A 57671-nucleotide genomic window follows, 5' to 3' on the forward strand; every position below is an offset into this window, starting at 1 on the left:
AGCGACTCATGGCCACTACACTACCTGATCATCGCAATATTGACGAGAAATTCAGGGGACCCTGTGAATTAATACGTTGTAATAGTGTTTACATTCTTTTAATGTCATCAAGACAGCTTCATATTACGCATAGGATAGTGATTACCCATCAATGTCTTAAATCACTATGCGACCTGCCAATATCTCAATGCCCTACTTCGATATTCTGTTAGAGCAGTTGAAGTTGAGGGAGTCAAGCATACAAAAAGCCTTTGGACGGCATGTGCATTGGGGATATTGGGAAAATCCAGCTGAGGCAGATGGATCGGTAGAGGACTTTGCCGCAGCAGCCGAAGCTCTCTGCCAACGCGTTTATACGGCAGCTGGTGTTAACGAATATGAGCAATTACTGGATGCAGGCTGTGGCTTTGGTGGCACCATTGCCAGCCTCAATGAGCAATTTCAAAATTTAGATATCACAGGTCTCAACATTGACCCACGTCAGTTAGATAGGGCACGCCACGAGATAAAACCCTTAGCTAACAATCGGATTACATTTGTTGAGGGTGATGCTTGCCAGTTACCATTTGCAGATGCATCCATGGATGTGGTGTTAGCGGTGGAATGTATTTTTCACTTTCCCAGTCGAGAAGAGTTTTTCCGAGAGGTAAAACGGGTTTTGCGACCAGGGGGACGTTTAGGTATTTGTGATTTCGTTTCGACGCCGTTTTTTAAAGCGTTGCAACAGTTTTTAGCTATGGTTACAAATCCTATGATATCTGGAACGTTTGGGCGGGCAGATAGTTGCTTTACCGTATCGGACTATCGAGCACTGGCCCAGAAAACAGGTTTCCGGGTAACATCTCAGGAGGATATCACCCGGAAAACACTGCCAACATATCCAGTGGTTTGTCATGTGTTTGATCAAGCAGGCTCTCCAAAAGCAGTTCGAGATGTCGTAGCTGTCGAAAAGATTAGTCAACTTGGGTTATTACGCTATTTTATTCTCAGTTTTGAAACTAAATGAGAGAGGCATGAGAGAGACAAAGTAACTACTCAACCATAAGCATTCGTAGCATCAGGATGGGCATGATGATGGACAAATGGGTGGTAATTATAAACTGATTACCACCCATTTTTTAGGTATATCCACCCTAGCCATACAAGATATAATCACTTATACCACGCAAAGAATAACAGCCTTACTGGAGGCCATATCAGAAAAACCACCTAAATCCATCAAAAAGATACCTTTCATAAGTCTTTTGTTATTTTTGACCAGGACCCATGCGCAAAATTACTGAATTTAGATTCTATTGCCTGATTTCAGTAACTTTTCATGGAAAATGAGTAAGTCTTGATGAAATTGTTAGTTATTCAAACCCAAGGGAATTTTTAGGTAACCCCATAGCAAAGCTTTTGTTTCGAAAGGGTTTCGCCTGTTTACTGCAGTCATGTTTTGAACGCGGCAGATAAACAATTCGAAGTTTTTTTAATCCTTTACCTAAATCCCCCTAAGGGAAGGTGTAGTGATGAGAACTGAATATGAATAAATAAATATGACAGTCAATATAGTGTACCTCCCTGAGGTGTGCAAGTTATCTCGTCAAAACACGTATAACATGTACGCAAAATTACACTGGACGGATTTCTCTAAGAGTTTCCTTAGAGAAAGTCAGCAACAATCTTGACATTGCCAAACCAGTTTAAATATCCTCAAGCCAGAGCTCTTTAAACGTCACAAGTAATTTGCTATATTGCCCTGCTGACAAGGATCTTTGGCAGTACATCCAGATTCTCCAACCATAAACTTTAGTCCATATTGGACAGGCTATAGCTTCTACTTTTTGGCTCAAAACTAAAGCTAACAATTCAAAGCTTTATGAGATTCGCTGAGGCACATTGTCTTCAAACGTGTCTAGTTTTTTATCTCAAACACATTAGAAATCTTGCTGGCTCAGGTCTATTTAGACTGTGTCCCAGTGATGTTCTAGTGTCACAACAGACGCATGACGATGAGAAAAACCCATGCTAGCGAAACAAGTCGCTAGCACAACATTATGAGTAAGTAACCATGATTAAATATACAGAGACCATTCAACTACCGTTAGCTGCCGATCAACTACTAAGCTATCTACAAAATATTACAGTACAGCCGTATAAACCGCTTAGCTGCGGCTATATCCATAGCCATGAGCTGAAGAGTTTACCTGACTTTCGGCTTATGGAAGGGGTGATCGTACCTCCTCACAGTGATGGCATCGCCGGGTATAGACCCATCTTAATGCTGCGAAATCCCAGTAATAGCTATATCGTTCGAGGTACCGATCAAACGCTGTCTCCTCAAAAACGAGGCACACTGATCGTATTGGATATCGATATTCAACATGAAGTGCGTAGCACAGATCCCAATGGCAGACTAGGTAACTGGTCTGGCTTGGTGTGGGGCCTAAGTGGACAACCGCTACTGAAGGCTGAGTGGAGCACAGAAAATGTAGCCGAGATGGCAAAACAAGAGTTCCTAAAACTATGCGGAACGATTCATGAGAGATTAGAATCATCCATCGCTTCGACTAGTGCGAGGAACTCTTTAGCGCTCTGTTGAACAAGCACTAACGCTATACAGCTTCTTTAGTTCACTTCAATACTTTCAATCAGCCAACTTCCTGGTGTGTCATTAAAAGCGGCCACAAAGTCGGCCTCGTCCCAGGCTCGAACAGTATCAATGGCAACAGTTCTGATATCCTCTGAGCGGTCTTCTTGCTGAGAACGAATGGTCAAGGTGACATTGTTGGCCGTAGTTAATCCATTGTTGAATATCGTACCTTTAATATTATTTCCTTCTATGCGCACACCCACAGTCCAGATATCGGTTAGGGCAGCCACTGGATCTAATGGGAAGGGTGCTACCGTTTTTCCTGAGGTAGTCGCTTTCTTCTTTGAGAACCGGGGCTCAGGACCTTGAAAGGCCGGTGTCTTCGTATCTGCAAGAGCTGCTTTAAATTCTGCACAACCAGGTATCGCATCAGCCTTAGTCCCCCCCTGGATGTGGGTATAAAATTGGCGTCGCCAATCTAGAAGTTGCTGACGATAATCTGGCGTAATTGTTGGCGACGTTATCAATTTGCTGGATACTTCAATGGCCTTATACCAGTCTTTGGAGCAGACAGCTTGCTTTAAATCTTCTTGGATAACTACATCTGAAATCGCAGCATCGGCACTTTCGGCAGTGGCGGCAGTTCCAGCTAACGCTAGTAACGAGCCAAGGACGACGGGGGCTTTCATCATAGAACTAGAAGAAAACGACTACTTATTCCTTCAATAAGGCGAACCACAGAGCAGGATTTGGTTTATAAAGATTTCATATAGATTGAAATTAACATACGGAATCATGGGATGAATGCCGAAGTAGTCGACTTTGTATTATTGGTAGATCAAAGGATTACTCGCCTAACTCTAACATCGGTGCTTGAACATTTGTATTCAAGTCGAGACGTTATGTTGGGGACTCATCGTCCTCGATATAGGCTGGGACGATCTTGCTAGCTCATTTGTAATCCCGAATAGCGATTACAGGTTCATCATCATGACCGCGATTGACGTTTGAACAAAACCACCTATCCCAGAGGGCTAGGGCATTGGGTGCAATTTTACATTCTGGTAGAGGATTGTATGCAGGCTGGTGGATAAGTGCGATCGCACCTTTCAGAACCCTTAACAAGCAGACCAGAATTAGAGAGGGGCATGTTACTCGCATTAACCACGTTGCAATAACCAAACATTCTCTTTGGCCGCACATTTTCCTTTCAGCCCACCAGGTACGTCTGCACTTGCAATCAGGGTTAAATCATACTTATCTCCATAATGTTGATTGACTTCCTCGTTACTGATGGAAAAAGGAGGGCCTGTCATCAAGGATTGGTCGTACTCATAGCTAATGAGTAATTGCGGTGCTTTAGCCGTAATCTCTGTTAAGTGCGCTGTATATCGATGGCGCATTTTTTCGGGTAGGGCCACCAAAGCCGCTCTGTCATAAATTGCATCCACTGGGCCAAGCATCTTGCTAGACACATTAAAGATATCACCAACATAGAGATCGATATTTGTTGCGCTGTAATGTTTGACTTTACCAGCTGCTGATATTTTAGGCTCCACTTCAAGCTCCATGAATAATTGCTCAATGGCGATTTCGATTAATTCAGCGCCAGCAACATGATATCCATGGGAAAGCAACCAAGCGATATCCAGGGTTTTACCGCATAATGGCACAAATACGCGGTTGCCTTTTACTAAAGAAAGCTCTTTGAAATAGTTAACCAGGATAGGATTAACTTCACTTTCATGGAAACGAATATCATTTTTCTCCCATTTTTGAAGCCAAAAACTTGTATCCATACTTACTCCTCGAGAAAACCACGGTCAGTCAATCAAACGTTTTTCCAATAGCCAATAGGTCATCATCTTGCCTTTGCCTTTTACCGCAGTCATACCACGCTCCTCAAAATTGTATCGATGCTTTAGAGCTTGATACACAGTTTCCGTAACTTGAATGTGCCTCGCTTCCCCATGGGATTCCATTCGGCTGGCAATGTTAACCGTATCTCCCCATAGATCATAAATGAATTTTTTTGTGCCAATTACACCGGCTACCACTGGCCCCGAATGAATGCCAATTCGCAAAGAAACAGATTTAAAATTAGAATTCTTGAGGTCAGCAACTTGTTTTTGCATGGCCAACGCCATATCTGCCGTTGCATCTAGATGATCCATCCTGGGATTAGGTAGTCCACCAGCGACCATATAGGCATCTCCAATTGTCTTGATTTTTTCTAAGCCATAGTAATCCGATAAATCATCAAATAAGGAGAAAACGGCATTCAGAAATTCAACCGTTTCAGATGGACCAATATTAGAGGAGAGCTGGGTAAAACCAACGATATCAGCAAAGAGAACAGTCACTTCCTGGAAGTTATCAGCAATAGTGCCTGGAGACTGCTTCAATCGACTGGCAATTTCTTGTGGCAAAATATTGAGTAATAACTGCTCAGATTTTTCCTGTTCAACCCGCAAGGCCTGTGTTCGCTGTTCAACGCGCTGTTCTAAGACTTCATTACTGTGTTCGAGCTCCGAAAACGCCTGTTTGAGTCGGAGCACCATTTTGTTAAAAGACTTGGCTAAAATTCCTACTTCATGAATGTAGCTGACATCCACAGCTTGGTTGATATGACCATTTGCGACTTCTTGACTAGCCGCACTAAGCTTTAAAATAGGTTGGGTAATAGATCGAGTGATTAGTACGCCAATGAGAATCGAACAAACTAAAGCAACTAAACACAACAGCAACGTTGCTCGCGTACCTTGATTGATTTGCGCCATAAAGTCCGTTTCAGGAACTACTAAGACCACAATCCAATCCAGTCCATATTGAGCACCAAAACGGTTTACCTGAAGATATTGTTGTTTCCCATTTAGAAAGAAGCCCGATTGAGATGACGTCACTTGCTCTAAACTTTCAAATTTCGTCGTTAAAAAGCCAGTAGCTTCTCGAATTAGTTGATTATTACTTTCGTTAGCGGTTAGCGTTTTTGTACTTTCTCCTGTACCTGACGTGAGTGGATCTTCTGTAGAGCTAGCAATCAAGACACCAGAAGGTTCCATGATAAAAGCAATTCCTGACTGACTAATTTTTAAACCCTGCAGGAAATCAGTTAATTCACGAGAAAGGATAATGTCAGTTCCACAAATTGCCAACAATTCTCCATCGACAGGATCATAAACAGGTTTAAGGGCCGAGATCGTCGGGAGGAATGTGTCAAAGTCCAGATAAATATCACTCCAGCTGGGTTTACTTAGACCTTTGGCTTTTCTATACCAGGGACGGAGTCGAGGATCATATCTTTTATCTAATTTCTCAGCTATAGATGATCGTCGACCCGTGGAATCAACATTATAAATATGGCGGTAGCGAGCTGTACTTTCATTCGCAGTGTGAATTTGTACAACATTATTGGCATCACTACTAGCACCCACACCGAGAAATGCCCCTTCTTTTTCCGTGCCACAATAAACTAGATTTGTTGCAGGAAAGACTTCGAACTGCTGCCATAACAAGTGCTCTCCTCTACCTGTAAGAATATCAATGTCTCCCTGCTGCACATAGCTTGCACTAATAGAGTTAATGGTATAGGGTCGTTCAATGGTTGTCGTGATCTGCTGCAGAATGCGGGCAGTTAGTTCATTGCGCAGTCGAGATGCAAGTTCTTTGACCGCAGTTTGTCCATTTTTGAAAGACAAATAACTGACAACTCCAAACACCGTTATTAACTGAAGTACAATGGGAATAATCAGAACCGCCCGTAGTGGTAATTTATTGAAGTTCTTGAAAGTCCGCAACATCATGTGAGTGATCGAGAAGGTTGACCTATTCGGTAGCCTTATGTTTGGTTTAGAAAGAAGTTTGTAATCATTTATTACTTATCCAACTCATTCTTATCCAACCTGTGCAGCCATAGACTTGTTGATTAAAGAAGTGGTCTTACTATATTGTCCTCACATAAAAATGGTGCCGGAACATAATATCCGTCAAGGAACGCAATAAAGTCGTGTAAGTTAGCTTTGTCATTCGATGCAATAACTTCATAAAAATTAGTACTATTCCAAATCATATAGGCATATTTAAAGTGGGACTTTATAGAGTTTACTAGCTCATCCAAGGTTACTTGGCATTTTTCCATCTCTTCCAGTATCTGCGAACTCTTTTGCTCAATTTCGGCGTTGCTAAAGTAATGGGCCTTGAAAAGGCTATCCTTAATCGTCTCTCTTCTGTCATATTCATGACGGATGGGATGCATTAGCTTTTCGCAAAAGATCATTACCCCATCATCCTTAAGTACACGCTTTACATAGGCAATTTGAGCTTTACGATCAGGGTTATACATTTGAAAGGTTGTATTTTCGTAAATGGCATCAAATCCATGCTTCAGGTATGGCCGGTCGTTTCTTTCTGAAAGGTACTCAGGGGTGATATCGACAAAAGGTCCGATATGCATATCAGAGTATTTATGTTGGCAGAGCCTGTAAAAATTTTCTCCGTTAGCTGGGTTAGGAGAATCAGTTAAGGTCCTAATTAAACCTTGCGAATATTCAGACAGTGTTCTTGCATTGGTTCCGTCCGCAGAACTTGTCTCATAAAGAGTAAACGGCTGTTTCCCTTGCTTTAAGCGAGAGTCAGCTAATCTTTGTAGCGCTACACCGATGCGACATTGCTCTTCTATAAAGAAGGGAATGCTGGCACAAAGATGCTGATAAAATGTCCCGATGTTACGTTGGAATATACGATGGTACTCTTGATATTCACTGCTTTGGTTTAAAAAATCAGTGGCAGCATGTACGCCCTGTCTAGGTGACTGAGCAATGCCAGCAGCAATATTCTCAAAATGTTGCAGTAGAGAGGTGACGCGGGGGCCTTTAAGTGCAACCGCTCGGATTTGAGCGTAATCGAATATTTCCATAGTTGCAGTATAGTCAACCAAATTGGCGCAATAGACTGAGAATTGCCCATATAGTATGTTCATATCCAGTAGATGGCCTGAAACTTTCAGCATATTTACCAGTCGAACCGACTAGACACTTAGGGAAATGGGCAAAGCCATGCGATCCCCCTCTCTAGAGTAATTTTGGATCGCGGGCGATTTGCCAAACGCGACAGTTGCGACAGTGGGGTTCATCAGGGAATTGTGTGCGGATCTTTGCCGCAATGGTGTTGGCTTTTTCCAGGTCAGATAGTAGTCCTAATGTATTGACATCAGAGGAGCTGAAGATACTGGGAAAGGGGCCACAGTTGGTTAAGACACTATTACTATCGTGGTCATCGAGGATATCGAACCCGCAGAATTCAAATCCGGAAGGTACTTGATGGATCTGTGTGGGGTTTTCGAGGATGGCGAGGAGTTGGTCTTGGCCTGTGCGCCAGGTGATGCGGTGGCGGAGGTAGGCGAGGTTGGTGAACCAGGTGATGCGGTGATCTGCCTGGATATTATGGGACCAGTCTTCGTCGATGAGATCGTCGATGAGGTCGGAGCAGAGAATACTGTCTAGGGTGATGACTTCGGTGATGTGGGCGAAGCCGGAGAATTTAAGGTAGCTATGCCAATCGTTGACTTGGGATGGGGTAAAGCGTTGACGGGCGGTGAAGAGCCAGGGGGGCATGTCTCTTATATTTAGAGGTAGTTGCGATCGCTAAACCTCAACCTTAAATCTGTCGTAAACTCTACATTTCATAACAATAGAGAACTCTCAAACGTCCAAAATGTCATCGTCTACTGAGGACACACATAACAACAAACAGCCATTCAGCGATTTCGGCTGATGGCTCGTTTTCCCAGGCGCAGACACTCGCTCGCCTGCATAATATACTTGACCATCCACCACAAAGTCTCCCTCCAACACCAGCACAGTCTCACCACTGGCATGGTAATGGTTGGGAAACAGCCCTTTCCCAACCTTCCGCGCAAAAAACGCAGCCTCACGGGAGGCCTCATCCGTCTGCCAGGTCGCTACTGTCACCCCTGACTTTCCAGGGAGCAACGACCAATCCAACTCAGTCGCCTGCTGCCTTAGCTCAGCAATCGGCAAATCCAGCAGTCGCAATAAATCCGATGTTGCCCCAATAGCCTGCTCCGCAATCCGCTGAAATAACCGATCCTTCAAATCTACTGCCATCGCCACAGGCGGAGCACCGTAGGCCAAAGCCGCCGCCGTTTCCTCAAACTCACGCACTGTCTGGGCCAGCTCCCCACTATCCAATAGCGCCTGTTCAAACTGCCCGCATTCATCCGCCTCTAGTCCATTCAGGACATAGAGTGCAGCCATATCAATGGCATCAGAATTTGAGTAGGACTCAGAAGGTTTCATGTCTCTAATACTAGCTCGGCAAATTCAGAATCGGCATCTGACGTCTGCCTACTGTCATTTATAAAGTCACGTAAATGTCCCTTGAGCGGAGTCTAAAGGGACTCAATCATCCAACATGTCATCGTCCATGGAGGACACACAAAACAGCAGACAACCATTTCGGGTTTCTGGCTGATGACTCGTGTTACCAGGCGACGAAACTCGCTCTCCTACACCATATACCTGGCTATCTACCACAAAATCCCCGGCTAATACCAGCACAGTCTCACCACTGGCATGGGCATGGTTGGGAAATAAACCACCATCGGCCTTGCGGACAAAAAAGGCCATTTCGCGCTCATCATCATCTACCTGCCAGGTGGCAAATTCTGCTCCTGAGTTACCCGGCATCGATGACCAGTCCAACTCAGCCGCTTGCTGCTTCAGCTCAGCAATAGACAAATTCAGCAGCTGTACCAAGTCCGAACTCGGCCCTACCGGCTCCGCTGAAATCCGCTGAAATAAACGATCCTTCAAATCTGCCGCCATCGGCATCGACGGAGCACCATAGGCCAATGTCGCCGCTGTCTCCTCAAACTCATTCACCGTCTGGGCCAATTCCCCACTATCCAATAGCGCCTGCTCAAACTGCCCACGCTCATCGGCCTCTAGCGCATCAAGGGCATAGAGGGCGGCTGCATCAGCATGTTGGGAAGGCTCAGGAGATGTCATGACTTTAATAGTAACCTGGTGTCCGAAGGATAAGCATGGCGATATAGAGTACGGCTATATAGGTATACGCTCGCGATCGCAGATTGGATCTCTCATTTTAGGTTGCTGCTTCCAAGGCTTAATCTATAACTAATGCCTGTTTCAGCTTACGCAACCCCAGCCGCACCCGAGTCTTAACCGTACCTAACGCCAGGCCAGTTTGTTTCGCAATTTCCGATTGGCTAAACCCCTGATAGTAGGCCAGCTCAATGATCAACCGTTGCTCATCAGGCAGTTCAGCCAACGCCTGGGCGACAACTACTCGTCGCTCATTAACGATCAGCGCCTCGTCTGGCATTTCAGACGAACTGACCTGAGCCGTATTCGTAGCGGCTTCGACTACCTTGGTTTGCCGTTGCCGCTGTCGCAACCGATCCAATGATCGACTGCGAGTCATCAAAAATAACCAAGAATCCACCCGACTACGGCTGGCATCATAGCGACCTGCCGTCCGCCAAGCCTTAGCAAACACATCCAGGACCACTTCCTCCGCCTCTTCCACCGAGCCTAAAATTTTGAACGCTAGGGAATACATGACGCGGGCATAGCGATCATAGAGCTGGCTCAGGGCCGTTTGATCCCCTTCTACCATGCGACCAATCAGTTCGGTTTCGTCCTTAGATTGCAGTTTGGTCATTTATTTGAACGTTTGCTGTTGCTGATTTAAAGGATTAACCGAGCCGTGAAATGCACTATGCGCCAATGTTTCATAGATAAAACCAGGCCGAGGATCAGCAACTCCCAACTTTATTTTTGAAACCGAGAGATCCAATCCATCAAACCCAGCGTATACCCATACAGATTGCACAAAATCATCGCTAACCAACAGGGCAGGAACGAGCTGCTCTGACAGAATTGACGACTTTGCATATGTTGTCATGGCCCTTGCTCCTAAGCAACTGAGGTCGACGGTGCGGTGCGTGCAATTTTACAAACCCCATTCTATTCGTTTCTCACGAGGAGACATTGAACCATGCTAAATTCTTTGCAAAACACTCTAAATCGCTTCACTAAGCGCCAAACCTGGCTAAAACTCAGTGGCGTTATCCTCGCCACCACTCTCACCCTGGGCGGAGCGGCTACCTTTATTAATGCATCTGATCACGACGATGGCGAAGTCGATGTCAAGGGCCGTAACCTCAACCTCACTGATGTCTACGCATTTAGAGAAAAAGATCAAAACCCCAACGCCTCTGACGACGATATCATCCTCATGATGAACACCAATCCTCGTTCCCTGGCGCGGCAACAATATTATTTCAGCACCAACGCCCGCTACGAATTTCACATTGACTCTGTCGCCAACAAAGACGCTAACGTCGAGGGGCAATCGGATGTCACACTGCGCTTTGAGTTTGGTGCTCCCAACAGTAATCAAGAACAGGAAGTCACCATCACGGCGATCAAAAACGGTAAAACCCGAAAGACAAAATCAGTCACCACCCCACTACTGGACAACTCTCCTAATGTGAAAAACGTCAAACTCGGTCGACAGAACCTCACTGTATTTGCCGGACTGCGAGAGGATCCCTTCTTCTTTGATGTAGAACAGTTCTTCCGCGTCCGGGCTGGCGCGGCTGGGATCGGACCCGCCGTAGGTTTCCGCGATCCTGGTCAGGCCGTTGACTTTGCCTCTGGTTATAACGTTAATACCATTGCCGTTCGCGTACCCAAGAGACTACTACAAGACCGCAGCCGCAGTGACGTTTTTGACATCTGGACCACCATCTCTACCCGCAATGCGAAGGGCGAATACGTGCAAGTCGAGCGCTTAGCCCGGCCGGGGATCAATGAAGGTCTTGTACTTACTAACGACTTCCTCAATGCTCTCAACAGCGTCGGGCCTGACTTTGAAGCGGCAGCCTTAGCAGGCAAACAGCCTGCCGCCGACATCGCCGGACCCATTGTTGGCGAAGCTAAGAACACCTTACTCGCCCTAGGCAATAGCGAAGAACGGGCCAACGCTCTTCTAGGAGCTTTCTTACCAGACGTGATGCGGATCGATACCAGCGGTCCCAGCGGTTATGCCAATGACCTAAATGCCGCAGGCAGTCCCGTACGTGGTCGGATGCTGAAGGATGACGTCATCGACATTACCCTCAGCGTTCTATCGAACGGAGCCATAACGACAGACAATGTCGACTATGAAGGAACACCGGGAAATCCAGCCCAAGGGCATCAGCCATTAGAACCTGCATTTCCTTACTTGGCATTGCCAAATTAGGGAAGATTGCCCTCACCCTAAATCCCTCTCCCCAGGGAGAGGGATTGTGAGGTTCGCTGCACCTATTGCTTTAACTAGAAAGAATTCACTCCCCGTTAAATCTTCGAACCCATGCGAGGACGTGGAGAACTCAAGTTCTCCACGTCGTTATCCCTCAAATAACCATGCTCTCAACCCTAAAATTCCGTTTCCACCAACGTCGCCACCAGCTCCTCTGGGGTTTTGTCATCCTCATCCTTGCTACTACGCTCCAACAACTCAAACCCCTCCTCACCTATACCCCCTACGATTACCCCTTCTCACCTCCTAACAAAACGGATATCACCGGCCAACTCGAACAAGAACTTGCCTTTCATAAAAATCGCATTCGTCAAACGCCAGCCGATGGCCTTAGCCAAGCCGCTCTCGCCAGCACCTACCTAAAACTCGCCCGTGCCACAGGCGATGCCAACTGGTATCTCCTAGCTGAACAATCCGCCCAACAATCCCTACAAAAACTCCCCTTCAATAATCAAGGAGCCCAACTCGTCCAGGCCAAAGTTGCCGAAGCTCGTCATGACTTTGACCAGGCTATTCTCCTGGCCAATCAAATCCTCACCACCCAACCCTATTCCGAACAAGCACAATCCATTCTGATCACGGCTCATCTGGGCAAAGGTAACTTGGCCGAGGCCAAAGTAACGGCTGATGCCCTAGTCCAACAAATTCCCACCCTGGGTTCACTCACCCTTCGAGGCCTAGTCCATGTCGCTCAAGGCCAGGATGCTGCAGCCAAGCAAGACTTCGTCGCCGCTCTCAAAGCCGAAGAACCCCAAGAAGCGGGCAGCTCTGCCTGGACCCGTACCCTGATGGGGCGCTTTTACGCCAGTCGTGGCGACTCCCAAACGGCGAGACAGCTTTACCAAGAAGCCTTGGAAATTCTGCCTCGCTATCCCCTGGCATTAGTCCAGATGGCTAACTTAGACACTCGTCAGGGACACTACCGCTCAGCTAGAAAGCGTTACTCCCAGGTCTTTACCTCTCAAGACTATGCCAATGTTTGGGATCATGTTGCCCTCCAGGGGATGGCTCAAGTCGCTAGTCTTCAGGGAAATCGTCCAGAAGCACAGAGACTCTGGCAACAGGCCGAAGATCAGTTTAGACAGCATCAAGATCTAGACACCTTTGGCCATCGTCGTGCATTAGCTCAGTTGCTGTTAGTCAGGGGAAATAACACTGATCTCTCCGAAGCTCTAGAACTGATGGAGGCTGATGTAGAAGGGCGTCAGGATGCAGAGACCCTAGACACTTACGCCTGGACGCTTATGCGCTTGGGCCGTTGGCAAGAGGCACAACAGGCTTTGCAAAAAGTGATTAATCAGGGCACTCGCCATGCCGTGATCTTTTACCGTGCTGGGCTGATTGAGCAACACCTTGGCAATGAATCAGCTGCTAAAAAGTATTTTGAATCTGCTCAGGCAACCGATCCTACGTTTAGCGAACGAGATCGGCAAATCTGGGGGCTTAGTCTTTAAGGAATTGTAATTTCACGAACCATTTAACAATATGAAACGCTTTACTCGCTTTTTTCAAATAGGCTTCCTAAGCTTATTGGCCATGATATGGATGGGCCATGTTGCGATCGCAACCGCCCTTGCTCACTGGGCCGATCTAGCCGTAGCAGATGTGATCGTCACGGATACAGAAGCACAGATCACCCTTACCGTTCCAACCACACTGCTAGCCTTTGCTGATGACAATAACGATCAGACCCTATCTCAGTCAGAAATCAACAAGCATTATTCTCAACTAGAACAACGCTTGAGCAGCACCATTGTCTTAACCAACCAGGCAGACGCATCAGGTACCTTCACCTTCGCCCCGGTCGTAGCCACCCAATCCAAAGACAAAGTTACCCATAACACCTTTTCATTGACATACCAGTGGCCCAGCCCATTACAAAAGCTCTCCATTCGCTATAGCCTATTTGCCCCTGAGCTGGATCAAGCCCAATGTCTAGCCACCATTACCCAAGGGGAACGTACCCGTAATGTCGTCTTCACCCCTGAGAATAACAGTGTAGAAATAGCAGGTACTGTATCCTGGCAACAGCAGTTTGCCAGCTTCCTCCACTTGGGTGTAGAACATATCTTTACTGGCTATGACCATATCCTATTTTTAGTAGCCTTACTCTTACCGGGTGGTAATTTACCCCAACTACTCAAGATTGTTACGGCCTTTACCATCGCCCATTCTCTCACCCTTACCCTGGCAGCATTAAATATCGTCACCTTGCCCATCGCCCTGGTAGAAAGTGTCATTGCTCTATCGATTGTCTATGTCGCCGCAGAAAATCTGTGGAAAAAACAGATCAATCATCGTCCCTGGCTCACCTTTGGATTTGGGCTGATTCATGGATTAGGCTTCGCCAACATTCTGAGAGAACTGACCCAGAGCCAGGGCAACTTGCTACTATCCCTCGCCAGCTTTAATCTCGGCGTAGAACTGGGGCAAATCGCTATTGTGCTACTGGTATTTTATGGATTACGTTTTTTCCAACAGCATCGAGGGGAATTAGCACTACGTTATGGAGTGTCGATTCTGATGATTCTCATGGGAAGTATCTGGTTTGCAGAAAGGTCTGTAGCAGCCTGGCTATGAGACTTTTCTCCTGAGCAATTCTCACGCCTAGTCAAAAACCAACGCATCCACTTCGATCTCAATCAACATATCCGGATCGATCAACGCCCGCACCTCTACCATCGCTGTTGCAGGCGGATAAGCTCCCATCGCCTCTTGATGGGCCTGGCCATATTCCTCCCAACGGCTAATATCGGTCACATACATCCTTGTCCGCACAATATTAGACAGGTCAGCCCCCAGTGCCTGCAGCGTCTTTTGAATAATCTGAAAACAACGCCTGGCCTGGGCATAGCCATCGCCAGGAGCAAAGGTATTACCCTCGTCGTCCACTGGGGCTGTCCCTGAAATAAAGATTTGATTGCCCGCTCGGATGGCGCGACAATAGCCTACTTTAGGTTCCCAAGGGGTCCCCGTAAAATGTCGAGAAATAGAAGGATTATCCATAGGGGGTCCCTGTGAAATGTCGAGAAATAGAAGGATTATCCATAGGGGGTCCCTGTAAAATGTCGAGAAATAGAAGGATTATCCATAGTTGTTGCGAGGAATATTACTGATTAACCTTGCTAATCCCATTAGCCTGTGAAATCACCTCTAAATACGCCTTTACGGCAGGTCCCAGACCCATCATCAACGCATCCGCCGTCAGCGCATGACCGATGGACACCTCCAAGATATTTGGAATGCGCAAAAACTGAGGTAAATTCTCCAAATTTAAATCATGGCCAGCATTGATCCCTAGGCCACAATCCTTCGCGACCTTGGCCGCAACAGCATAGCTCGTATGCTGAGTCTCCAACTCATCCTGAGTCCCCTCACGAGAGGCCGTCGCATAGGGTTCGGTATAAAGCTCAATCCGCATTTCTGTCGGCCCTTCCATCACACCTAATGTGGGAATGAGACGAATCTGCTCTGGATCGGGATCCATAAATAAACTGACCCGTGCTCCTAAGTCTTGAATGTCTTTGATAATCGGCACCAAGGTATCACCATGCTTAGCAATATCCCAGCCATGGTCAGAAGTAAATTGGTTGGGATCATCAGGTACCAGGGTCACTTGATTGGGTTTCACATCCCGTACAATTTCCATAAACCCGGCTTCTAGAGGATTGCCCTCGATATTAAACTCAATCGTGGGATGGTCCTTTAGGAGTTCTGCCAGGTCGTAAACATCATGACGTCGAATATGACGTTCGTCAGGTCGGGGATGGACTGTGAGGCCATAGGCTCCCGCTTCAATACAAGTTGCCCCTGCTTTAACCACACTGGGAATCCCAATCGTGCGAGAGTTACGGATGAGGGCAATCTTGTTAAGGTTAACGCTAAGGGCAGTCATAAATCTGGATTTGATGCTCGCTGGGCAGTACGAGCTATCGATTGTACAACATACTCAAACTAGTAAAGGGTAGGGGGTGACCATGGCGGATGTTGCACCTATCGTGGAACAACAAGTTTCCGTTTGGCAATGAGGCTCGATGCTCGTAAACGTTCACCTCCCCCCTTAACAAATACTCTCTTGGAGTTGAGGAATAGAAGAGACAGGAAGCCCCTTTCGTCCTTGAGTAATCACCTCAGCGATGTATGACCAAGGATTCACCTTTCGTAATCGACAGGTCTCAATCACGCTCAATAGAGAACTATAGGCTAAACTCCCCTCAGTGGTTCGCGTGCCGTACGAGATCCGACGAGCAATCACGGCATGCCTGAGTGCTCGCTCAGCTTCATTATTGGTCGGTGGCAACTGAGGATGCTGAACAAACGCGATGACGGCTTCCCAATCATTGAGAATTTCGCGTGCCAACGCCTTGAGCTTGGCATGCTCAGCATCTTTGTGGAGGGTACAGGCCAGGTAGATGCGAGCAAGGATGGGATGGGTCGTTGGGGGTGTCTCCTCACTCGCCGAGGCCATGGTGTGAATTAAGCCTCTCAACTCCTTTAATAACCAACTCCCCAACGCTCGGGCTTCAGCATTGACCGCCCCCGAAAGGGCAATGGCTTTACGAATCAAGTGAGCCAAACAACGTTGTCGCTTCTGATAATCTCGATAGGCCCCATAGCCATCACTGACTAACCAGCCTACAAAGGCTGACGTCACGAGAAATAACAGCTCATCATGCTTACGACTGCCGATGTGAAAGACCGCTGTGGTGGTGCTGATGGCCACCCACAACCAACGGAGTTTGCCTTTCTCATACCAGGGGGTCTCATCGAGATGCAAAATCTCAGCCGTTTGTAACTCGTCGATTAAGGTCTCCACCACCGGCACACACGCAATGCCCGCTTCCCGAATGCAGCGGTCGATAGTCCCCACACTTAAGGCGGTATTCGCCCAGTCCATCAGGAACTCATGGATCTTCAGCCGACTCATCCGGTAACGCACCGATAAACTGGCGATAAAGGTCGTTAACCAGGGGCCGACTAACACCTGTTCTTTAAGTTCTAAATTCCGTTTGCGCCCCTCGACGGATGAGATATAGCCCCGACCTGGAGCTGCCTTCGTGTGATGGCCACACGAGCAACGACCCCCATAATAATGATGGAGTTGGCAACCGATCTCAAGGCCACTGACTGGCTGGGTGAGGTCCAGGACGTAATACCCCATATAGGGCTTACTATCGCTGACGAGACTGGGCGCATTGCAGGCCGCACAGGTCTCTGGATGGTGAGGAATGATGGTCGTCGCTTGGAGCGGGGTACTGCGCCAATGCCCTTGGGCTCCCGGCTGCTTCCCGGCGCTTCGCTTGGTTGCCGATGGTTGAGAGTCTTCCTCCGGGGACGACTGGCGGCTACTCTGAGCCAACTCCGACTCCTCCTGTCCGTCACCTGTTTCAACCGGTAAATCTAAGTCCCCACCCTTGCCCTCCTCCTCTGACGGTATGATCTCTGGTTTATCGTAGGGAGGATCACTCGACGGCGGTCGGGAGCTATTACTTGAGTTCTGCTCTAACCGTTCCCATTGCTCCACGGCTAATTCATGAAGATTGGCTGTCACTTCTAACAACCTCTCTTGGGGGAGAGATTGGAAGTATTCCCGGCTCATCTGGCTCAGGTCATCTTTGCTCAAGCGACTCATGGTCACTACACTACCTGATCATCGCAATGTTGACGAGAAATTCAGGGGGCCTTGTGAATTGCTACCGATGCTCTGTGTGTGTGGGGGGGGAGGCTTGGGCACAGATGGAATAGAAATTGGTAGTACATTGTTGAGGGAAATTTCTTTGGGGAGGTTGTCGGCAGGAAGCCGATACAGCCCCAGAGGCGCGGGGTACGTTGAGGGCGAGTCCGATGATGTTGCAATGTAATACGTAGATTGGCAAATTTTCTGGTGGCTTAGCAGAATCTTCATCAGAAAACCAGAAAAACCCCGTAATTTTTTTCCTCCATTGATTTCCATAATATGGAAACTACCAAGAGAAAAATCGATCTCATGACCAACCAGAATTCTACCGTTGAGCGCCAGATTTACCCGAAGGCCCTGCAGGAGGGCTCAGGTATTAAAGCTAAGGGGACCAGGCCAGGTGAAATAACTGAGCAATCGAAAGAGTTGGATCCGACTGCAGGGCTGAATCTGGAAGCGTTATATCTAGAAGCATCTGAGATTGCTGGCCAGCGTCTAACGGCAAGTCAGCAAGTAGTGATGGCAATGGCCAACCAGATGAGTTACGAGGATTTACATCCCATTACACGGGCAAAGGTGGATCAAGTAAGGAATGCAGCCAACCCAAAGTTCGATGCTCAAGCGATCGCAGACCGGATCCTAAACCACTACCGTCAGCGTATACAGACGGCATAGACAACCATTTCGAATTAGAAAAATGATGATGGCCCTCTGAGTTTGGTCGCTCTAGTGTTAGGTATAGAGGGTATAGTCGAAATCTGCAAGGACCTTATCGGCCTCTAAAGCCAGAAAGCTATCGAGGGATATATAAAGCCAACACAGGGATGTTTGGGGATCTGGTCTCATGATTTCAAACCCCAGCGTAGTGGCAAATGCCGCTAGGCGCGGATGAATGGCAATACTGTAAACTTCGCTCAGTTCTGGATAGTCCTTGTAGATTTCACGTACGGTGGCTTGGGTATCTTGGGTCATCAATAAGGCATTTTTATAATTCCAAAAATCTGGGTGAATTTCCCAGCTACGAATATAGGCAATATGGCACTGGTGATCACCCGGTGATGCAAACTGAATGGGATCCTTGGCATTTAGATGGAAGCGACTGAGGTGCAAACTTTGACTAGGGGGTAGATCAAAAATTATTTCTGAATCCTGGTGGATAGGAAAAATTGTTGAAAATGCAATGGGGTTGTTTTTGGGAGAAAGCCTTAATACCCTAAGCCCAGGAGGGTATCGCTGACTCCATTGTCGTAATCCACGCCTGACGTTATTGAGCATGGATTTAGGGCGTTTATTGTCAAAGCTAAACAGATCTTCTAATAACAGGGCAATGTGGGGAATATCCCTCCGAGGGTTAAAAACATCAGCATAAATCGTTCCAGACGGGTTGCTTTCTGGTAGCTCAAAGCTTTCTGGTATATATAGGCTGATTCGTGTTTTACTACCGCTGAACCGCTCCCGTCGGACTAACTGTTTGTCGACAAACTTATTGATCATCAAACCCGCTGAACGAGGTGCACCTTGGCCTTCTGTATAAAACAAGGCCGCAGCCTCACTTTGGGAGCAAAAGAAGCTGCTGATTCTGTGGCTGAGTGTCGTAATGGGTGCATAGTCGGGACCATGTTGCAGTAGATAACCGTATCCCCAGAGTCTGACAAAGTGACGCGCTTGGGTGGGTGTCAGGCCCGATTTGCCAATGAGGTGTTTGGCATATCGCTGTTGCTCCTTTTCAGGGAACCATTCTAGAACGTCTTTGGGCTTTATCTTGCGAGGCATAGCAGTCTGGAGCTTGAAGCCTTTCAACCGATTATCAGTCAAGCGATGTGAAGCCTAGACTCACACCCCCTCACCCTGCCTCATACTACATCATAGTAGCCCATGGGTTTAGTATAGCAAGTTACTCTTTTTCGCAATGTACCAAAGGGTATAGAGGTGCCGCAAAGCCTTGTATAGGAACACATACTGCTGCCTTGGCACCTCCTTAGAGGCCTGCATAGACTATTGAGCAATGGCAACAAAAATTTTTGATGTAACCATCGATTCTTCTTGGAGCGCGCGCGCTTCTGAGAAGAGCGACAGCGCTTGTCACATCGTTGTTTCTTAATTATCAAGGGAATACACTGTGCAAACCACCGCCACTTTGCCTAAGACCTCGCCTTCAGTGTCAGGTATATTGCTGAATCAATCCTGGACAGAGGATTATTTAGACATTATTTTCAACTTCTTTTTTAGAAAACTATTTCCCTTTGAAGGATTGCTATTGTTGGATGAGGCTGGACAGTTGATTCAGAGTAATCCTAAAGCCAGAGAGCTTTGCCGGATCTTTCAACCAGGTTTTAAGTCCCATCCTTCGGAGCAGTTAAGTCACTGTGCAGAGGTCACCCTACCGAGTCAGCTGACTCGACACTATGAGTCACTGCTTGCTAGCCAGCTTAAATTACCCGAACAGCCTTTTCGGTTAAGTGAGGAGATCTTTTTAGACACGGGAGTACGGATTAAACTCAATGTTGAGCGGGTTTTCCTGGGCAGACATTGCTCTCCATACCTTCTAGTGCGGTTGGAGGATATGACTCAAACGGCTCAGCAACAGGCCTGTTGGGATGCCCATCGATATCGTCTTACCCAGCGAGAGCATGAAGTCTGGACGCTTCACTTACAGGGGCTGTCTTATCAAAAGATGAGCGATCGGTTATTTATTTCAAGGGATACCGTGAGTAAGCATATGAAAAGCGTCTACAGTAAGCGACGTAATGTTCTTTAATCAACCATCCTGAACGGTATCAAACTATGACTGTCTTTCGGCCTCGATACCTCCTCAAGAATTTATCATGGGTGCCTACACCCAGTTTTCAACCATGAGTCCAGGTACCCGCAGAAACTCTTTTTCATTGTTGGTGACTAGACTAATGCCCAAGCTCAGGGCTTGGGCAGCAATTAAAAAATCTAGGGGGTCAATGGGTGTGCCTTGTTGCTCAAGCTGGGCTCGGATAGAACCATAAGCTTGAGCGGCAGCGATGTCGAAATCAACAATTTCTAGGGGTAATAGAAATTGATCTAGAGCAGCTTGATTTTTGTCTGGCTGTCGACTTTTTTGGGTACCGTGGGTGAGTTCAGCAACGGTGATGGTCGATAGGCCAATATCGCCCACTTCACAGCTTCGGAAACGATTAAATACTTCAGGTGGTTTGCGTTTAATGATGTAGATGCAAATATTGGTATCGAGTAAATACTTCATCGTAAGCGTGCCTTGAGCGGAGTCGAAAGGGATGCTGGTCAGAAGAACTAGTCCTAATCAAATAAGTCTTCGCGTTCTTGATAGTCAGGCTGTTGTCGTTCTTCCATAAAGTCATCGGAAAACTGCTCAACGCTATCGATCAGTAGCTGCCAGGGATTTTGATAGGGCAGTAATACGACGGCATTGCCCACACGTTTGATGTAGACCTGATCGCCTTCAAATCGAAATGATTTAGGTAGTCGAACTGCCTGACTTTGGCCGTTTTGGAATAGTTTTGCGGTATTCATTGCGAATTTTTCATATATATTTTAAGTATATACTTTTAATCTTCTGAAGTGCATGGGTAAAACTATGGCGTGATGTGGGCAAAGCTGGGCTTTCGTCCCTGTGGCCCGTGATCAGGCTTTGCCTGGAGCGCAGTAAGGTGTGCTCTATGACTGGATAGAATTGAGTAAGAGTAATTGAGGCAGGAGCCTCAGATGCGTTGCGCAGCTGGAAGCTGGGCACTAGAGTCAAAGCTGGGCTTAAATAGAGGGAAATTGATGGTTCTATTTCTGAAAAGCTGTGTCCCAGTCTTCGTTTTTTCTCGGTCGCACTCAAGAGCAAGATCAGTTTCGGCGAGTGCTGGGTGAGTATTCGCCTACGTCTTTAATGCAGAAATATGTGCCGACGTTTGCTAGCTGGATAGGGCAAGGGCCAAAGCTGCCAGATGAGCCCTATATTTTCCTGTTTCATGGTCCGGGTGGGATGGGGAAAACCACACTGACTCGACGGTTAAAGGAGTTAGCGGCTCAGGAATTTGAGGGGCGGTATCAAGCAGTGCTGATCGACTGGGATCGGCAGAAGGATCTGAATGTAGCGTTACAGCGAGGGCACAGCAGTATTGAACCCCAAACAATTTTAGATGTACTACATAAAGAACTAAAGCAGTCTCTGAAACCTTACAGTGGTGAGTCGTACAGTGACGCGCGGCAGAAAATTCAACAGATTGAGGCGGATGTAGAAAAGGCACTGGCATCAGAACCGCCTAACACTGAACTAAAAGAGGTGACGGCTCAATATGGTGGCAGGGCGATTGCCTGGATTTTGCAGAAATCAACGGAAGGGGTGATTGACATTGATCCAACGGGGACGGCTGTGGCGATTAAGGTGGGGGCAACGTTGCTGAGTCAGGCCCGCCAGCTGGTAGCCAAGTCTCTGAATAAGGAAGATGTGGAAATTTTTCAGCAGCCGTTGGAGCGGCTGCTGAAAGGGTTGGGTCAAGATATTGCCAAGGCCACCCAGCGACAGCCCGCTGTGATTTTTCTGGATACCTATGAGATTGTGGATCGTCAGGTGTGTGACTATGCGCTACGGCAGGTGATTCAGCAGGGGGGAAATCGGGTTGTTTGGTCGATCTCGGGACGGTCGAACCTGGCGAAAAGTGGGAAGCGGGATGAAACCTACTTTCGTGGGTATGGGGATGATTTTTCGGAAGCACAGATCTATCCGCGAGAGTTGTTGCAGTTTAGCTTTCGAGAGATTCAGGAGTATTTTGAGAAGAAAGCGCCAGAGTCATCTTTGACCGAAAGCGAGGCTGAATTGATCGCTGAGTTTAGTTTGGGTATTCCGTTTGTGGTGGATTTGGCAGCGGTGATGTGTGGCAAAGGGAAACCCGTTGCTGAGATTGTTGCGCCAGTATCGAGTGATGATGGTGAGACCACCGATCGTGACCAGGTGATCAAAGAAACCTGCGAGCGTTTTTTGAAACATTGTTTGGACACTCCAGAAACATTACCCGATCGGCAGCTTACATTTGCATTGGCCATGTTGCGACGATCGCAGATGGATTTGCTAGGGGCCATGGTGGATTCACCGACGGGGTTGAAAGGACGGCTGAAGGCATTGCAGGGCCGGTATGCCTTTTTGGCAGAGGATGAGCAGCGGCTGGATGAGAAGATGGCCAACTTTATGCAGGATTATCTACTGCAAGATTTGCAGCGACGAGATTCTGTAGTGCAGCAGCTAAACGATAATGCCATTGCTTGGTTAGAGTTACAGATTGAAGAAAAGCAGAAAACTTTGGCGGAGACAGCTGAGTATTTTGAAGATGAACGGCTGGCACGGTGGATGCTGGATTTAGCCCACCACTATGGTTGGAGGGGAGAAGATGCTCTGTACCATTATGTGGTGCCGCGCTTTATTGAAGCCTGGCAGTATGATCGATCATGGGCACGGAATGTATTGCAAGTCGCAAAAACATTCCAAAGACTGCATGGAGCATCGAATCGAACAATCTTCAACTGTATGACAACTGTCATAGAAACAATTTCAGAGTCAGATGAGATATATACGTTGCTAACAAAGCTAGATAAGTGGTTAACACGAAAATCCCTAGAACTCAAGAGTTCACAAGAACAAGAGCTTAGAACAATTTTAAAGCTTCGAAGTACATATTTCTTTTTTTCTAGATCAAAGTATGACTTTGCTTTAGATATTGCTTTGACAATAAACAGTAACTGTTCTACAAGTTTAACTACTTCTCTATCTAATTTATTGCAAGAACTTGCATACAAGCTTTCCTTCAAGAGTGGCTTTGCCATTCCCTCGGAACAAGGATTTAGAGCAGCAAAAAAAGCGACCCAACTAGAGCCTAACAATGCTGATAGTTGGTGTACTTTAGGTGTAGCATCACTTGGCCTTAACCGGCCTGAAGAAGCCGTAAAAGCATTAGAAAGATCTGTCTCTCTCTCGGAAAAAGCAATTTCGTTCAACTGGCTAGGTAATGCTTACTCTAGGTTAAAGTGTCACGAAGACGCACTCAGGAGTTATAAAAAGGTTATTGATATTGACGAAAATAATCCATACGTCTATGTCAATATTGGAAGCATTTATTTAGACAAAAAATGTTATGAAAAAGCTTTTCTAAACTACAAGAAAGCACTTGATATAGATATAAACCTTGTTAATATTTACCATGCTCTTGGTCATTTTCATGAAGAGCAAGAGCATTATGATGATGCAATTAAAAACTACCAGAAATCCATTGAGTTAGATCCAGAATATGCTGGTCACTTTTATTGTTTAGGAAATACCTACTTGCGTAATAGGAAATACAAAAGTGCAATTGAGAGCTTTCAATCTGCAATTGACCTGGATAATAGGAGAGCTGATTTTCATCATTCATTGGGTAAGGCTTGTGCTACCCTGAAGAAATATGAGGCCGCTATCAAAAGCTTTAGGACCGCTATTAGCTTGGAGGATAGTATAGATGATTTTCATCATTCATTAGGTCATGCTTATTGGAAGATAGGCGATCTTGAAGAGGCAATCGGGAGCTTTAAGGAGGCTCTTCGGATAGATGGTTCCAGAGATGACATCTACCATTCATTAGGTCATGTATATTCAGATATTGGCCGATATGATAATGCTGTTGAAAGCTTTAAAGAAGCTATCATAATAGATAACTATAATGTTGGGCATCATCATTGTCTTGGCAATGTTTATATAGGTTTAAAGCGCTATGACGATGCAGAAAATAGTTTCCATACAGCTATAAAGCTGGATCCTAATAAGGTTTCCAACTGTTTGAGATTAGGTAATATCTTTGTTTGTCAGGGACAGTATGAAAAAGCAGCTTTAAATTACAGCATAGTTTTAGAGATTGACCCATATAACTATGAAGCGAGTAACAATATTGGTTGGGTTTATCTTGTTACATGTCAATTAGAAAATGCGAGGGAAGCGTTTGAACGTTCCCTCACAATAGATGATAAAGATGCTAGATGTCGCTTCAATCTATGTGCTGTTCTTACACAGCAAGGTAATCTTGAGAAAGCCAGTGAACTTTACCAACAAGCAATATCTTTAGTCGATGAGAGTGACAACCAAGATCAAGTGATGCGTGCTTTCTATTCATTTGTTCTTGGAAAATTTGAATATGGTATGTCTGAGATGAAATCGCTGATTGCGTCAAATGCTGATATTGGCAGTTTAAGCAATGAGCTTTACAATGCTGAAATGCTTGCGTCTTCTCATCAACCCCCTGACCGCATCGAGGAAATGATTGCCCTTCTCCGTGATGCGATCTCGGAATAATCAACTTAATAACAGGAAAAGTTGTTGTTAGAGAGGAGTGTACAAATCAGGATCTAGTAATCCCATGGATTTTGACTGCCAACTTCTAGATTCCTATCTGCTAAAATTGTTGGTTGCCCATTCCCCCAACATTTCACAATTTGTTTCTTGACTCCCATAGATCAAGTGCTCTACCGTTAACAACAGGTCCGCGAGACCTTCAGAACTCAACCCCTTAGCGCTATCGGCAGGTGTACCACCACCCACCGACAGCTAACCTCACAAGCTGAACCAGCCAGCTTGAAGGCTAATGTCAATGTACCTTAGCCCTTCCAGTTTGCACACACTTGCGGGACGGCTAAGGCTTGAGTTTTGGTCCCATCCCCCTCAGGCTCCCTGCCATTAGCAGCCCCCGAGGGGGACCCATTCACCACAACAAAAAGACCAAAACCATGTTCCAAGACAATACCCAAGGCACAGGCGTGCCCACCATTCCCCCTACCACCGATTCTCTCCCCGAATATCAGTTCGAAACCGTCAACCACACCCTCTTCGGCACCCTAAACGCCGTCCAAAACACCATCAAACTCCTCCACAAACTCAACTACGCCGAACCCAACGACTGGAGCCGACCGTTGCCCACCGGACGCGTTAACGAAGTCATGGCCATTCTGACCAAACGAGTACGCGTAGGCTAACCCCGAAACCCTTGCTCCCCAAGAGATACCCTATCCCCTCCTGGGAGGGGCTCCAGGGTGGGTTGACCGATGGCGCAAGTGTCTCGAAACCCACCCCGCCTTTCAGGCACCCAACTCGGTGACAGAGCCACGGTATTGCATTTCCAGGCTGGAGCCTGGAAACGAGATAGGAAGAGGCCAAAGACAGGAATATCAGCCTAATGCCCAGGATAAATAAGCTGCCGCACCGGGTCGGTTTAACATCAGCTGCTTTATATTGTTGAAGATGCTGGGGGACAATTTAAAGCTAAACAGAGTCAATATAGCCAGATCCAGCGAGTTATCAGTCATGAGGGTTAGTACCATCAACGTATCAAGCTATTCATTTTTCAATCGGCAATTTAGTTGGCAATCTGTTGCTGTGCTGCTTGCGATCTCACTCACTGGCTGCCAAGGCTCTTCCTCCCCATCAGAGTTCTCATCGACTCAACCAATTGCCGCAGTTGACGGGATTGAAGGGACAGGTACACTGAGCGACGGATCCCCCAATGCCGTTGCAGATGCTCAAGTTACAGATGTCTCAGATACCGTTGGCTTTGCCAATATTGACCCGGATGTAGCCAGTAAAACCCTGACCACAACAATCAGTTTGCCAGCAAACGTTCAGCAAATTGCGATCGCAACCCCTACTGGCATCAAACCTAGAGTGATCGAAAGTCAGGATTCACAAATAACGGCAAAGTTCCTTGTGGTAGGCGATTCACAGGACCAGCTCACCCCCGTCACCGACCAGAATCTTTCCTCCCGGACTGAAGGAAATCAGCTAACCATTCAAGCTACACCCCCCGAAAGGTGTAATGGCTTATCGCTGTTTGAGGAGCAACTCCACTCATTTAATGGCGTCTGTCTTGTGGGTGCTGAAGTCACCATTCCCAGCAACAGCCCCCTAAATATCTATACGATAGATACGGATTGGTCCAACCCGGAGCAAGAACTGGTTTGGCTAGCTACGGTGCCAAAGTCAGCCGCAGATTTAGTCATTGCCCTGCCACAATTTAACGACTTCGCCCCTAAGTACGAGCACCTGACGCTTATCCAGCGATTTAGCGAGCAAAGGACCGACGTTCCTGTGTCCTATGCAGATTACCTCGCTATCCTCAGAGCCGTTATCTTCACCCTTGATCTGGCTACTGTGACTGAGATACTTGCACCTCAGATTAAGCAAACCGAAGGCCCCATCAACGAAGCTGATATAAACCTTTTAGTTGAGCAAAACTCCACTCTCCTCCGCCCATTTGAGGAGGAATTGCGAAAAACACTACTCGATACACCCTAGAAAAAGGATGAGCCACAACTTAATGACGACCACGAGTAACCCAGAGGCTTTGTCTCCAATGACGATATGGAATTCTTTGGCTCAGCAAGCTAGAATCTGAGCACAAACATGCCCTGGCATTGGGAAATACAGTGATGACAACCACCCTACTCATCCAAACTGAATCATCTCCCTTAACAGTCTCACTCCCTGCGGTTGCCCCCATGACCCATAATGAGTTCTACGCCTTTTGTCAAGCCAATCGAGACCTACGCATCGAACGCACAGCGACTGGGGATGTTGTCATCATGCCACCTGCATTTTCAGATACCGGAAATCGTAACTTTAACCTGGCAGCCTATCTTTGGGTATGGACCGAGCAAGATGGCAGCGGACTTGGTTTTGACTCCAGTAGTGGGTTCACGCTGCCCAATGGAGCAACTCGCTCGCCCGATGCCGCTTGGATCAAAGCTGAACGGTGGAATTCTTTAAGTGAAGCAGAAAAGGCCTCGTTTGCTCCCATTACTCCTGATTTTGTCATTGAGCTACGGTCGGCCAGTGATACCTTGACCAGTCTTCAGGCCAAGATGCAGGAATACATGGAGAATGGCGTATTGCTCGGGTGGCTGATTGATCGAAAGCACCGTACCGTTTATATTTATCGACCTAATCAAGCTCCTCAGGTACTTGAAAATCCTGATGTGGTTAGTGGTGATCCAGAATTATCAGGTTTTACCTTGCCCATGGCTAAGATTTGGTAAGCAGGCTCAAAATTCTGGTGGCAGAGCCACGGTATTACGTTTCCAGGCTGGAGCCTGGAAACGAGATAGGGGGAGGCTTAGAACTTGCCATCTAAAGCCTCTACACATCGCTCGCAAATGGTCTCATGCTCCGCCGACTCGCCCACATGGTACGAACTTCCTCCCTCAAAGATGCAGATAAAGTCATGCAGACTGAGCAGAGACTAACTGTTGCTGTAATACTGAAATTTCAGTTCGTAATTGTTGATTCTCCGAAGTTAATTGCTGAATATGCTCAGCTACTGCGGCTAACTGAGATAAGACGGTTTCAATTTGTAGATGTATTGTTGCTAGATTTGTAGGGCTATCAGGCTCCTGTAACAAGCTCATTTCAGCTACATCCTGCTCAGCGTACCAAGCATCAAGTTGCTGTTGCTCTTCTGATGTCAGTTGCTCACCACGAGTAGCTCGATCATGAAGGTGAGGGCCAAGTTCAATGTCAGTCATCTATTCAAGCCCTAGTTTAATACCAATCTAGTCATAACTATAATCAGCCAGCTTAGAATTTGCCATCCAAAGCCTCTACACATCGCTCGCAAATGGTCTCATGCTCCGCCGACTCGCCCACATGGGTGGAATAATTCCAGCAGCGATCGCACTTCTTACCATCCGCATCCACAATGCCAATACCAAAGGTATCCGACTCACTGCGATACTTAATATCCTTCAGCCTATCAGCGCTGTCCAAAATCTCCACCTGAGATACCAGCAGCAAATACCGCACCTCATCCACATGGATGGAGTCAGCAGCTACCGCATCACTCGGATTCATCGCCACTAGCTGTTCCCTTAGCTGAGCATCGGCTACATAGATGAGGGCTTTCGCCTGCAAGGATGAACCAATATCCTTTGCAGAACGCGCCTGTTCTAAGACTTGATTCACCTCATCCCGTAACTCTCGCAGTTGGTTCCAAGTGTCAGCCAGTTCTGGCTTAGCCCACTGTGGATATATCTTTAGCCAGCCCGCCTCAAACACAGACTTCGTGCCTGTCTCATAGGGCATATGCTGCCAGATATCCTCCGCCATGTGACACAGCACCGGAGCAATGGACTTGGCCAAATTCTCTAGAGCCACAGCCAGAACAGTTTGGCAGCTGCGTCGCCGTTCTGAGTCAGCATCACTGATGTACAGACGATCTTTTGCAATATCCAAATAGAAGTTCGACAAATCCACCACGCAGAAGTTCTGTACTGTTTGGAAGAACCGGAAGAACTGATAGGTGTCAAATGCGGACTCCACCTCAGCAAAGATTTCTGTCATGCGGTGCAGCATGTACTGGTCCAACGAAGGCATTTGCTCATAGGGAACAGCGTCCTTAGCTGGATCAAAGTCATACAAGTTACCCAACAAAAATCGCGATGTATTACGAATCTTGCGGTACACATCTGCGAGCTGTTTGAGAATGTTGTTACCGATGGGAACATCAGAGGAGTAGTCTACCGAAGAGACCCATAGGCGAAGCACATCTGCACCGTAGGGAGGATTCTGTTTTTTGTTTTTGCCGCCCTCGATGATCTCGTAGGGGTCCACCACATTACCGATGGACTTACTCATCTTGCGACCATTCTCATCCAGGGCAAAACCATGGGTGAGAACAGTCTTGTATGGGGCACAGCCATGGGTGGCAACACTAGTTAGTAGGCTCGACTGAAACCAACCCCGGTGTTGGTCAGACCCTTCTAGGTAAAGATCCACCGGATACTTGAGGGCCTCGCGCTGGTCGGCCACCGCCGCCCAGGAGGAACCAGAGTCAAACCATACATCCATGGTGTCAAAGCCTCTGACATAGGTGTGACCATTGTTGCGATAGCTCTCGGGCAGTAGCTCTTCAACGGCCATGCTCCACCAGGCATCTGAACCATGCTCAGCAAAGATATCGCGCACATGGGCGATAGTTTCCTGGTTCATTAGCACTTCGCCGGTCTCTTCGTCATAGAAGGCTGGGATGGGCACCCCCCAGTTGCGCTGACGGGAAATACACCAGTCAGACCGGTCGCCTACCATGGGGGTGATGCGGTTCTCGCCCTGGGCGGGAATCCACTGTACGTCGGAGATTGCCTTTAGGGCTTCATCCCGGAATCCTTCGACGGAGGCGAACCACTGTTCGGTAGCCCTAAAGATAGTGGGCTTTTTGGTGCGCCAATCGTAGGGATATTTGTGAACGTAGGGCTCATGCTTGAGGAGGGTATTGGCCTCTGTAAGCGCTTTAATCAGTTCCTCGTTAGCGGTTTTCAGTACGTTTAGCCCTTCAAAGCTACCTGCTTCGGCGGTAAAGTAACCCTTTGCATCTACGGGACAGAGGATCGGTAGACCATACTTCTGGCCGACACCAAAGTCTTCCATGCCGTGGCCAGGGGCAGTGTGCACCAGACCGGTACCGGATTCGGTGGTGATGTAGTCGCCACCGATGACGATGGGGCTTTCTCGATTAAAGGTGTCTTCTTTTTTATGTAGGGGATGGTGATAGGTGGACCCTGCCAGGTCAGACCCTTTGATATCTACCTTAGCGGTGAGTTCGGTATCAAATGTGTTGGCTAGGGTTGCGATTAGGTCCTTACCGACGATGAGGTATTTGTAAGGGGTACCCGAGGCCACCTCGACTACGGTGTAAACCAGGTCTGAATTGACCGCCACAGCGACGTTGGCAGGAATGGTCCAGGGGGTGGTGGTCCAGATGGCGACGCCCAGGTTATCGAGGTAAGGAGCAAGGGCGTCTTTGGCGGTATCTGACGCGCTCACCATGGGGAAGCCAACGTAAATGCTGGGAGATGTGTGTCCTTCGGGATATTCCAGCTCTGCCTCTGCTAGAGCCGTCTGGGACGATGGACTCCAGTGGACTGACTTGAGTCCTCGATAGATATAGCCCTTGAGGACCATCTGGCCAAATACATCTAGCTGAGCGGCTTCGTACTCGGGTTGTAATGTGAGATAAGGCTGATCCCAATTACCCCAGACGCCAAAGCGGCGGAATCCCTTTGCTTGGTTCTCGACGGTGTCTAGGGCGAACTCTTTGGCTTTTTGGCGTAGCTCTAGCGGGGTGAGGTTAGCCCGCTTTTTGCGATCAATCGTTTGGAGTACTTTGAGCTCGATGGGTAGACCGTGACAGTCCCAGCCAGGGACATAGCGGACTTTGCGATCGCGCAGCAGCTGATACTTATTGATGATGTCCTTAAGCACCTTATTTAAGGCATGGCCCATGTGAAGATCGCCATTGGCATAGGGCGGCCCATCGTGGAGCACAAACACATCCCCTGAGTTTTCCTGGGAAAGCGTTTCATAAATTTTGCTGTCATCCCAGAATGCCTGTAGCTCTGGCTCACGCTTGACTGCGTTGGCCCGCATACTAAAATCGGTCTTGGGCAGTAGGACAGTGTCCTTATAGCTCTTAGCGTCGGCGCTTTTGGGGTCAGTCACGATGTAAGGAAAAAACTAAGGGGAATTTACTACGCTCCCGTCATTCTGCCTCAGAAGTTGAGCATGGAGCAATTTTTTTAAGGATAGGCAAATGGATAGCAAGAAGACGACTATCACAGTTTTATGAATCGAACTGTTCGCAGCCTTTTTATGATCTAAACCCAGCAGGCATCTTAGGCGCAGTGGCTTCTTAGCAACACGACTCAAATCATGTCGAGCACAATCAATGTCTTGAGTACGTTCTTCGGTTTAATCGGCTTACTCACAAACTCCGATGCCCCTACCATCTTGGCCCGCATCCGCTCAGCAATACTATTGCCACCAGCCACCATCACAATAGGTGTTGCCTTAAAATCCGATATCCGCCGAATTTGAGCACATAGCTCATAGCCATTGACGACAGGCATCATTAAGTTCAAAAAGATCAGCTTCGGCTTTAGCTTCAGGAGCTGTTGCAACACCTGAATCGGATCGGAAATGTTGGTGTAGCGATAGCCTGCCGATTCAACAATAGTTGCCATTTTCTGACTGTCGGTCAGATTGTCATTTACATAAACAATCCTGGCATCCTTAGGAATAATTGCTCGCGCTAACTGAACAACAACATCATCTTGAGTCGCGATTACTGACTTAGTAATCTTATCGTCCACAGGCTGCAGCTGCAGTGCTTGAGTGCGGATGTGAGGCAAAATCGACAACACAAATGGCATTAGCGGTTGGTTGGCCTTCATCGCTAAATCTCGCAATGTTTGGTTGCCATCAGCCAACGGACTCAATAAGTTGAAAAGTCTTGGACATGCGAGATCTTCCAGAGAAGCCAGATCTTTTATAACCAGTGCATCGTTAGGATTCAGCTGAGTGAGCTTCGCTTGTTCCCAATTTTGCCACTCCTGCTTAGCCTGTCCCCAGGCTCGAATACCTTGTAGGTTAAGTAGATTGATATAAGAGAAATCAGAGGCTTTTTGCGCTTTTATCCGACACGTTAACCCTGGCCCAGCTTGTTGCAGGCTCAAAGTTCCCTGCTGCTGCAGATCAAATAATACTTCTGCAATGCATCCGGTCACGATGTCTGAGAATACTTGCCGACTAAACTTCTTACAGATAACCAATCGAGCCAGTCGATTATAAGTCCAGTCCGGATATGGGCTCAGACCATGCCTGAACACCTCAGGTTGATGTTGCAGTAGCTGGCGAAACCAGCGACGTTTTGCATGGGTGCGCGTATTCGCCCATACTAACTGCCCTGCCAGAAAATATAAACGCCACTGATGGATAAGGTCACTTCTGATCGCGAGAATGCCAGTCAGCTGTTCCTGCTTAGCACGGTGAATCCTTTTATCTAGTTCAGAAACCAGTACATTTGGTGTGGCAGCTGCAGCTCTCATGACTTCTATCGTCTGCGAGCGTGCTTACTAAATTGTGCTCACAAACAATTTGACTATAAGCCACAAAAACAGGATGAATGTTCGGACTTAAGTTGCCTTAACAATAATTACGCTGATATGCGTATTTCCCCCTGACCTTTTATAAAGTTTTGCAGTACGGGTAGTGACATATAAACCCTTTTAGGCAATCGTTCTGAGCCAACAATATCTACGTAATCTCACATAGGCAACGTTCTCTAAAAGATGCTAGAGCGTCTACTTAAATCTCTCATAAATCGTTTCCAATTCTTTTGAAGTAAATTGTTTTGAGGTTTACCTGGAATGACCATGTTGGTGGCCACCAGTGTAGAGAAAAGGCATGATTTTTAGTCCCAAAATTCGTCTTCAGGCCAGTTGCTGTCTTCGCCATCATCATCTTGCTGGGGCATGGCTGATAATGGCTTGGGAGTCTCAGCAGGAGCTGGAGTAGCAATGGTAGATTCGAGATGTTCTGATGTTGATTGATCTTCTGATGTTGCGTTAACAGAGGAGGTTGGCGATATATCAGGCGATGTATCAACGTTTGCGACTGTTACCTCTGGTTGGCCGTTATCGGGAGGGGGAGCTGAATTCTCTGAAGTGTCGGTCTCCCATAAATTGGTTGTCTCTACGGCAGTGTCTGTTTTGGAATCTGTTTTGGAAATAGATGGTGGCCTCGGAGGTAGATCGATCATGGGTTTTGGTTCTTTCTTTTTGGGCGTTACGATCTCTTTGATCCAGCCTGCAAAGATACCAACCACAGCGAAGGGATTGGTTTTTTCCCGTTTTTGAGCTTGGTCGGAAGGCGTTAGAGGCTCTGCAGAGGGCACGTCTTCCAGAATATTTTCCTCAATCGTAGGCTTTGGCATCGCTGCTGGAACGACCATTTTGAGGGCAAATTCATCTGCTGTAGGTTTGATCAGGATGGGACTGTCGGGATCTGGTTCCGCATCAAGGGCGTCTTCTACACCGTCTTCTACAAATTCATAGTCCTTGGCAATGGGACGGCTAGTACCACCGTTAACGCGATCGCGTTCAGACTTGCCCAATCGAATGGGCGTTTGCTGAGCGGCCGGGGTGGTTTCTCGACGCAACAACAGGGTTTGATAGCCTAACCACAGCAGCAGCCCAACTGAGGCCGTTTGCCCCAGCAATACTGCACCATGCATTTGTCTGGCGCAATACCACAGCACCACGGCATAAAACATACCCACACCGCTCCAGAAAAAGTCTGAACGACGATGTACCTCTGGCAGGATAAAGGCCACCAAGTAAAAACCTAGGCTGCCTAGTCCGATTACCACTGCTAATAGATTTGCAAGCATCCGCTTCGACTCCAGCGTAATGGACAGACTTAATTATTATCGATAACCTTCGCAGTTGTAAGATATCTGACTGTACCCCCGTCCCAGAAATAGCATGAGTAATCAGTCCCAAATTCCGGTCGTGGTCAATGGTGCGATGGGCCGCATGGGTCGTGAAATCGTGAAGGCCATTGCTGGTGCCGATGATATGAAGCTAGTCGGTGCCGTGGATCGGAACCCTGACGCCATCGGTCAAGACATTGGTGAGATTGCAGGCTGTGGTCCCCTAGAGGTGCCAGTGACCCACGATCTGGAGGCTACCCTGGTCATGGCCCAGAGCGAGGGCAATGCGGTGATGGTGGATGTCACTCACCCAGCCAAAATTTATGAGCAGGTGCGGGCGGCCATCGCCTATGGGGTGCGTCCGGTGGTGGGCACTACGGGGTTAACGCCTGAGCAAATTGTTGAACTGGCAGAGTTTGCAGAGAAGGCTAGTGTGGGCTGTTTGATTATTCCTAACTTTGCCATTGGTGTCATTTTGATGCAGCAGGCCGCACTGAAGGCGGCTGAGTATTTTGACCATGTGGAAATCATCGAGCTGCACCACAATCGCAAGGCGGATGCGCCCAGTGGTACGGCCATTAAGACGGCGCAAATGCTTCAGGAAGTCAAAAAATCGTTTAATCCACCCCAGGTAGAAGAGACGGAAACGCTGTCAGGGGCACGGGGCGGCACCACGGAGGAAAGTATCAATATTCACAGCGTGCGTCTACCAGGGCTGGTAGCTCATCAGGAGGTCATGTTTGGGGCTCCTGGTCAGGTGTATACCTTGCGTCACGATGCTATGGATCGGGTGTGTTTTATGCCCGGTGTTTTGTTGAGTATTCGTAAGGTATTGCCGTTGAAGTCCTTATTATATGGATTAGACAAAATCCTGTAGGCTGGGCTGCACTCGTAAAACCCAACCAGTCTAAAATTCCATCCAACCTACGTGTTGGGTTGTTCCGTATTGAGTCCAATGGCTTCTTGGATATTATTCAATCCATGGGTATCAAGCTTATCTAGTAAACCTTGGAGGACGTTTTTCACCATCCAGGGACCTTCATATACCCAGCCGGTGTATACCTGTAATAGTGATGCGCCTGCTGTGATTTTGTCCCAGGCATCGTCAGCAGTGAAAATGCCGCCTACGCCAATGATGGGGAGCTGCCCGTGGGTTTTTTGGTAAATATATCGAACCACCTCAGTGGCCCGCTGGCGTACGGGCGCACCACTGATGCCTCCGGCTTCTTCCGTCACTAAGTTGCCGGTAGCGTCTAATTGCTTGGTGAGTAGCTGCTCTTTGGCAATGGTGGTGTTGGTGGCAATAATCCCTGCCAGATGGTACTGCTGAGCCAGGTCTAAAATGTCGTCAATGTCTTTCCAGGCTAGATCTGGGGCGATTTTGATCAGCAATGGCTTGGACTGGATGTTGGCAGTTTGTAGTATGGCCAGAATGGGCTCAAGTTGAGATTTTGCTTGGAGCGATCGCAACCCAGGTGTATTCGGTGACGACACATTCACCACAAAATAACTGCCCAGGTCTTGTAACCGCTGAAAGCTCTGCAGGTAATCGTTCGCGGCGTCTTCCAGGGGCGTCACCTTAGACTTGCCTAGATTGATACCTCTGGGAAAATCTACAGCCATTGACAAATGACTAAGGCGTTCGGCCAGGGCCGCTGAGCCTTGATTATTAAATCCCATCCGATTGAGTGCAGCCTGATCCTGGGGCAGACGAAATAAGCGAGGTTTGGGATTACCTGGCTGGGCATGACAGGTGACGGTGCCTAGCTCAGCAAAGCCGAATCCCATCAGTGGCCAACACCCAGCCGCAACCCCATCTTTGTCGAACCCAGCGGCCAACCCCAAGGGATTGGTAAATGTCTGGTGCCATAGGGTTTGGCTCAGGCGAGGCGAGGTAATCTGGCAACTATTTTCACACCAGGCTTGGGCAAAGCGTCGAGCAGGCTGGCTCCAATATGGGGCTGTTATTGGTGGCTGAGCGATCCAATCAAGTGCCAACAGTGTTTGCTGATGTACTGTTTCTGGATCGGCTCCCAGCCGCTGAAACAGCAACGGTAACAAACTATATTTATAAATATCCTGCAGCACGAATTAAGCTCTCCAAATAATCCTGTGGATTATATCCTCCAATTTGAGATGCTTATCGCCTCAGTACTGTATTTTGTTGCTTGCTACAGCTGGAACAATAGCTGATATAACTATGTAACTCACGATTTTTGGTCGGGAGTATGAAAAATATTGGAGTTTATTGCGATTTCATGAATACTCTCCAATGGTCCATGCCTTTTAAGATGAGGCGGCGTTAAGCGAGCAATTATATTAACTAATGCTCCCAAGTGCTTGGCGCGAATTAGCATTAGTTAGAGAGTTAGGCTAGCTTACATTAAGCTATGTCCCTATCCTTAGTACCTTATCCAGGCGCTAGCCTGTTTCCCAAATCTGAGTCTTTATGGTCAGCCCCATACCCCCAGCGACTTGTGAACAGCATTTGGCCAATTTGGGTCAGGTCCTTAAAACCGTTTGGGAACAGGAAACAGTTGATGCTCAGCTAACTGTGATTGCTGATTACATGCAGCAGCTCTTTCCCCATGTGCTGACATGGATTGGTCTCTACGATGATGACGAGCAAAGTCTGACAACGCAAACCGCTGTCATGACTAGCGGTAAAAATTTTCTATGGCAAAAGATAAAACTTCAGCCGGATGATGCCGTGCAGCAGGTGATCGAGCGGGGGGCTCCAGCAGCGGTATATGATTTGCAAGAATCCCATCGAGCTGGCGAATGGAAGGCCATTGCGAAGCGGTTGGAGCTGCACGATGCCATTGTTTTCCCGATTCAGCGACAGGATGAGTGTTTAGGCGTCTTACTGCTGGGCTCTAGTCGTCGTGGGATGTCTTTAAAGTCTGGTGTGCAGAAGAAAACCTTTTCGATCTTAGTCACCACCCTGGCAACTATTCTGCATCGACATCAGCAGGACTATTATCTACAAACAGAAAAACGCCCATCCCAGCCGTTTTTCCAGCTGTTGGCCAAGTTAGAAACTATTCAAGAATTAGAACCTCGACTGCAGGCAATTGTAGATGCCACCCATCGATTTGTAGGCGCTAATCGCGCCCGTGCCTATTGGTTTGAACCCCAGCAGCGTTTTTTTTGGCATCGGGTGTCTAACGGTGGGCACAATCGCCATGTTTACGCCGCATCAGAACCAGCCATGTCTCAGCTGTCGGCCAGCGGTTACCAAGAGTTTTACCAGATGCTGTCCTGTGGGGATGTGATTGTCATTGGAGATGATTTTTCCTCTCACCCGGATGCTGTGATTGAACCGTTAAAGAAGGCGTTTGACAAGCCGTCGTTAATGGTGGCACCGATTTTGATGCAGGGTGATTTGCTGGGTTTTTTAGTCGTGGAGGCGACTCAGCCTCGCCATTGGACGGTGCCAGAAAAACGATATTTAACAGCCGCAGCTCAAGTGGTTAGTTTGGGTATGCCGACATCAGTCTTACAGGAACGCGTGGCTGACCTGGAGGCCAATCACCAGCTATCAGTCGGGATTGCCCAGAGTATTCATGGTGATCGCGACTGGCAGTCGGTGATGGCACGTTGTGCCGAGCAGCTGATTGCTACCCTAGAAATCGATGGCTTGTTAGTGCTGATTCCCGATCTGGAGTGTAGCGGGTTTGAAGTGAGCTATCAGCACCATGGCACTCGGAGTAAGCCGACTCAAGGGATGTGGCGCTCACTCCACGATGTGGATTGGCAGCTTTTAGCCCGCCAGACTACCCCAGTCTGTATCGAGAATTTGGAAAATGATCTAAAACTAAGGGCATGGCATCCTCAGTTTTTGCAAATGGAGATGCAGGCAATAATGGCCTGCAATCTGTCACCGGGGCAAGCCCCGGAGGGCGTATTGTTGGTGACCGATAGCGATACTCGACGTTGGAATCAAACGGAGCAAGACTTATTGCAGTCCGTGGGACGTCAGATTGGGCTGGTATTGCATCAGTGGTCGTTACAGCGTCAGGCTCAGCAACAATCACAGATGCATGACACGATGCAATGGGGATTGCGCAATCTGCAGCGCACCTTTGATGTAACACAACTGGAGCAGGCGGCGGCCCATCACATTAGTCAACTTCTGCGGCTGCCTTTGGTCGCTTTGGTCGTTTGGGAAAATGGACAGAAAGAAGCGCGATTGGCGTCTTCGGTGATTCGGGATCAGCAATTTGCGGCTCAGGACAACCCACCGATATTAGTAGATGGCGATGCTTTGATTAACTGGGCAATTCAAACCGATGGCGTGATTCAGCTCGAATATGAAGAATTGCCTGATGTCACCCGCCAGTGGTTGCGCTGTCCTGGTCACTCCCAGATATTAGTTGTGGCTCTCAGAACATCGCCAGAACACACCTTAAATGGCGCGATTGTGTTAGCGGATGAAGCAGATCGTCGTTTTTCTGATCAGCAGATGAGTATGTTGGCTGTGTTGGTCCATCAATTGGCCTGGTGTCGACGTCATTTGTTGCTGACGGGGCGATTAAATGACCAAAAGAACCGACTGACTGAGCTGAACTGGTATAAACATCACCATATGGATGATGTCCGACGGCAAGTGCGGGAGTCCCGGCGTCAGCTTGGTAATTTGAAACAATTGCCAAATATGGGAGAGCAACCCTACTTCCATGCCATAGAAAGTCGGTTGGCAGGGATAGAAAAGGAACTACTCCGATTGACCAGCCGAGAACGATGGTCCATGGCCTCTGATCCCCGTAAAGTTCCCCTGGTGGGTCTGCTTAACCGTTTGATGAAACGAGTCCAAACCCAGGTCCAAAAAAAGCAGTTGTGGACTCAAGTGCACTGCGATAGCAATTTGGCCTTGCAGGGTGAGATGCAAAAGATCGAGTTTATCTTGTACGAGCTGATTTCTGCAGCCTGCCGTCGTTCGCCAGCACGGGGGCGAGTCGATATTTGGAGTCGCCCCCTGGAGCAGCACTGGATCGAGCTATCGATTACGGATGATGGTGACATCGATGAGGCCATCATCACCGCGCTGGTCAAAGGACATCGTCGCGATCACTTAGCCGAGTCGCAATTAGATAGACCACCTGGCTTAAACTTATCCATCTGTAAATCGTTGATGATTCGTTTAGGGGGTGAATTTCTGTTAGAAAAGCTAGATGATAACCGCATTCGTAGCTCTGTCATCTTTCCGATGAGTCGACCGGTTGGTTAGGTTTGATGAAAATTTTTAAAAATAAAAAAATAAGGTAGGGGCGTTGCATGCAACGCCCCTACCTTATTGAAATCATCTAAATCATGCCTAAAACGAATTTTCAGACGCTCTTACCGGCATGGTTGTAGCCACCGAGGCACCAGTACTAGCGACAGGCAATTCAAGGTTACTAGCTTGCAGCAAAGGTGTTTTGACGACGGCATCATTGGCCAAGGTAAAGAGGGGATTAGATAGGACCCCCGCCAACGAGGTAGCGACAACGGCAATCACCAGACTGACCTGTATGGGCCGCATGCCCGGTAGATTCCACTGGAGAGCTGGATAATTTTTGATGGAGTCCGACATTTCCTGGGGTTCTTTGACCACCATCATCTTGACTACACGGATGTAGTAGTAAATGGAGATAACGCTGGTAATTAAACCAATGAGCACCAGGCTATAGGCTCCGGCCTGCCAGCCAGCCCAGAAAATGTAGAGCTTACCAAAGAAGCCTGCCAGGGGGGGAATACCACCAAGGGATAGCAGACATAGGCACAGGCATAGGGTCAGTAAAGGATCCTTTTGGTACAGTCCCGCGTATTCACTAATCTGGTCGGTACCTGTACGCAGGGAGAAGAGGATAACGCAGGTAAAGCCACCCAGGTTCATGAACAAATAAACCATCAGGTAGAAGATCATACTGGCATAGCCTGCATCAGTGCCAATGACGAGGCCAATCATCATAAAGCCCGCTTGACCAATAGATGAGTAGGCCAACATGCGCTTCATGCTGGTTTGAGCCAGAGCCACCACATTACCCAAGACCATACTCAAGATAGCGAGAGCGGTAAAGACAAAGCGCCACTCGTCGGACACTAGAGGAAATGTGCTGACCAATAAACGGATTGCTAATGCAAAACCGGCAGCCTTTGAACCAACGGATAAAAAGGCGACAACGGGTGTGGGAGAGCCTTCGTATACGTCTGGAGTCCACTGGTGAAAGGGGACAGCGGCAACCTTAAAGGCAATACCAGCAATCACAAATACCAGGGATACGACTAAACCGATGGAGTTATCGCTGGTGGTGGTGGCCAACGCTTGCGCGATCGCACTCAACCGAGTCTCTCCACCCGACAGACCATATAGCAGTGAAATACCGTATAGGAAAATCGCGGAACTAGCTGCCCCAATTAGTAAATACTTGAGGGCGGCTTCGTTAGAGCGGGGGTCCCGCTTCATGTAGCCCGTGAGCAAATATGAGGAAATACTTAAAGTTTCTAGGGAAACGAAGATGGTGACTAATTCATCAGCCCCTGACAAAAACATGCCACCCAGGGTGGCCGTCAATAAAATTGCTAAAAACTCAGCTAGCGCTGTGCCCGACTGCTCCACATAGCGAATGGACATCGGCACAGTTACCGCCGCTGACAGCACGATAATGCCTCGAAAAACGATACTCAAAGCATCGCTATTGAACTCACCAAAAAATGACAAGGGATCACCCGTATCCCACTGTAGAGCAAGGGCACCAACGGCGGCTAAACACCCACCGATGGAGGCGTAGGGAACCCAGCGTGATGACGTCCGCCCTTGAATCAAATCGCCTACCAAAATTACGAGGATCGTCAAAATAACGATCGCTTCAGGAAGAATCTTACCTGTGTTTAACTGAGCAGCGAGGCTTGCAAAGTCCATAGGTGCTGTGGTGCGGTATTTCCATTTGGCATCTTACCCTAGTATTCTCGCTCATCTTGAGCCTCACCAGAGGAAATTCGTGGATCAGATTAAATTCCTCAGGCCAAAATCATCGGTCAAGGCTGGTCAGATAACGTCTAGAGCAGCGCTGTTTAGCCAATTTCTTCAGATTTACTTTATAAATGTGGGCCAAATTCACTAAATTAATTTTGAAAAGTCGATTGAAAGTCTCATATTGACCATATACAGCTTGTTTTAGCCTTTTTCTGGCTGATAGAAACGATGGACTTTTGCACTTACTTTGCTCTTAGAGGTGGACGAAATCCTCCATTTCGATCTATCGATATATAGAGGCGGTTATTGTGCTTTGCGAAGATGCAGGTACGGCTTTTGGCACTCAACTGTTTCCCATCGCTCTGATAAATTCTGAGCTAGATGCAGCGGTTATGTATAGTTAGCCAATGAAAACCGTCGCCAACTCTCGGGCATTCTTTCTAGGAATCAAGCCATTGATTTAAACGGTCACACCGTTTTACTAGATCGAGTTTGGGGGTCGCCAGTGTTTGCAGTGCAAACACTGGCAACTTTTCAGTTAATTGTAATTCGACCATTATTTTCAGTTCAGCTGTATGTCCACCCTTGTCATTGTTGAGTCACCTACAAAGGCAAAAACGATTCGCAACTATTTGCCCAAAGGCTACCGTGTGGAAGCCTCGATGGGACACGTGCGTGATTTGCCAAAGTCGGCTAGTGAGATCCCGGCCAGTGTAAAAGGTGAAAAATGGGCACAGCTGGGGGTAAATGTCGAATCTGACTTTGAACCGCTGTATCTAGTCCCCAAGGATAAAAAGAAGGTAGTCAAAGCCCTCAAGGATGCCCTGAAAGGAGTCGATGAGCTTGTTCTGGCGACGGATGAAGACCGTGAGGGAGAAAGCATTAGCTGGCATCTGATGCAGCTGCTGAAGCCCAAGGTGCCGACCAAGCGCATGGTGTTTCATGAGATCACCGAAGAAGCGATCCAATCGGCCTTGGAAAGCTGCCGTGACATTGATGATCAGCTGGTACGGGCCCAGGAAACTCGACGGATTTTGGACCGTTTGGTGGGCTATACGCTGTCGCCCTTGCTCTGGAAGAAAATTGCCTGGGGATTATCAGCGGGTCGGGTACAGTCTGTAGCTGTCAAGTTACTGGTAGAGCGAGAGCGCGATCGCAGAGCATTTAAACAAGGCTCCTACTGGGATCTCAAAGCCACACTGGCCCAATCCGATAGCCCCTTCGAAGCTAAGTTAGCCAGTTTGGGAGGGACCCGTGTGGCCACGGGCAGCGACTTTGATGAAAATACGGGTCAAATTGCCGCTGGACGTAATGTGGTACTGCTGGATGAGACCCAGGCCCAGGCCTTAAAACAGCGCCTAGAAGCCAGTGTTTGGACCATCTCTAATCTAGAAGAACGCCCTTCTAGTCCCAAACCCGCTCCCCCCTTTACCACCTCTACCCTGCAGCAAGAGGCCAACCGCAAACTGCGTCTTTCGGCCCGCGATACCATGCGCACGGCTCAGTCTCTCTATGAGAAGGGGTTTATTACCTACATGCGTACGGACTCAGTCAACCTATCGCAACAGGCGATTACGGCTGCTCGATCCTGTGTAGAGCAAAAGTATGGCAAAGAATACCTCAGTCCTAAGCCCCGACAGTATGCCACTAAAAGTAAGGGGGCTCAGGAAGCTCACGAGGCCATTCGACCTGCTGGTAATACCTTTCGTACCCCCCAGGAAACTGGACTGAAGGATCGTGAACGCAACCTATACGACCTGATTTGGAAACGGACAGTAGCCTGTCAAATGGCCAATGCACGTCAAACCCACATCACCGTCAGTATCGAGGTTGATGATGCGCTGTTTAAGGCCACCGGTAAGCGGATCGATTTTCCCGGCTTTTTCCGAGCCTATGTGGAGGGGTCCGACGATCCCAACGCCGCCCTAGAGGATCGTGAAGTCACCTTGCCCAAGCTCAAGGTGGGGGACACCCCCAGCTGTACCGAGCTGGAGCCCATCGGGCACGAAACCAAGCCCCCGGCTCGCTACACCGAGGCCACCCTGGTAAAAACCCTTGAGAAAGAGGGCATTGGTCGTCCCAGTACCTACGCATCAGTCATCGGCACCATCATTGACCGGGGGTATGTGCATCCGCTGAATAACAGCTTGATGCCTACCTTTACAGCATTTGCAGTGACTGAGCTCCTGGATAACCATTTTCCAGATTTGGTGGATGTCAAATTTACCGCCCGCATGGAGCGTACCCTGGATGAAATTTCCACAGGAGAAGCAGAGTGGCTGCCCTACCTCAAAAAGTTTTATTCCGGTGATGCTGGTTTAGCAGGGCAAGTTGAAGCAAGGGAAAGTCAGATTGACCCGGCTGAAGCTCGTACCGTGGATTTGTCCGATCTCAGCGCCAAGGTACGAATCGGTAAATATGGTCCGTATATTGAGGCCGTGAACGAGGAAGAGGGAAATGAAGCTGAAACGGTAAGGGCTTCTATTCCCCTAGATGTGAGTCCGGCGGACCTCAATGATGAGCAGGTGCAGGTGCTGCTCAAGCAAAAGACAGAAGGCCCAGAGAAGCTGGGACTGCATCCAGAAACGGGTGAGCCGATCTACGCCCTGATTGGCCCCTATGGTCCCTATGTACGCCTCGGCGACAAAACTGACGACAATCCTAAACCCAAGCAGGTATCGTTGCCCAAAGGGGTGACCCGTGAGTCAGTGGATTTAGAAATGGCGGTGGGGTTATTGTCCCTGCCCCGCTTGCTAGGCATGCATCCTGAAACAGGTGCCAAGATCAAGGCGAGTCTGGGACGCTTTGGCCCCTATGTGGTTCACGATCAGGGCAAGGAAGGTAAGGACTATCGCTCCTTGAAAGGCGATGATGATGTCCTTCAGGTAACTCTAGAACGAGCACTGGAGCTATTGGCCCAGCCAAAGCGCGGTCGTGGTCGTAAGGCAGCCAAACCGTTACGGGAGTTAGGCAAGCATCCTGACTCTGAAGAGCCCATCAATATTTATGATGGCCCCTATGGCCCTTACATCAAGTATGAAAAGGTCAATGCTTCGTTGCCAGAGGGCAAAAAGGTGGAGGATGTCACCCTCGAAGAGGCGCTAGAAATTATTGCTGCTAAGGCGGCGACGAAGAAAAAGACAACCCGTAAAAAAACAACGGCGAAGAAGTCCACCACCAAAAAAGCCAGCACGGCGAAGAAGTCCACCACCAAAAAGACCAGTACGGCCAAGAAGTCCACCACCAAAAAAACTAGCACGACGGCGGCGGCTAAAAAGTCCACAGCGGCCAAAAGCAAGTCCACCAACCAGCGGACCAAGAAAACCACAGCCAGTGACACTGAATAACGAAATGTAGAGTCGTTCTATGGAATGGCTCTACATTTTGTTATGTCTTTACGTTATTGAAGCTGATTCGGTAAACCGGTGGTAGATTAGCAAGCGTTGTTTGTTTTTTGCTTGCTCCTATGGTTCTCAAGCAACGGCCTCCTCTGCTGGTTACGGTCAGTACCGCAGTTTTACTTGTTTTAGGTGGAGCAGCTGCCTATTTTGGGCTTGGTCAGCGGCTATCCTCTGGGCCGAAGATCCCAGTTGGCATGGAGCTAGTGCCCGATGATGCTCTGATTGCCCTAACCCTGACTACGAATGAAAATCAATGGACCCGTCTACGGCAGCTAGGCTCACCGGAGTCTCAAAAGCTTTTGGATCGGTGGCTAGTAACCTGGCGAGATCGCATCATCAGTGCCAATGGCTATCGTTTTAGAACCGACATTGAACCATGGCTGGGGGACGAGGTGACCGTAGCCTTTTTACCAAAGGCCAGTGGCGGAGAAGAGGCCACTGAACTGGTCGCAGTGGTACCCATTGCCGAGCCTTCCAAGGCTCAGGAAATCCTAGCAGACCCCCAAGACGGCATTAGCTGGGTGGGTCGCAAGTATAAAGATTTGACTATCCAGTCCATTACAACCACCAATGGTGAGACCTATGAGACGACGGTACTCGGTAGTCAGTGGTTGGTGATTGCATCAGGGACTAAGGGCATTGAAGCCGTGATCGATAGCTTTAGCGGTGGTGCCTCCATGGCTACCAATGATGCCTATCGTCGAGCCTTTAAGCATTTACACATGCCCTCTGCCACCGCTCATCTATACATTAATGCCCCTGTGGCTGCTGAAGTATTGACGGGGAATGAGTCTCTACCAGGGATCAATGGCCTGGTAGCAGCAGCCACACTCTTACCCAATGGTTTAGATATTGAAGCGGCTACCTGGTTGGGGCCTGAGGATCAGCCTGTGTATCGCGATCTGAAGAATGCTCGCTCATCAACACCGCAGCGATTACCTGAGTCCACTGTGTTGATGATATCTACCAGTAGCATTGGCCCTATGTGGTTAGCCTTGAGCGAGGCCGAGCAATTAAATGCGATTTTACCGATTTCTGCAGAAGCTTTAACCAAGGGGCTAAAGACCCAAACAGGGCTAGACCTAGAAAATGATATTCTGCCTTGGCTCTCAGGGGACTTTGCCTTTGGGCTGCTGCCACCTGCCAATACCTCTAAGTCACCTGTGCCCATGGGGCAGTTGGCCCTGGTCGCTGAAGTTGACGATCAGAAGGCTGCTAATGAGACCTGGGAGCAGTTAGATGAGGTGATGGCGAACCGCTTTCGCTTTGAGGTGGAGCCTGGAGAGATCGATTCTCAGCCGGTCAAGCAGCTCGTATCCTTCTATGGGGGGATTTCCATGAGCCATGGCTGGCTGGATAAGGATGTGACATTTTTTGGCATGGGTGCTGAGGTATTGGATGAGATCGCACCCCATCCGAATAAATCCCTCAAAGCTAACAACGCCTTCCAAACCCTCCTAAACATCTCTCCCCAGGAAAGCAGCGGGTACTTTTTTGTAGACGTTGATCATTTAGAAGATTTGCAGGGCACCTTACCGTTTCCCAGATTGCCTGATGGCCCTATCTTCTCAGCTATCAAAAGTATTGGCGTCACCACCAGTGTCAAGGACGAGCGCAGCCTTCGTTATGACATCTTTGTTGAATTACCTAAGGGCAGACGGGTCAAGCCGTTACCGGGAGGGAGTATCAATCAAGACAGTTCAAAAGAGGCTACAGAGTAAAGCTTAAACACAGGCTCGGCCTAGAACCCAGCGCTAATCAAGGAGCGTTCTACGCTTCACCACTGGCAGAGGAGTTTGAAAACGCAGGACTTAAAAACGCCACCAAAGCGCCAATCATAAAGCCAGCAATATTACGAGTCAGTGGTAACCAGTCCTGGGTGCGAGTAACCACGGGGCCAATCCCAAACGCGATAAAGAGCATGCCCCAGAGTGGTGAGAAAATCAGCATCCACTGCCATGAAAAGACCTGTCCCGGTTTGCGGGGATGGGCTGCAAACCCGCAAATAATGCCGCCCAAGATCGACGTAATCAAGGTTAAAATCCACTGTTCTCTAGGTAAACCAGGGACTACTGAGCAACCACCCCTGGATAGACAGGTTTCTAGGGATGCAATGGACTCCATGATGGACTGATCTTCACCATGATCGCGGACAAAGAACTGATTACCAAAGCGAGTTTGCAGCTCAATCCAAAAAACACGCGGCAGTAGCGGATAGACTGCATCACCAACACTAAAGTTGAGAATGTTGCCGCCACGGGGATCAGCAATCAACATAATGCTTTTCTCGTCTAAACCCCAAAAGTCTTTTACAGCGCGGCCTGGAGTTTGATCAAACTGGGTCAGTACCCGCAGTTTCCAACCGGTTTCAGCCTCAAATTTGGGTAGCTGCTTGTTGAGATACTCCTCTTGAGAATTGGTCAGAATCTTTGCCAGGTCAATTACCATGGTCGGTTTATCTGGCAGCAACTCTGGGTTGTTGTAAGCGTAGGCGGGGGGCACTCCTGTGGTGAAAGCAATACAACAAATTAACAAACTTCCTAATAAGGAAGCCTGTAACCAATCCTTAAAGCGTGCGCTCATGATGTTTACACTTGTTTACCTACGTTTAATGTAAATAAGAAGACAGGGTCCCGTCAATCATCGGTCACTGGTGCTGTCTGGGCAGTGCCATCGAGAGTGGTCTCTGAGTTTGCTGACAAAGCTTGGGCGGTATCATCTTCTGCGATGGTCGCTGGCCCAGTCTGGGCCTGTGCTGGTTCAGGGAGTGGAGATGTGATCGATGGCGGTTTGCTGGGTGGTTTAACGGTCGGTTTAACTGGTGGACGGCGACGACGGTTTGACTTTGACTTTGACTTTGATGGTTTAGTTAGTACTCGCCAAGCAGCTCTAAACCCAACGGCAATGCTGTGGGTGGTGCGTTTGGCTTGATAGGCTTGCTGGCGAACATCGCTGAGGCTGTTATCCACCTGTTTAACGATATTGCGGGCGCTGTTGACACTGTCGGTCATGTCATCGGCCAACCCACTGAGATCAGTGCCTGTATTACGCATAGCTTCTAATGTGCGCGGCAGCTCACGATCCAACGTATCAAAGAGCTTTTCAGCGCTACGGGCTGCCCGCGCCAGTCCAAAAAGAGCTGGGACAGAGACGCACACCAAGATGACTAGCCCTAGGGCTAACAGCAAAATGGATAAACCTAGCCAGATCACGGGGTTAGTCACGCTGGGGATCGGCAGGCGTCTTAGAAAATTCTGCTCGGGTGGCCGCTTGGCCAGCAATCAAGGCATCTTTAAGGCGATCTAGGGTACTATCCCAATTTTGCAACGTAGTGTGGGAGAGTTTATCCGCCTGAAATTGAACGCTGGTGGAGAGATCCTCGATCAGATCAGGTACCGCGTCTGCTGACTTTTGGAGCACTTTGCGGGTATGTTTGCCGCTGCGGGGGGCGATCAGCAGACCAATGACGGTACCGAGCGCTGTGCCTGCAATTAGACCGCCTAGGAAGTTATCGGAGTTGTGTTGGGACATGGCATGGGGGAAGGAGGAAGGAGGAAGCGGAGAAGGCAGTTCAAAAGCTTATAACAGCCGCCGTCGCGAAAATAGGGATATGAGTCTGAGCAACTTTGCAATTTGAATGATACGCCGTTGCTGGAGTTGCCACTTTAGATGGATCAGCTGCCACTGGCGTAGATCAGTACGCTTTTCGGTGAGGGCCAGGGTTTGCTGGGTTAAGGTTTCTTCTAATAGTACTGTCCAACGATTGAGATCACGGTTGAGTTGGGTAACTTGACGCCTAAACCGCAGTATCCGCCAGGTGAGCATAAGGCAGAGGATTGCGATCGCAACATTAACTGTGGCTATGGCGATAAGCATGGCAGTGGCCCCGAGCGTAAGTTGCCAGTCTTTAAAAATGTCAGTTTATTGACGAAGTGACTAAAACGAAGATAAATTTTTCAGTCAGAATTATCAATCATAGGTCAACCAGTCTGCGTTTACCCTTACCCTGAGTGGGTCTATCCATCTGCCTAGTTGCCATGGTGCAAGCTACTGCCTCTGTTTTATATGTCAATAGTGCTGGGGGTCGGGGTACAGGAACTCGCCAGTCACCGTTCAAAACCCTGACCCAGGCCTTGGGCCAAGCCAATGCTGGTACTACAATCCAGCTAGAAGCAGGCACCTATGGCAATGGCGAATCGTTCCCGTTGACCGTGCCATCCGGGGTGACGGTGGTGGGGGTTAGTGGCACAGTGACCGTGCGAGGCGGGGGCCTGCTGGCGACCGAAGACTTTGGCCCGCAATCCGTAACGCTACAGCTGAAAAATGGAGCCCAGCTGCGTAGTGTAACGGTGATTAATCCCCAGTCCCAGGGCATCGGCATTTGGTTAGAACAGGGATCGGCCCTGGTGACCCGCTGCCGCATCAAAGACTGTGGGCGAGATGGGGTATTTGTCACAGGGGATGCCCTGCCGGTACTGCTGGCCAATGAACTTTCTGGCAATCAGGCCAGTGGTCTGTTTATGGTGCGGCGCTCAAAAGGCGAGGTCCGTCAGAACAAATTTGTCAGCACGGGCTATGGTGTGGCCATTAGCGATCAGGCCGCCCCCCTGCTAATTGACAATGAAATGGTGGATAACAAGGCCGGTATCGTTCTATCCCGCTCAGCTAAGCCAGTGCTCAGACAAAATCGGGTCCGGCGCAACCAGACTAACGGCTTGTGGGTGCAGGATACGGCGCAGCCTGATGTGGGTCAAAGTCAGGAATTAGGAGAGAATGTTTTTCAGGATAATGGCGAATGGGATGTACGTAACGAAGGTCGCCAGGCCCTGATCACGGTCGGAAATCAAATCAATCCCACTCGGGTCAGAGGGTCCATTCGTTATGTGGCCAGTGAACTTCCGGATCCGGTAGCCGTGCCAACCATGCTATTGGGGCGAGTCAGGCCCCAACCCGCCCCGCCCACACCTGAGCCACCTGCCCCGCCCCCCCTTAACCTAAACAGCCGTTTTCGCGATGTTGTCGGTCATTGGGCCGCTCCCTTTATCGATGCCATGGCCGAGGCAGACTTGGTAAAAGGCTTTTTTGATGGATCATTTCGCCCCGATGCCCTGGTCACCCGAGCTGAGTTTGCCGCCTTAGCCATGGCCACATTCCCGTCTACTGGCGGCGGTCGACGGTTTAAAGCCTTTAAAGATGTGGTCTCCGACTTTTGGGCCCGGTCAGTCATCTATCAGGCCCAAGCCCAGGGATTTATCGCTGGGTTTCCTGATAATACGTTTCGTCCCAATGACCCCATGACCCGAGCCCAGGCCTTTGTAGCGCTAATCAATGGATTGAATCTGGGAGAGGGCCGAGCCGCAGAGTTGGAGGTATATGACGATCGAGCCCAAGTCCCGCCCTATGCCGTTGAGGAAATTGCCATTGCCACCCGTCGTAGCATCGCTGTGAACTATCCAGATGTGGCTAAACTGCGACCGATGGAGCCAATCACCCGGTCTGAGACCACGGCTCTGGTCTATCAGTGTTTAGTCAACCTTGGCCGCATGCAGCCCCTGGCCTCGCCCTTTATTGTGCAACCGGCCCATACCGCGATCAGTAATACGGTTGCAGTCAGCAATACAGTGTTGACACGCCATTGGGCCAACGACTTTTGGCAACCCTTAATGGCCAAAAATCTGCTGGAGTTGACCCGTATGCAGCAGCCTGATAAGCCCATGACCAGGGCTCAATTTGCCAGCTTAGTCATGGTTGCATTTGATCCTAAACCCCAGCGTTATCCCGTCGCCTTCCGTGATGTGCCCTCCTCCCATTGGGCATCAGATGCCATTCATATCGCCTATCGAGCCAGGTTTCTATCCGGGTTTCCTGATTACACCTTTGCCCCGGAGCAGCCCATCCTCAAGATTCAAGTCCTGCTGGCCTTAGTGAGTGGTCTGCGGCTCAGGGCCAGAGGGACTGCTGGGGTCCTATCCCGCTATAAAGACCAAGCCCAGGTGCCTCGATATGCAACGGGCGAGATCGCAACTGCCACCAAACTTGGCCTCGTTTTCAACTACCCCGAGTTAGACCTTTTAACCCCTAACCGCGTTGCTAGCTGTGGTGAAGCTGCGGCCATGGTGTATCAAGGATTGGTATTACGTAAGCAGCTACCACCCATTGCTTCGCCTTATCGAGTAGTTGTTTCTAAGTAATACCAACTCCGAATCCATTAAACCCGATTAAAACTGGACAATTCTGTAGGGGCATTCCCTTGCGGAGCCGCTTTGATACCAGGTGCTACCAGTCAAGATTTCGGCTCAGACAGAGCCATAATTTTATTGCCACAGCAAATTTCTATCGAGAGTGTTTTAAACAACACTCATATGATGGGATGATAGAACTTAACGCTTTGTAACAAACGGCTCGTAGTTATTAATAAAATAGAGGACAGTGCAATGGCAGAAATCCAATTTGCTCGCGGTGTGGCTGAGGAAATCGTTCCAGACGTGCGGCTGACCCGCGCTAAGGATGGGTCTGATGGTACTGCTACATTCTATTTTGATGAGCCTAAGGCCCTAATGGAAGAAGGCTTTGAAGTAACCGGCCTCTACTTAGTCGATGAAGAAGGCGAGATCGTTAGCCGGGAAGTCAATGCCAAGTTTATTAATGGTGCTCCTGCGGCTCTAGAAGCCAGACTGCTACTCAGAAGTGTTGATGAGTGGGATCGGTTTATGCGGTTTATGAATCGCTATGCTGAGCAAAATGGATTGGGCTTTACTAAGAACGAAGAGTAGACCAGGGGCCATACCAAATCCGAATTCATTATCCCCGATTCACCATGGATACCCTTGTAGGGGTGGTGCCTTGTGCCCACCCTTGGCTATCGGGTACTGTTCATTAGAATTTCCTATCAGTTCAGCGAGGCACTCAAAACTCAATACATCACATATATTCCCCATGGCTATTCCCCATCCCGATAGTGGTGCACTTTCAGTTGTCTGCGGCGTGATTACGGTGAGCGATACACGCACAGTGGATACCGATAAGAGCGGCCAGTTGATTAAGGCCAAATTAAGGGCGGCGGGGCATCGGTTAGAGGCCTATCGATTGGTTAAGGATGAGCCGGATCAGATTGCTGTCCTAGTACAGCGGCTCGCACCGACGGTAGATGTGATTATTTGCAATGGGGGGACTGGGATTGCGCCGAGGGATACCACCTATGATGCGATCTCAACACTATTAGAAAAAGAAATACCAGGCTTTGGCGAAATTTTTCGTCAGCTTAGCTATGCTGAAATTGGCTCCCGAGCCATTGCCTCTAGAGCCACAGCTGGCGTATATCAATCTACACTGATATTCCTTTTACCAGGTTCCAGTAATGCGGTGGCCCTGGCCATGGAATCGCTCATCTTGCCAGAATTACAGCATTTGGTTCGGCAGATGAAGGGTTAGGCATTGTGGGGACGTTCCATGGAACGTCCCCACAGCAACCATGGTCGGCCTTAACCCACCCTTTACCTGGAACCCAAACCCCCCCGTTATAGTGAGTCTTGGTTAACTTTTTTTGTGGTCGCAAAATGGTCGCCATCGTTCGGTTAGGAGCGTTGCTAGGGCTGGTTTCCCTCGGTAGCTGTTCCCAGTACCTTAATATGTCTCGCATCGAGAATCGGATACAGGATGATATTGAGCGTCAAGGGCGACGGCTCACCCTAAAGGACGTAATCTGTCCCAATCGAATGATTAAGCAGGCAGAAGCCTACTTTCGCTGTGTTGGTGAGCTACCCAATGGCGGGCAGTTCACCGTCAATGTTATTCAGCAGGATGACCAGGGTAATGTCAGCTGGGATGTGCCTAGCTCCAAGGTATTGATTAATCTGGCATCCCTTGAGGAAAAAATTCAGGCCGGAACCAAAGAAGCCGTCGGCAAGAGCCTGACCATTGACTGCCGAGATACCTATCGAGTCAGCCAGCGGGGCGACTCATTTGAATGCGATGTTGTGGGTGCGGGAACGGTGACAGCTGGGCGGGTGGACTCTGTGCTGGTCAAGGTGGATGGCGATGGCAATCTGGAATGGCAGGAAATTTTGATTGAGCATACGCCTGGGGCTGCCAGTGGGACTAACGCTGCCGGGAGTGCAGCCTCATCCGCCTCAGCAACGCCCGAGGTGCCAGCTGCGAAGTCAGCGGATGACAAGACCGATGAGTCAGCGGCAGCTGCTAAACCGGCATCTAATCCGCTAGCAGAAGCAGAGGAAGACGCGGATGATGACGGTGATCGTCAGTAGCGTTGCCTATATTTCTACCCAAGTTTTTGAATTTCTGTTTGACTAATCTTCAATTTTGGACAGACCTGACAGGCAAAATTAACCGAGGAGATGGGCAATGGCAACTGTATTTGACTTTTTAGCTAAGGGCGGCCCGGTCATGGTGCCCATTGTGGGTGCTTCGGTGCTGACGATTTCTTGTGCGTTAGAACGGACGCGTTTTTGGTCAGATTTGCTACGTCGTGAGGGCAAGATCGTCCACGATGTATTGGCGGCGGCTCCACGGGATTTGAATGAGGCGGCTGCGATCGCAAATCAGCACAGCGACACCCCCATTGGCCGGTTTCTATTTGCCCCCCTACGATTGCGCAATGCCTCCCCTGAAACCTTCCGTCTTGCCATGGAAACAGCGGCAGATCGTGAATTTGTCAAAATGCGTCAGGGTGAAAAGCTGCTAGAAACTATCGTGGCCATTTCTCCACTGTTAGGTCTACTCGGGACCGTAACGGGTTTGATTGCCACCTTTTATAGTCTGGACATTGGCGGCAGTGGCGGCGGTGAAGGAGCCAGTAAAGCAGCGGCTGGTATTGGTGAGGCTCTGATTACCACGGCTGCCGGTATGGTAGTAGCAATTTTGGCGTTGTTGGTCCTGCGAATATTGGTTTCGTTGCAGAGTCAGCAGGCAGACTATTTCTCCGAAGCCGGAAATGAGCTGGAGCTAATCTATCGTCAAAATTGGTATGAACCCGCTTTGTTAGCCTCAGAAAATGGCCATACCCCAGAAGAAGCCCCAATTTCGGCAACATAATAAATAATATGGTCTGTCTTAGGAGCATGCTCAGGCGATATCGCGATAGGAAGAAATATGCCCATCGGTAAACGTAGAGAAAGCAAAATTCCCACCATTGATTTGGTGCCCATGCTCACGGTGATGATGGGTGTGTTGGCATTTTTTGTGGTGGTTTCAGTTTCGTTGGGTAGTGAACAGCTGATTGAGGTGGAGTTACCGCCGGAGCAGACGGAGGATGTCCCCCCAGACCAGCTACCGTCTATCAATGAGATTTTCATTGTGGAGATGGATGAGAATCAGGAGACCTCGCTAAATGGTCAGCCCATTGAGAGTAATCAGCTGGTGTTAGAGATTGAGACCTATCTTGAGAAGAATCCTAAGAAGACGGTGTATTTGGTACCTGACCAGGAGCTGCCCTATGAGAATGTGATGCAGTTTTTGGGAGATATGCGAGCGGTGGGGGGTGATCGGGTGTCGCTAGCGCTAGAGGATGGGGAGGAAGAGTAATGGGTTTAAGGTCTCGCCATCAGAACTCTGGGGTGCCGGAGGTGAATCTGGTACCGATGATGGATGTGTTGATGACGGTGTTGACATTTTTTGTCATCATTTCCATGGAGCTGAGCGGGGTGCAGATTTTTGGAGTGAGTTTGCCCCAGGCAGTCTCTGGTGTAGATGAAGAGGTGGTAGAGAAGACTGAGCCTCTGGTGATTGGTCTGCGGGAAGATGGTAAAGCTGTTTACAATGATGAGCCTGTGGTGACTGCGGCATTGGCTCCGATTGTACAGGGTTATTTTGCGGAGAATCCGGAGGGGTTTGTTTTGCTGAAGGCAGATCGGACATTGCCCTATGCGGATGTAGCGAAGTTGTTGGCGGACTTGCGAAGTATTGGAGGAAAGAGGGTTTCGTTGGCAGTGGAGTAGAAAAACATCTGGTTGCCCTGTGATATCGGTGGCAAGTAATCGGGGTTTCGTATTAGGCATGGCAAGAGTCAGCTTGTATCATGGAAGCGAACAACCTTGCCTGAGGGAGTCCGTCAAGACTAAATTTTGAGATAAATGAGGTATGCGAACAGCTTCTCTGTCCAAACGCTCTTTATAATAAGTGAGCTATCCTACAATAGATAGCTAAGTAAACTAGCTCCCTATGGTTTCGCCATTTCCTGGATTTAACCCGTATTTAGAGCATCCTGCTATCTGGCCAGGGATTCATCACTGGTTAATTATTGGTTTAGCAGGGTATTTATCACCCCAGCTGCGTCCCCAGTATAGGGTTGCAGTGGAAGTTAGGATGTATGAAACTATTGGCGAACAGTCTTTACTTGTCGGCATTCCCGATGTAACCGTCAATCAACCTAAGCGTGGTCAAACTCCTGACAGCCGGGAATCTCTTTCAGGCAGCATTGCCACGATGCAGCCTAAGCCCCAACGCGTAACTGTCCCCGTAACAGAAATAGTTAAACAAGGGTATTTAGAAGTTAGGGAAGTCTCCACAGGACAGGTAATCACAGCTGTAGAAATTCTATCTCCTGTGAATAAACGTATAGGTAAAGGGCGACAACAATACGAAGATAAAAGAAATCGTATTTTCAATACTCAAACCCATTTGGTAGAGATCGATTTGCTGAGAGAGGGCAAGCCTATGATGTTTTTAGGCGAAGTAGCCGAGAGTGATTATCGAATTTTAGTGAGTCGTGGAGACTGCCGCCCCCAGGCTGATCTCTATGGGTTTAATTTACGAGATCCTGTTCCTACGTTTCCACTGCCGTTGAAGAAAGCTGATGAAAATGTTTTGGTGGACTTAGAAGAACTACTACAAAATATCTATGAGCAAGGTAGTTTTGACCTGGCCATTGATTACCGTCAACCGCCTAATCCACCCCTGTCATCAGAGAATATTGTTTGGGTAGATAAGTTGTTAAAAGCTGAAACTCTCAGATAAGTTTCATCAGTCTCCTCAAGCCTCTTGGATAAAATTAAGAGGCTTGATTGAGGAGGCTTGAAACGTAAACCCAACCCTTAAAACTCAGTCTGACTTTATGCTTGAGTGACTTGGCTATACGACAACATCAATACTTCCAATAATATTGACATTCTCCTGAGTAAAGGGTGCACCTGCAACTAGAGCCAAATCAGAGGGGATCCCTGGCAGGCCACCCGATAGATCAGTATTGTTTACAACAGTATTACCAAATAAGTTAACAATCGGATCAATGCCATCAATAGTGATACCACCACCGTCGCCAAAATCATTCACATCAGCATCTGCCGTATTGTCAACAAAGTTGTTATAACGAGCAACAACTACTTGATCGTCAGCAATATAAAGACCACCGCCACTACCCTGGGTGGAGTTTCCTTTGACAAAATTTCCTCGTAGTAAGATATCGCTATTGCCGCTATGTATAGCGATACCGCCACCATTACTACTCTCACTACCGTTGTTAGTGATGTTGTTATAGATGACGTCTACTATGTTCTTGTCTCCTCGAATAATGACTCCGCCGAGGTCATTATTCGAAACGGTGTTACTCACAAGTTTTACATCGTGGTTACCAGTCTGGTTAGAAGAACCAACATTGACTCCTCGTCCTAAATTGTTTTGGAAATCATTGGAATTAGCCCTGACTACATTGTTAGCACCGTCGATATCCAGACCATCACTGCCATTTCCATTCAACTGGCTTGACGATAGGTTGAGAAAGTTATCGTCTCCATTTAAGTCGATGCCGTCACTATTATTATTCTTAGAGGTGAAAGTTTTGAAAACAGCTGAGTTACCGCTACCACCCAAATCAAAGCCATCATCGCCATTGTTTTGAACGGTGACATTTCTGACTTTGATAGTGGCGTTTGTAGCATTAAAGTCGACACCATCATCATCGCTACCCTCAATCACCACGTGGGATAGGTTTAAATTTCCAGAATCAACCTGGATACCATCATCATTAGAATTAGCGATAGTTAAGCAGTTGATCAGCGTATTATCTTGAATCGTGAGGATATCGCCTTCAATTTCACTGCCATCAACGGTAATGCCACGATTACCAAATATTTTGACCGCATCTGTAATTTCTAAGCCACCTGATGTCAGGTTGATGACATCATTTTTTAGATTAGATGCAAAGACAATCTTGTCTTGACCGTTACGAGCATTCGCATCAAGAATAGCTTGACGTAAAGAGCCCTCACCAGAATCATTGGTGTTTGTAACGATAAACTTTGCCATGGGTATAGAGGATATTCAAAATTTTCAAATGTGATACTTTTCTAATCCCCCTCACGAAGGTATCAGATTTTATTGAGTACAAGGCTTTAAGACTTCTTAAAGCCTTGTACAGGTTATTGCGGTTAAATAAAGTGCAAAGTAAGATCACACAACAGACTTGCATTTTCTCAAAAAATAGAGATTTCTCCACCGATTGCCATTTGAAGACTTTAAAGAAAGCTAGCGTCTCGAACTTAATGGTTCAAGACGCTAGCTTTCTTTAAAGCGTTACCCTTACTGTTTATGACTTGCGACGGCTTGTCACCATTGCACCTATGCCTGCTAGCAAGAAGGCTGCTGTAGTCGTAGGCTCAGGTACCTGAGTTGGGTTACCGATAGGTGGAGTTGGTGGAGTCGGAGTTGGTGGAGTCGGAGTTGGTGGAGTCGGAGTTGGTGGAGTCGGTGGATTACCGTTCCCTATCGGGCCAGGCTCAGGCTTAGGCTCGGGCTTAGGCTTAGGCTTATCTTCATCCGCTTCCTTGAGAGGCAAAACGCCAATGGCATCAAACGCCCACTGATTTGTGCGGACATTACCAGTAAAATCACAAAACGTACTACCGGCTTCACATCTGGAGAAAGTATCCCCCGTGAAGTTGCCTGTGAATTTAAACCCATCGGCCAGAGTAGAACCTAAGGAAAAGTTACCGTACTGGGTCAACGCCAGAGTATAGTTACCAACCGCTAGAACCCCTTCCAAAAAGCTATCGTACGCTTTGCCAGTAGTAGGATCAGCTACAACGGTGTTCGTATTGTCGTCATCGTTGAAGAAAAGCTTGTTCCCATCGCCATCAAATAGCGTTAACACTGGGTCAAACCCACCTGCATCGACGATGGTACCGTCTGCTTGGGTACCACCTGCATAGGAATAGGTTCTGAGGGTGACGGTTGACTCTGTGTTCAAGCTGAAATCAAACAGCTGCACATCAGCATCTTGGGCGAACGTGCCACGAAGGGAAAAATCTGCAGCAAATGCTGCACCGCTTATACCGAGTGTGGTCACCATCGCACCAGTGAGCACCCCCATTAGGGCTGACAATGGTTTCATCGAAATTTCTTAAGGAAGAACTGTTGAAGCGTTAAAGCGTTTAACTGTTGCGCTGCCGTTTTACAGGGATCAATTGCCGATTGACATTTGTAACGACGGTGG

50 protein-coding genes are annotated in these 57671 nt (G+C 48.3%); 23 read left to right on the top strand and 27 right to left on the bottom strand.

Annotated elements, in window-relative coordinates; genetic code table 11:
- Positions 1-166 precede the first annotated feature (166 nt).
- Positions 167-1006 carry a class I SAM-dependent methyltransferase gene (locus tag IXB50_RS13655; protein ID WP_215609531.1) on the top strand — a complete coding sequence of 280 codons (840 nt, stop codon included), beginning with the start codon at positions 167-169 and terminating at the stop codon, positions 1004-1006.
- 1047 nt (positions 1007-2053) lie between these two features.
- The gene (locus IXB50_RS13660) at positions 2054-2584 is read left to right on the top strand and encodes a hypothetical protein (protein ID WP_215609532.1); all 531 of its coding nucleotides are present in this window, start codon (positions 2054-2056) and stop codon (positions 2582-2584) included.
- 26 nt (positions 2585-2610) lie between these two features.
- Here IXB50_RS13660 and IXB50_RS13665 read toward each other — a convergent pair whose 3' ends face one another.
- The 9 genes from IXB50_RS13665 to IXB50_RS13705 all read right to left on the bottom strand — a co-directional run bounded on the left by IXB50_RS13665 (position 2611) and on the right by IXB50_RS13705 (position 10522).
- A complete protein-coding gene (locus IXB50_RS13665) occupies positions 2611-3267 on the bottom strand; it encodes a hypothetical protein (protein ID WP_215609533.1) in 657 nt (218 codons plus the stop codon).
- A 468-nt stretch (positions 3268-3735) separates the two neighbouring features.
- Positions 3736-4374: a thiopurine S-methyltransferase gene (gene tmpT / locus IXB50_RS13670; RefSeq protein WP_215609534.1), complete on the bottom strand. Its 639-nt coding sequence runs from the start codon at positions 4372-4374 to the stop codon at positions 3736-3738.
- A 24-nt stretch (positions 4375-4398) separates the two neighbouring features.
- The gene (locus IXB50_RS13675) at positions 4399-6375 is read right to left on the bottom strand and encodes an adenylate/guanylate cyclase domain-containing protein (protein ID WP_215609535.1); all 1977 of its coding nucleotides are present in this window, start codon (positions 6373-6375) and stop codon (positions 4399-4401) included.
- Positions 6376-6500: 125 nt separating this feature from the next.
- Positions 6501-7490, bottom strand: a complete 990-nt coding sequence (locus IXB50_RS13680; RefSeq protein WP_215609536.1) for a hypothetical protein — start codon at positions 7488-7490, stop codon at positions 6501-6503.
- A 154-nt stretch (positions 7491-7644) separates the two neighbouring features.
- Complete coding sequence (locus tag IXB50_RS13685; protein WP_215609537.1) at positions 7645-8187, bottom strand: hypothetical protein; 543 nt, start codon at positions 8185-8187, stop codon at positions 7645-7647.
- Between the two features lie 87 nt (positions 8188-8274).
- The gene (locus IXB50_RS13690; RefSeq protein ID WP_215609538.1) at positions 8275-8892 is read right to left on the bottom strand and encodes a cupin domain-containing protein; all 618 of its coding nucleotides are present in this window, start codon (positions 8890-8892) and stop codon (positions 8275-8277) included.
- A 102-nt stretch (positions 8893-8994) separates the two neighbouring features.
- Complete coding sequence (locus IXB50_RS13695; protein ID WP_215609539.1) at positions 8995-9603, bottom strand: cupin domain-containing protein; 609 nt, start codon at positions 9601-9603, stop codon at positions 8995-8997.
- A gap of 118 nt (positions 9604-9721) precedes the next feature.
- A complete protein-coding gene (locus IXB50_RS13700; RefSeq protein WP_215609540.1) occupies positions 9722-10279 on the bottom strand; it encodes a sigma-70 family RNA polymerase sigma factor in 558 nt (185 codons plus the stop codon).
- The gene (locus IXB50_RS13705; protein ID WP_215609541.1) at positions 10280-10522 is read right to left on the bottom strand and encodes a hypothetical protein; all 243 of its coding nucleotides are present in this window, start codon (positions 10520-10522) and stop codon (positions 10280-10282) included.
- Between the two features lie 93 nt (positions 10523-10615).
- Between IXB50_RS13705 and IXB50_RS13710 the strand changes: the two genes are divergently transcribed.
- From IXB50_RS13710 to IXB50_RS13720, 3 genes are all read left to right on the top strand, one after another.
- Positions 10616-11866, top strand: a complete 1251-nt coding sequence (locus tag IXB50_RS13710; RefSeq protein ID WP_215609542.1) for a DUF4331 domain-containing protein — start codon at positions 10616-10618, stop codon at positions 11864-11866.
- Positions 11867-12030: 164 nt separating this feature from the next.
- Positions 12031-13380 (top strand): tetratricopeptide repeat protein, encoded by a 1350-nt coding sequence (locus IXB50_RS13715; protein WP_215609543.1) that lies wholly within the window; start codon positions 12031-12033, stop codon positions 13378-13380.
- Positions 13381-13411: 31 nt separating this feature from the next.
- Complete coding sequence (locus IXB50_RS13720; RefSeq protein WP_215609544.1) at positions 13412-14506, top strand: HupE/UreJ family protein; 1095 nt, start codon at positions 13412-13414, stop codon at positions 14504-14506.
- 27 nt (positions 14507-14533) lie between these two features.
- Here IXB50_RS13720 and IXB50_RS13725 read toward each other — a convergent pair whose 3' ends face one another.
- The 3 genes from IXB50_RS13725 to tnpC form a co-directional block, all read right to left on the bottom strand.
- Complete coding sequence (locus tag IXB50_RS13725) at positions 14534-14932, bottom strand: RidA family protein (RefSeq protein ID WP_215609545.1); 399 nt, start codon at positions 14930-14932, stop codon at positions 14534-14536.
- Between the two features lie 103 nt (positions 14933-15035).
- Positions 15036-15821, bottom strand: a complete 786-nt coding sequence (locus IXB50_RS13730) for a pyridoxine 5'-phosphate synthase (RefSeq protein WP_215609546.1) — start codon at positions 15819-15821, stop codon at positions 15036-15038.
- A 165-nt stretch (positions 15822-15986) separates the two neighbouring features.
- Positions 15987-17558, bottom strand: coding sequence for an IS66 family transposase (gene tnpC, locus IXB50_RS13735; protein ID WP_215609547.1), 1572 nt, complete (start codon positions 17556-17558; stop codon positions 15987-15989).
- Between the two features lie 324 nt (positions 17559-17882).
- Here tnpC and IXB50_RS13740 point away from each other — a divergent pair, with 324 nt between their 5' ends.
- A complete protein-coding gene (locus IXB50_RS13740; RefSeq protein WP_246564502.1) occupies positions 17883-18278 on the top strand; it encodes a hypothetical protein in 396 nt (131 codons plus the stop codon).
- Between the two features lie 57 nt (positions 18279-18335).
- On the opposite strand, the gene IXB50_RS13745 is transcribed toward IXB50_RS13740, so the two are convergent.
- Positions 18336-19376: a hypothetical protein gene (locus IXB50_RS13745; protein WP_215609548.1), complete on the bottom strand. Its 1041-nt coding sequence runs from the start codon at positions 19374-19376 to the stop codon at positions 18336-18338.
- 346 nt (positions 19377-19722) lie between these two features.
- On the opposite strand from IXB50_RS13745, the gene IXB50_RS22640 reads away from it, so the two are divergent.
- Positions 19723-20361 (top strand): helix-turn-helix transcriptional regulator, encoded by a 639-nt coding sequence (locus IXB50_RS22640; RefSeq protein ID WP_215609549.1) that lies wholly within the window; start codon positions 19723-19725, stop codon positions 20359-20361.
- 75 nt (positions 20362-20436) lie between these two features.
- Here IXB50_RS22640 and vapC read toward each other — a convergent pair whose 3' ends face one another.
- Entirely contained in the window at positions 20437-20835 is a 399-nt protein-coding gene (gene vapC, locus IXB50_RS13755; protein WP_215609550.1) for a type II toxin-antitoxin system tRNA(fMet)-specific endonuclease VapC, read from the bottom strand.
- 53 nt (positions 20836-20888) lie between these two features.
- A complete protein-coding gene (gene vapB / locus IXB50_RS13760) occupies positions 20889-21122 on the bottom strand; it encodes a type II toxin-antitoxin system antitoxin VapB (protein WP_215609551.1) in 234 nt (77 codons plus the stop codon).
- 277 nt (positions 21123-21399) lie between these two features.
- Here vapB and IXB50_RS22645 point away from each other — a divergent pair, with 277 nt between their 5' ends.
- From IXB50_RS22645 to IXB50_RS13780, 4 genes are all read left to right on the top strand, one after another.
- Positions 21400-24912, top strand: a complete 3513-nt coding sequence (locus tag IXB50_RS22645) for a tetratricopeptide repeat protein (protein ID WP_215609552.1) — start codon at positions 21400-21402, stop codon at positions 24910-24912.
- 431 nt (positions 24913-25343) lie between these two features.
- Positions 25344-25589 carry a hypothetical protein gene (locus IXB50_RS13770; RefSeq protein ID WP_215609553.1) on the top strand — a complete coding sequence of 82 codons (246 nt, stop codon included), beginning with the start codon at positions 25344-25346 and terminating at the stop codon, positions 25587-25589.
- Positions 25590-25917: 328 nt separating this feature from the next.
- On the top strand, positions 25918-26904 hold the full coding sequence (locus IXB50_RS13775; protein ID WP_215609554.1) for a hypothetical protein: 987 nt from the start codon (positions 25918-25920) through the stop codon (positions 26902-26904).
- 134 nt (positions 26905-27038) lie between these two features.
- Positions 27039-27644: a Uma2 family endonuclease gene (locus IXB50_RS13780; RefSeq protein WP_215609555.1), complete on the top strand. Its 606-nt coding sequence runs from the start codon at positions 27039-27041 to the stop codon at positions 27642-27644.
- Between the two features lie 183 nt (positions 27645-27827).
- On the opposite strand, the gene IXB50_RS13785 is transcribed toward IXB50_RS13780, so the two are convergent.
- The 4 genes from IXB50_RS13785 to IXB50_RS13800 all read right to left on the bottom strand — a co-directional run bounded on the left by IXB50_RS13785 (position 27828) and on the right by IXB50_RS13800 (position 33826).
- Positions 27828-28130, bottom strand: coding sequence for a hypothetical protein (locus IXB50_RS13785; protein ID WP_215609556.1), 303 nt, complete (start codon positions 28128-28130; stop codon positions 27828-27830).
- 52 nt (positions 28131-28182) lie between these two features.
- Entirely contained in the window at positions 28183-31026 is a 2844-nt protein-coding gene (gene ileS, locus IXB50_RS13790) for an isoleucine--tRNA ligase (RefSeq protein ID WP_215609589.1), read from the bottom strand.
- Between the two features lie 275 nt (positions 31027-31301).
- A complete protein-coding gene (locus IXB50_RS22165) occupies positions 31302-32483 on the bottom strand; it encodes a response regulator (protein ID WP_246564505.1) in 1182 nt (393 codons plus the stop codon).
- A 365-nt stretch (positions 32484-32848) separates the two neighbouring features.
- The gene (locus tag IXB50_RS13800; protein WP_215609557.1) at positions 32849-33826 is read right to left on the bottom strand and encodes a Ycf66 family protein; all 978 of its coding nucleotides are present in this window, start codon (positions 33824-33826) and stop codon (positions 32849-32851) included.
- 94 nt (positions 33827-33920) lie between these two features.
- Here IXB50_RS13800 and dapB point away from each other — a divergent pair, with 94 nt between their 5' ends.
- On the top strand, positions 33921-34745 hold the full coding sequence (gene dapB, locus IXB50_RS13805; RefSeq protein WP_215609558.1) for a 4-hydroxy-tetrahydrodipicolinate reductase: 825 nt from the start codon (positions 33921-33923) through the stop codon (positions 34743-34745).
- Positions 34746-34792: 47 nt separating this feature from the next.
- Here dapB and IXB50_RS13810 read toward each other — a convergent pair whose 3' ends face one another.
- On the bottom strand, positions 34793-35956 hold the full coding sequence (locus tag IXB50_RS13810) for a quinone-dependent dihydroorotate dehydrogenase (protein ID WP_215609559.1): 1164 nt from the start codon (positions 35954-35956) through the stop codon (positions 34793-34795).
- A 361-nt stretch (positions 35957-36317) separates the two neighbouring features.
- Between IXB50_RS13810 and IXB50_RS13815 the strand changes: the two genes are divergently transcribed.
- Positions 36318-39098: a GAF domain-containing protein gene (locus tag IXB50_RS13815; RefSeq protein ID WP_215609560.1), complete on the top strand. Its 2781-nt coding sequence runs from the start codon at positions 36318-36320 to the stop codon at positions 39096-39098.
- 87 nt (positions 39099-39185) lie between these two features.
- On the opposite strand, the gene IXB50_RS13820 is transcribed toward IXB50_RS13815, so the two are convergent.
- Entirely contained in the window at positions 39186-40772 is a 1587-nt protein-coding gene (locus IXB50_RS13820; protein ID WP_215609561.1) for an NAD(P)H-quinone oxidoreductase subunit N, read from the bottom strand.
- Between the two features lie 629 nt (positions 40773-41401).
- Here IXB50_RS13820 and topA point away from each other — a divergent pair.
- On the top strand, positions 41402-44173 hold the full coding sequence (gene topA, locus IXB50_RS13825) for a type I DNA topoisomerase (protein WP_215609562.1): 2772 nt from the start codon (positions 41402-41404) through the stop codon (positions 44171-44173).
- A 119-nt stretch (positions 44174-44292) separates the two neighbouring features.
- Positions 44293-45948: a DUF3352 domain-containing protein gene (locus IXB50_RS13830; protein ID WP_215609563.1), complete on the top strand. Its 1656-nt coding sequence runs from the start codon at positions 44293-44295 to the stop codon at positions 45946-45948.
- A 49-nt stretch (positions 45949-45997) separates the two neighbouring features.
- On the opposite strand, the gene IXB50_RS13835 is transcribed toward IXB50_RS13830, so the two are convergent.
- The 4 genes from IXB50_RS13835 to IXB50_RS13850 are packed head-to-tail and all read right to left on the bottom strand — an operon-like array spanning position 45998 to position 48103.
- Positions 45998-46810 (bottom strand): TPM domain-containing protein, encoded by an 813-nt coding sequence (locus IXB50_RS13835; RefSeq protein WP_215609564.1) that lies wholly within the window; start codon positions 46808-46810, stop codon positions 45998-46000.
- Positions 46811-46863: 53 nt separating this feature from the next.
- The gene (locus IXB50_RS13840) at positions 46864-47451 is read right to left on the bottom strand and encodes a hypothetical protein (protein ID WP_215609565.1); all 588 of its coding nucleotides are present in this window, start codon (positions 47449-47451) and stop codon (positions 46864-46866) included.
- On the bottom strand, positions 47444-47758 hold the full coding sequence (locus tag IXB50_RS13845; protein WP_215609566.1) for a YtxH domain-containing protein: 315 nt from the start codon (positions 47756-47758) through the stop codon (positions 47444-47446). The genes IXB50_RS13840 and IXB50_RS13845 overlap by 8 nt, the downstream gene beginning before the upstream one ends.
- A 48-nt stretch (positions 47759-47806) precedes the next feature.
- Complete coding sequence (locus tag IXB50_RS13850) at positions 47807-48103, bottom strand: hypothetical protein (protein ID WP_215609567.1); 297 nt, start codon at positions 48101-48103, stop codon at positions 47807-47809.
- 161 nt (positions 48104-48264) lie between these two features.
- Between IXB50_RS13850 and IXB50_RS13855 the strand changes: the two genes are divergently transcribed.
- From IXB50_RS13855 to IXB50_RS13890, 8 genes are all read left to right on the top strand, one after another.
- Positions 48265-50418 carry an S-layer homology domain-containing protein gene (locus IXB50_RS13855; RefSeq protein WP_215609568.1) on the top strand — a complete coding sequence of 718 codons (2154 nt, stop codon included), beginning with the start codon at positions 48265-48267 and terminating at the stop codon, positions 50416-50418.
- Positions 50419-50661: 243 nt separating this feature from the next.
- Complete coding sequence (psb28, locus tag IXB50_RS13860; RefSeq protein WP_215609569.1) at positions 50662-51000, top strand: photosystem II reaction center protein Psb28; 339 nt, start codon at positions 50662-50664, stop codon at positions 50998-51000.
- A gap of 163 nt (positions 51001-51163) precedes the next feature.
- Complete coding sequence (locus tag IXB50_RS13865; protein ID WP_215609570.1) at positions 51164-51658, top strand: MogA/MoaB family molybdenum cofactor biosynthesis protein; 495 nt, start codon at positions 51164-51166, stop codon at positions 51656-51658.
- Between the two features lie 125 nt (positions 51659-51783).
- Positions 51784-52491, top strand: coding sequence for a hypothetical protein (locus tag IXB50_RS13870; RefSeq protein ID WP_215609571.1), 708 nt, complete (start codon positions 51784-51786; stop codon positions 52489-52491).
- A gap of 97 nt (positions 52492-52588) precedes the next feature.
- On the top strand, positions 52589-53278 hold the full coding sequence (locus IXB50_RS13875) for a MotA/TolQ/ExbB proton channel family protein (protein ID WP_215609572.1): 690 nt from the start codon (positions 52589-52591) through the stop codon (positions 53276-53278).
- 57 nt (positions 53279-53335) lie between these two features.
- On the top strand, positions 53336-53767 hold the full coding sequence (locus tag IXB50_RS13880; RefSeq protein WP_215609573.1) for an ExbD/TolR family protein: 432 nt from the start codon (positions 53336-53338) through the stop codon (positions 53765-53767).
- Positions 53767-54180 carry an ExbD/TolR family protein gene (locus IXB50_RS13885; RefSeq protein WP_215609574.1) on the top strand — a complete coding sequence of 138 codons (414 nt, stop codon included), beginning with the start codon at positions 53767-53769 and terminating at the stop codon, positions 54178-54180. Before IXB50_RS13880 ends, IXB50_RS13885 begins: the two co-directional genes overlap by 1 nt.
- Before the next feature lie 223 nt (positions 54181-54403).
- Entirely contained in the window at positions 54404-55198 is a 795-nt protein-coding gene (locus IXB50_RS13890) for a DUF4058 family protein (RefSeq protein WP_215609575.1), read from the top strand.
- 114 nt (positions 55199-55312) lie between these two features.
- On the opposite strand, the gene IXB50_RS13895 is transcribed toward IXB50_RS13890, so the two are convergent.
- Positions 55313-56485, bottom strand: coding sequence for a right-handed parallel beta-helix repeat-containing protein (locus IXB50_RS13895; protein ID WP_215609576.1), 1173 nt, complete (start codon positions 56483-56485; stop codon positions 55313-55315).
- Positions 56486-56765: 280 nt separating this feature from the next.
- A complete protein-coding gene (locus IXB50_RS13900; RefSeq protein WP_215609577.1) occupies positions 56766-57569 on the bottom strand; it encodes a DVUA0089 family protein in 804 nt (267 codons plus the stop codon).
- Positions 57570-57671: the final 102 nt, after the last annotated feature.

Origin of the sequence: Leptothoe spongobia TAU-MAC 1115, from assembly GCF_018739885.1 — a bacterium.
In the GTDB taxonomy this organism is placed as follows: Bacteria; Cyanobacteriota; Cyanobacteriia; order Phormidesmidales; family Phormidesmidaceae; genus Leptothoe; species Leptothoe spongobia.

Bases quoted from the DNA above. Each gene is read 5' to 3' on its own strand.
- IXB50_RS13655 (WP_215609531.1), top strand. From the start codon at position 167: ATGCGACCTGCCAATATCTCAATGCCCTACTTCGATATTCTGTTAGAG.
- IXB50_RS13660 (WP_215609532.1), top strand. From the start codon at position 2,054: ATGATTAAATATACAGAGACCATTCAACTACCGTTAGCTGCCGATCAA.
- IXB50_RS13665 (WP_215609533.1), bottom strand. From the start codon at position 3,267: ATGATGAAAGCCCCCGTCGTCCTTGGCTCGTTACTAGCGTTAGCTGGA.
- tmpT (WP_215609534.1), bottom strand. From the start codon at position 4,374: ATGGATACAAGTTTTTGGCTTCAAAAATGGGAGAAAAATGATATTCGT.
- IXB50_RS13675 (WP_215609535.1), bottom strand. From the start codon at position 6,375: ATGTTGCGGACTTTCAAGAACTTCAATAAATTACCACTACGGGCGGTT.
- IXB50_RS13680 (WP_215609536.1), bottom strand. From the start codon at position 7,490: ATGGAAATATTCGATTACGCTCAAATCCGAGCGGTTGCACTTAAAGGC.
- IXB50_RS13685 (WP_215609537.1), bottom strand. From the start codon at position 8,187: ATGCCCCCCTGGCTCTTCACCGCCCGTCAACGCTTTACCCCATCCCAA.
- IXB50_RS13690 (WP_215609538.1), bottom strand. From the start codon at position 8,892: ATGAAACCTTCTGAGTCCTACTCAAATTCTGATGCCATTGATATGGCT.
- IXB50_RS13695 (WP_215609539.1), bottom strand. From the start codon at position 9,603: ATGACATCTCCTGAGCCTTCCCAACATGCTGATGCAGCCGCCCTCTAT.
- IXB50_RS13700 (WP_215609540.1), bottom strand. From the start codon at position 10,279: ATGACCAAACTGCAATCTAAGGACGAAACCGAACTGATTGGTCGCATG.
- IXB50_RS13705 (WP_215609541.1), bottom strand. From the start codon at position 10,522: ATGACAACATATGCAAAGTCGTCAATTCTGTCAGAGCAGCTCGTTCCT.
- IXB50_RS13710 (WP_215609542.1), top strand. From the start codon at position 10,616: ATGCTAAATTCTTTGCAAAACACTCTAAATCGCTTCACTAAGCGCCAA.
- IXB50_RS13715 (WP_215609543.1), top strand. From the start codon at position 12,031: ATGCTCTCAACCCTAAAATTCCGTTTCCACCAACGTCGCCACCAGCTC.
- IXB50_RS13720 (WP_215609544.1), top strand. From the start codon at position 13,412: ATGAAACGCTTTACTCGCTTTTTTCAAATAGGCTTCCTAAGCTTATTG.
- IXB50_RS13725 (WP_215609545.1), bottom strand. From the start codon at position 14,932: ATGGATAATCCTTCTATTTCTCGACATTTTACGGGGACCCCTTGGGAA.
- IXB50_RS13730 (WP_215609546.1), bottom strand. From the start codon at position 15,821: ATGACTGCCCTTAGCGTTAACCTTAACAAGATTGCCCTCATCCGTAAC.
- tnpC (WP_215609547.1), bottom strand. From the start codon at position 17,558: ATGAGTCGCTTGAGCAAAGATGACCTGAGCCAGATGAGCCGGGAATAC.
- IXB50_RS13740 (WP_246564502.1), top strand. From the start codon at position 17,883: ATGGAAACTACCAAGAGAAAAATCGATCTCATGACCAACCAGAATTCT.
- IXB50_RS13745 (WP_215609548.1), bottom strand. From the start codon at position 19,376: ATGCCTCGCAAGATAAAGCCCAAAGACGTTCTAGAATGGTTCCCTGAA.
- vapC (WP_215609550.1), bottom strand. From the start codon at position 20,835: ATGAAGTATTTACTCGATACCAATATTTGCATCTACATCATTAAACGC.
- vapB (WP_215609551.1), bottom strand. From the start codon at position 21,122: ATGAATACCGCAAAACTATTCCAAAACGGCCAAAGTCAGGCAGTTCGA.
- IXB50_RS13770 (WP_215609553.1), top strand. From the start codon at position 25,344: ATGTTCCAAGACAATACCCAAGGCACAGGCGTGCCCACCATTCCCCCT.
- IXB50_RS13775 (WP_215609554.1), top strand. From the start codon at position 25,918: ATGAGGGTTAGTACCATCAACGTATCAAGCTATTCATTTTTCAATCGG.
- IXB50_RS13780 (WP_215609555.1), top strand. From the start codon at position 27,039: ATGACAACCACCCTACTCATCCAAACTGAATCATCTCCCTTAACAGTC.
- IXB50_RS13785 (WP_215609556.1), bottom strand. From the start codon at position 28,130: ATGACTGACATTGAACTTGGCCCTCACCTTCATGATCGAGCTACTCGT.
- ileS (WP_215609589.1), bottom strand. From the start codon at position 31,026: ATGCGGGCCAACGCAGTCAAGCGTGAGCCAGAGCTACAGGCATTCTGG.
- IXB50_RS22165 (WP_246564505.1), bottom strand. From the start codon at position 32,483: ATGAGAGCTGCAGCTGCCACACCAAATGTACTGGTTTCTGAACTAGAT.
- IXB50_RS13800 (WP_215609557.1), bottom strand. From the start codon at position 33,826: ATGCTTGCAAATCTATTAGCAGTGGTAATCGGACTAGGCAGCCTAGGT.
- dapB (WP_215609558.1), top strand. From the start codon at position 33,921: ATGAGTAATCAGTCCCAAATTCCGGTCGTGGTCAATGGTGCGATGGGC.
- IXB50_RS13815 (WP_215609560.1), top strand. From the start codon at position 36,318: ATGGTCAGCCCCATACCCCCAGCGACTTGTGAACAGCATTTGGCCAAT.
- IXB50_RS13820 (WP_215609561.1), bottom strand. From the start codon at position 40,772: ATGGACTTTGCAAGCCTCGCTGCTCAGTTAAACACAGGTAAGATTCTT.
- topA (WP_215609562.1), top strand. From the start codon at position 41,402: ATGTCCACCCTTGTCATTGTTGAGTCACCTACAAAGGCAAAAACGATT.
- IXB50_RS13830 (WP_215609563.1), top strand. From the start codon at position 44,293: ATGGTTCTCAAGCAACGGCCTCCTCTGCTGGTTACGGTCAGTACCGCA.
- IXB50_RS13835 (WP_215609564.1), bottom strand. From the start codon at position 46,810: ATGAGCGCACGCTTTAAGGATTGGTTACAGGCTTCCTTATTAGGAAGT.
- IXB50_RS13845 (WP_215609566.1), bottom strand. From the start codon at position 47,758: ATGTCCCAACACAACTCCGATAACTTCCTAGGCGGTCTAATTGCAGGC.
- IXB50_RS13850 (WP_215609567.1), bottom strand. From the start codon at position 48,103: ATGCTTATCGCCATAGCCACAGTTAATGTTGCGATCGCAATCCTCTGC.
- IXB50_RS13855 (WP_215609568.1), top strand. From the start codon at position 48,265: ATGGTGCAAGCTACTGCCTCTGTTTTATATGTCAATAGTGCTGGGGGT.
- psb28 (WP_215609569.1), top strand. From the start codon at position 50,662: ATGGCAGAAATCCAATTTGCTCGCGGTGTGGCTGAGGAAATCGTTCCA.
- IXB50_RS13865 (WP_215609570.1), top strand. From the start codon at position 51,164: ATGGCTATTCCCCATCCCGATAGTGGTGCACTTTCAGTTGTCTGCGGC.
- IXB50_RS13870 (WP_215609571.1), top strand. From the start codon at position 51,784: ATGGTCGCCATCGTTCGGTTAGGAGCGTTGCTAGGGCTGGTTTCCCTC.
- IXB50_RS13875 (WP_215609572.1), top strand. From the start codon at position 52,589: ATGGCAACTGTATTTGACTTTTTAGCTAAGGGCGGCCCGGTCATGGTG.
- IXB50_RS13880 (WP_215609573.1), top strand. From the start codon at position 53,336: ATGCCCATCGGTAAACGTAGAGAAAGCAAAATTCCCACCATTGATTTG.
- IXB50_RS13885 (WP_215609574.1), top strand. From the start codon at position 53,767: ATGGGTTTAAGGTCTCGCCATCAGAACTCTGGGGTGCCGGAGGTGAAT.
- IXB50_RS13890 (WP_215609575.1), top strand. From the start codon at position 54,404: ATGGTTTCGCCATTTCCTGGATTTAACCCGTATTTAGAGCATCCTGCT.
- IXB50_RS13895 (WP_215609576.1), bottom strand. From the start codon at position 56,485: ATGGCAAAGTTTATCGTTACAAACACCAATGATTCTGGTGAGGGCTCT.
- IXB50_RS13900 (WP_215609577.1), bottom strand. From the start codon at position 57,569: ATGAAACCATTGTCAGCCCTAATGGGGGTGCTCACTGGTGCGATGGTG.